The sequence below is a fragment of the Gillisella vitis genome (assembly GCF_021559775.1).
Classification (GTDB): domain Bacteria; phylum Pseudomonadota; class Alphaproteobacteria; order Rhizobiales; family Rhizobiaceae; genus Allorhizobium; species Allorhizobium ampelinum.
The window spans coordinates 1,089,204-1,144,958 of record NZ_CP056047.1 but is presented as its reverse complement, the minus strand read 5'-3'; the positions used below and the strand labels follow the sequence as shown (position 1 = coordinate 1,144,958).

Sequence of the window (55,755 nt, the reverse complement as noted above, 5' to 3'; positions counted from 1 at the left end):
AGGCCAGCGCTTCACCACCTGTCATTTGCGGCATGAACAAAGCAAACTCTTCCCCGCCAAGCCGGCCAAACACCATGTTTCCATCGAGTTGCTCGATCATCGTTTTCCCAAAGGCACACAAGGCTGCGTCCCCTCCTGCATGTCCATGCGCATCGTTGATGTATTTGAAATGATCGAGATCGATCAACGCCAGAACACCAGCATTCTTGTGCATTTGTGACTGGGCACGCTCATAGAAAGCGCGGCGATTGAGAACGCCGGTCAGCATGTCGATCTCGGAGGCGTGCTTATACTGCATGAGGCTTCGATGGCTGCTGAGCGCAAAAATGCCAATCCCCAACCCGAGGCTGTTGACATATAAAATAAAGGTAACAACCGGAACCCATGGCGTTTGGGCAACGCCACCAATTTCGGTCACCGGCCAGATCATCACCAGCGGAATGCGCATCAACATGACGAAGCCGTAGGACAGCAGCATGAAGATAATGACGAGGCGAACTGGAAAATGGTCACGCTTCCAGCCGGACCAAATCGAAGCGACCAAAGCGCTGAGCTGCGTAACAGTCAAAATTGTGTAGAGGATGATTCTGTAATCCGGATTGGCGGAAAAAATCTTCACTCCAAAATAGCATAGGAGCCAAATCGCAGTTATTGCGACCACAAACCACCGGGAACGGGAAAATCCATCGAAGATCCGAAACCCAACCCAAACCAGCCCAGACCCCAAAAGCACCAGTGCTCCACCAACCCCGATACCAAGAGATTCAGGAACGATACCGCGCAAAGCCTGCAAGCATGTACCGATTGAAACACACCAAAAACCGATACTCCACATACCCAACTGGTTGGATTTACGGTCGAAAAACCAACTGATGCTCATCAGGACAGAATTCAAGGTCCATCCGACCAGGAGGCAGATCATCAGCGTTGGAATATTGAAGAGTAAAACCAAGAGATGTTAACCCAAAATACGGTTGCCTTGTCACGCCCCACCCCTGCGGAGAAGAAATATTTCTGCACCCAGTGACCTTAAATAATATTTACAATTATCGCCCGTCGCTCACTAAAATTCCACTGGCCACTGATATTCGATCCAATTTCTCTCATATAGATAGAATTCGACTTAAAAATCGGCAATACAACTAGAAAATAAACTAAATTATGGATCAATAATTCTATCTATTGGTTTATTTTAAAAATAATCACCCAATGATTGCTCTTGCTTGCTCAACAGAAGACATAAATCAATATTAAGAAAAACTACCAATACGTGCAATGTCAGTCACGTAAAATCTCGACCTAAACGGACGACTGAATGATTTATAAAATCATGAAGGCATCGCGCATGTGAAAATGCGCGATGCCTTCATAACAAAACCGCTATCGGCCTGGAAAGGGGACAGCTGGCTCCCTGTCCGATGCTTTCATTTACCTTAGCGGCATTTGAAGTGGATGGAGTCCGAGCCGGCAGCGGCTTGATCGTAATGAGCAACCAGGGGATAGGGGCAGTAAAGATAGCGCCCCGGCGTGAGTGCTGACGCCTCCTTGTTGTCCTTGGTGATCCCTGCTGATACCGGACCGGGTGCCGCGCCCTTCTCCACCCAGGCGACAAGCGGTGTGAAGAAATCAAAATCGTCGTATGAGGGGCCACCCGCCCCGTGTGGCATGCCGGGGATGCGGTAGAATTTGACGAAATCATCCGCCTTGCGACCGTTATTACTGTCGAGTTTGCGATACCATTTGACCGTATCGAGCACTGAAAATACCGGATCGGCATTGCCATGAAAAACAATCATCTTATGGCCCGCCGCTTTAAATGCCTTCAAATGCGGATTGGCGCTATCGGGCGGAATCATGAAGTCTGCGGCAGATTCCGTGAACGGGCCAGATTTTGCAAAAATCTTCGGCGCATCCCGGTCGAAATCAAAGTCGAGCAAAAACTTTTGCAGATCCTCCGGCGTTCCATTAACCGGCACGGGCGGCGTGGTGAAGATCTGAGCCAGCGAACCAGCCCCCATCACAGCAATGATCGGTTTGCCGCCCCAAGCGGCAACAGGACTCTGCAATTTCCAAAGACGCCAATTGGCAGACCCCATGCCCGGGTCCCAATCCCAATTGCTGTACAGCGCATGGCCCTTGCTGTTTTTCGGGCCCGCATGGCTGGCACGAAGCGCAGCGATCTGGTCCTGGCTAAGACAATCCGGCTGCTTTTCAGCCTTGCAGGCCAGGGAGGCGAGATTGAAACGGCTCTGGCAGGCATCCGCATTGCCGACAACCCCATCGACCCGACCGTCCAAGGCATCGCAGGCGGAAAGAATGCCCTTGGCAAGAAGCGCCATGTCGGCGGGAGAAAAGGCTTTGGCGATATCCTGATCGACCTTGGCCCAGGACTGCACGTCCCATGCATGCTGAAGAGCGGCTTTAGGGAGGTTAAAACCGGGATAACCGACCAGCAGACCATCGAACTGATCCGGCAGCCTTGTGGCGGCCATCAGCGCATGCCGGCCACCATTTGAACCGCCTATACCGTAGCGAAAGGCAATCTTTTGTCCATAATACTGTTCCACCAGCCGCATGGCCAAAGGATTGAGCTTGGCGACGGCACTATAGCCATAATCCTGGCGGGCGACCGGGTCGAAGCCAAAGGCAGCTGAACCGGCAAGCCCCTTGTCGGGAAATGTCGCCTCGTCATGGCCAGCATCGCTGGAAACCACCGCATATCCACGGCTGAGCGCATTGTCCGCCTTGTTGCCGCCAAGCAACGGGCCGGTTGCGGCCAAAACCTTGCCGTCATTGCCTCCGTTGAACTGATGGACGAAACGGCCATTCCAATCGTCCGGGAGCCGCATTTCGAAGTGGATGGCATAGGCTCTGCCGTCAATGCCCTGGTGAGCCGCCAGCTCCCCCTGGATCAGGCAATGGCTGCGCGGCATCTCGGCATCGCCAGAAACGGATTTTGCCTCAGTTATGGTCAATTCGGGCGGATGCCCGCCGCTATTGCTGATATCGCCGCATGTGCCGGCGGCATAGGCGCCCGATGCATACATAAATGATGGAAAAATCAGAGCCGTAAACACGGCACTCCGCACAGCAAATATTGACATGAATTCCTCCCAGAATATGCCGGGCAAGGTAATCCCGTCCGTGGGCCCCCGTCAATATTGGTAGGCAAGACAAACCATTTTCTTTTATCCTTGCCGCGCTCACACTCTTGACGCAAGGCGCTACGGATCGCAGATAAGCGGCATGAAGGCATCACAAGCAGAAATTTTGATCGTTCCCGGCTATACCAATTCCGGGCCGGACCATTGGCAAAGCCGTTGGGAGGGCAAATTGTCCACCGCGCGCCGCGTTGAGCAGGCCGAATGGGCAAAGCCTGTCCGGGAAGATTGGGTGAAGCGGCTGGTGGAAGAGGTCAACCGTGCCGAAAAACCTGTCGTGCTGGTGGGCCACTCGCTGGGTGTGCCAACGATCGTGCATGCCGTGCCGCATTTCCAACGCAAGGTGGCCGGTGCCTTTCTCGTGGCGCCGCCGGACGTGGCCAATTCGGCAATCCGGCCCCGCCACCTGATGACGTTCGGTCCCTATCCCCGTACGCCCCTGCCTTTTCCAACACTGATCGTCGCCAGCCGCAACGATCCGTTTGGCACCTATGACCATGCCGAGGATATTGCAAAGGCTTGGGGAGGCCTTGTCGTCGATGCAGGCGAGGCAGGCCATCTCAATGCCGAGTCCGGTCATGGTCCCTGGCCGGAAGGCACCATGGTGTTTGCTCAGTTTCTCAGCAAGCTTTCCGCCGAGGACTGACTTATCCATGGCTTTCTACGGCCATGGATTTCGTGGTTCGGCACCGCTGTGCTAAAGATAATATCCTGGGCTGCTGTGACGGATCGCGATTCTCCCTGGCCGATAATATCTGCATTGGGGATTGTTCGGGAGGAAGCAGGCAGCCTGTAGGAACGCACCCGAACAAGGGCGCGACCAGAAAAACAAGGAAGGGGCAAGAGCCGGATTGTGAAAAGCCGCGTTTTCCTTTATGGACCGCCTCAACCAGTGACACAGAGCGTCCCTTGTGCGACGCCAACAATAGAGACAAACCGTCATGAACCGTCGCCGCCGTATTTACGAAGGCAAGGCCAAGATCCTGTACGAGGGTCCTGAGCCGGGCACGCTGATCCAGTTTTTCAAGGATGATGCAACAGCCTTCAACAAGAAAAAGCATGATGTTATCGACGGCAAAGGCGTGTTGAACAATCGCATCTGCGAATATGTCTACACGCATCTGAACAAGATCGGCATTCCCACCCACTTCATCCGTCGCCTCAACATGCGTGAGCAGCTGATCAAGGAAGTGGAAATCATCCCGCTGGAAATCGTTGTGCGCAATGTCGCCGCCGGTTCCCTGTCCAAGCGTCTCGGCATCGAGGAAGGCGTGGTTCTGCCGCGCTCCATCATCGAATTCTATTATAAATCCGATGCGCTGGAAGATCCGATCGTCTCGGAAGAGCATATCACCGCGTTTGGCTGGGCCAATCCGGCTGAGCTGGACGATATCATGGCGCTGGCCATCCGCGTCAATGACTTCCTTTCCGGGCTTTTCCTCGGTATCGGCATTCAGCTGGTCGATTTCAAGATCGAATGCGGCCGCCTCTACGAAGGCGACATGATGCGCATCGTGTTGGCCGACGAGATTTCGCCCGACAGCTGCCGCCTTTGGGACGTCGAAACCCACGAGAAACTGGACAAGGACCGCTTCCGCCACGATATGGGCGGGCTGCTGGAAGCCTATCAGGAAGTGGCGCGCCGTCTCGGCATCATCAATGAAAACGAACCCGTTCGCGGCACCGGCCCGGTTCTGGTCAAGTAGTTCTGGAGACACACTCGTGATTAAGGCTCGCGTCACCGTTACGTTGAAAAACGGCGTTCTGGACCCGCAAGGCAAGGCTATCGAAGGAGCGCTCGGCGCGCTTGGCTTCGGTGGCGTCAACCATGTCCGTCAGGGCAAGGTTTTCGACCTGTCGCTCGATACCGCCGACAAGGCTGCAGCAGAAGCGGAATTGAAAGCCATGTGCGAAAAGCTGCTGGCCAATACCGTGATCGAAAATTACGCGATCTCGATCGATTGAACGGACTGTTCCCGGTGACGGGGACGGCAAAGCCGCAATGCGTTTAATAAGACGCATGACGCTTTAGGATTTACCTTGGGAAGAACGCAAGCCGATCTTTCCAAGGCAAATGACATCACAAGAGATCCAGAGGTCGTCTGGTTGAAACATCAACCTAGAAGTGTATGGAATCGACAGTCAAGTGGGAGCCGACGCCATGAAATCCGCCGTTGTTCAACTGCCCGGCCTGAACCGTGACCGCGATATGATCGCGGCTCTGACCAAGATTTCCGGCACCCCACCCGTCACCATCTGGCAGACGGAAACCGAAATTCCGGATGTCGACCTCATCGTCATTCCCGGCGGCTTTTCCTATGGCGACTACCTGCGTTGCGGCGCCATTGCCGCGCGCATGCCCGTCATGCAGGCCATCAAGGCCAAGGCCGATCAGGGCGTCAAGGTTCTCGGTGTCTGCAACGGTTTCCAAATCCTGCTGGAAGCCGGCATGCTGCCAGGCGCGCTGATGCGCAATGCGTCGTTGAAATTTGTCTGCCGCGAAGTGAAGTTGGAAGTCGTCAATGACGATACAGATTTCTCCCGCGCTTATGCTGCAGGCCAGATCATCCGCTGCCCGGTCGCCCATCACGACGGCAATTATTTTGCTGACCCCGACACACTGCAATCCATCGAAGGCAATGGCCAGGTGGTGTTTCGCTACGCCGAAGGCACCAATCCAAATGGCTCTCTCAACAATATTGCTGGCGTGATCAACGCCAAGGGCAATGTGCTGGGCATGATGCCGCATCCGGAAAACCTGATCGAAGCCGCCCATGGCGGCAATGACGGTCGGGGCCTGTTTGCGTCCGCTCTCGACGTCGTCGCCGCAGCCTGAGACCGGTTGTTGATTTGAATTTAAAACCGGACTCGGATTCACCCATGCGCAAGCCACTTATTATGATCGCCCTTGCGGGTCTCGCCATGCTGGGTGCTTGCAAGCCGACGCCGCCTGCCGCCGTAAAACCGCAAAGCGCCCTTGACGTGATGGAGCGGGTTATGGTCAGCGCCTCATCCTGCTGGTTCAAGTCCGGAGATCCGGCCTTCAAATCCTATCGCATGGATGCCGAACTGACCTCCTATTCAGGCCAGCCGCGCATTCTTCTGGTGCGCAAGGGCAGTGGCGACATCCGTCCCCTGCTGGTGGTCATGGCGCAAGGCACGCCCGCCAGGCTTCAGGCCTTCGGACCCGTCATGAACGAGCCTCTGTCAGGCCGTATTTCCGCCGACGTCAAGCGCTGGGCAAACGGATCCTCCGCCTGCCATTAACGTTTCGATCAAACACTGAAACGCGCTACATCGCCTTGCCCGCTGCGATAAATGTCCAGCGTGGCGATTTTGACACTGCGTTTGCTTGGAAAAATTGGCAAATTAAACCTCGGCGAATCATCGGGATTCGAACGAGGAATTTGAATAATAATGATTGCGCTGTCTTCGATAAGAGCACCGGCCTTGGTCGGCCTTTTACTGTTTACGATCACCACCCAAACAGCATTTGCGGGCGACACTGTTTTTGATGAATTGCGTTTCGGGGCCGTCACCTCGATCCAGGGCCATGAACATGGCGGGGCCGGTGAAGTCACCATGTTGTTCGACCCATTCTCCCGCGATTCCGCCTCCGGTTTCCTTGACAGCCTCGCACGGCCAAGGGTTCATGTCGGCGGAGAAATCGGTGGCGACAGCCTCAACAATCAGATCTATGCCGGCTTCAGTTGGACGACCGACATCTTCTCCTCCAAAGCCTTTATCGAAGCAGGATTTGGCGGCGTGATCCATGATGGCGCCATTGATGAGCAACACCGCAACGGCCCTGATCTTGGCTGCCGCGTGCTGTTTCGGGAATATGCAGCGCTCGGCTACCGCATCAACAAGACCTGGAGCATCATGGGGCAGATCGAGCACGCTTCAAACGCCGATCTCTGCGATCCGAATGATGGGATGACCCGGGCGGGCGTGATGGTCGGTTATAAATTCTGACGATCATGCTAAATGATCGGCTGGACTACAGCATGGGGAACTTGATCGGCGCATGATGATGCGGCGGCAAAAGTTCAGCTGTCCAGTGAAGATAAATAGACTTACGCATTTCCAAGCGGGCTTCGTCACGCGATATGCCGATATCGCGTAACAGACACGCATCCAGATCCGTAAGGTCCTTTCGGGTCCGGCGCGTAACCTGCCACCGCTTCAGCCGTCCCCTCACCGTCCCGATATTTTTCAAGAGCCGCCATACAGGACCACGCAAAACACTGTCGTGATGATTGCTTGACTGGGCATTGCCAGCAACATCCGTGTCCCGCAAGATAATTGTATCTATTGTCACCATCACCATTATCCTGAAATCTCGTAATCTTCGATTGCGTCACTTGTTATCCGTGCATTTATAGATACAATCGTACTATTGAAGGTGACAATAAGGATAATTGTCATGGTAACACATTGGCTCCCCGACCTTTCGACAGCAGAGGGTCCGCTTTATATCAGGATTGCGGATCGGGCAGAGGCGGATATCAAGACCGGGAGGTTATCGTCCGGCGCAAAGCTGCCGCCGCAGCGGGATCTTGCCTTTGATTTGAAGGTAACAATCGGGACAATTACCCGAGCCTATGCGCTGTTGCGGGAACGTGGGCTGGTGACTGGTGAAGTCGGGCGCGGCACTTACGTCCAGTCAAGCCTGGCCGAGAGCGAAACCGATATTCATCGCGATCCGGTTACCCTCACCTATGGCGGCACGCGAACGCTGTCGCCGCCGCCGGGCAAGCTGCGTTTTGACACCACTGCTGCCATCGATGTCGGCCAGGCGGATATTATCGGCCGTTTGATGACAGACATTGCCCGCGATCAACCGGACGAGATCGCCAGCTACACCCGGACCCTGCTACCCGACTGGCTGGAAGCGGGCCGCCGCTGGCTATCGAATGGCGACTGGAGCCCAGAGGCTGCCAATATCGTTCCACAGATGGGTGTACATGCCGGAGTGAATGCGGTGATCGCCGCGATCAGCGGCACCGGTGACCGGATCGTTTGCGAACACCTGACCTATTCACAGATTGCCCGTAGCGCCTCGCTGATGGGTCGCCAGATTGCGTTGGTGGATTCAGACCATGACGGCATCATGCCGGAGGACTTTGAACGGGTCTGCGCACGCGAGCACCCAAAGGCAGCCTTCATCATGTCATCGGGCCAAAATCCGACGCTATCCTGCCTGCCCCTGTCACGGCGGCTGGAGATCGTCGACATCGCCCGCCGTTATAATGTCTGGCTGATCGAGGATTACATTTATGGAGCGCTGGTCGACGATGGCATTCCCTTGCTGGCCCAACTGGCGCCAGACAGGACATTTCTGCTCAACAGCCTGTCTAAATCCGTGGCGGCCGGGGTGCGCGGCGGCTGGGTCGCCTGCCCTGACCATATGAGCCAGCGCGTCCGCGTCACCCAGAAAATGGTCTGCGGTGGCCTGCCCTTCCTGCTGGCGGAATTATCGGCGCGCCTGGTGTTGTCGGGGGCTGCCGACGATATTCGCGGGCGGGTGCTGGAAGAGCTTTCGGCTCGGGAACAGATTGTCCGGCAGTTGTTCGAAGGTTACGAATTCCGCTCGCATCCACGCCTGCCGTATTTCTGGCTGAAACTGCCGGAGCCATGGCTGTCTGGCACATTCAAGCAGGCCGCGCTGGACCAGGGCGTGTTGATCGACGATGAGGACGAGTTCAAACCGGCCCGTTCATCGCGGGTCTTCCACCATATCCGCGCCGGTTTCAGCGAAGGACGGGATCGAAGCATCGCCGAAGGTGGCCTGATCACACTCAGACGGATTCTCGACCAGATCCCGGTCGGCAGCAACGCCGTCATGTGACGGCGTTGCCTCCAAGGATCAGATTGTCGTCAGCGTCCAGTTGACGATATCGCCGCTAACCTTGGCGAAAGCCTGCGACAGAGCGTTGACGAGCGCCTGATTATCGCCGCCACGAGCGGGAACGCTGGCGGAAAACACCTTCTGGGAAATCACACTGCCATTGCGGTCATTGAGCAGCTTGACGGAAATCTCGACATTGGCACGGCGAATACCGCCGGCCTCGACTTCGAAGGTCCTGATATCGGACAGCAATTGATAATCGATTGCCAGGCCCTGCCCCGGCTTGCCGACGCCGCCGAGCTTACCGGTATTTTCGAAAGCCTCGACCAGTTTTGACTGCACCATGCGCGGCAGCTTGTCGCTCCATTGCGACTTGGCCAAATATTGCATTTCCGTGCCGGACACCCGCACCACGATCATGTCGCTGTCGAGCACTTTCAGCGCGGTTGGATCGGCAACCAGAACCTGCCGTTTCTGGGCCGATTGTGTCGTGGTGGCGGCACGGATACTGGCCAGATCGTATGTGTCGTTCGGAGATGTACCGCAGCCCGCCAGCATGACACCGAGAATGGACAGGGCACAAGCGGCGCGCAAAGCCGCCATCGGACGCAGAACCGCTAAAGAATACCCCATCATCTGTCCCTTTTTCACGGAAAAACCTGTCACCGTCTTGTCCGCCCATCATATTGCTTGACGTTGTCGCCACCGAAGATCAGCCGTTGTGGATCGCGGTCAAAATTGCTGATCGTGTCATCCAGGTTCTTCACGGTGCTGCGCGTATCGTTGACCAGCGTCTGAATGTCCTTCAGGCCCGAAGACGAGAATTTCGACAGGTTGTCGGCAATCGGGCCGATCTTCTGGTTGAGATTGTCAGCCACGGCGCGAATGGACTGGAGCGTGCGCTTGGCCTCAGCCGAAAGCGAATTGGTATCGTCGGAGCCCAGCAGCGCGTCGACCTTGGCCAGAATGCCATCGACCCTGGTCGAGGCATTGTTCAACCGGTTGGAAAGCTGGGTAAAGTCGCTGATGGCCTGGTCGATATCCGGTTTACGATCCTTGAAGGTCTCGGTCACCGATTGGACATTGGCAGCAGCACTGCGGGCATCGGTTACGGCCACGGAAACATCATCCACGACGCGCGAGACCTTCTGCGTATCGATCGCGGCAATCAGCGCGTTGACCTGTCCTAGCGTTCCCTCAGCCTTCACGCCAAAATCGTTGAAGGTCTTGGCGGTCGCCGAAAAATTGTCGACGGCGACACCGACTTTGTCGGAGGCATCGGCAATCTTGCCGGTAAAGGTTTCGGCATTGGTCAGGATCTGGTTGACCTTGTTGCGGTCCACTGCCTTCAGCAGATCTTCGGCCGCCGCAAGCGTTGAATCAAGCCGTCCGGACAGACCGGTGATCGTATCGGAAAGCGCGCTCACGCTCTTCAGGAAAGTGTCGATACCATCGGCATTGTCGGCCAGAGCCTTGGAAAAAGTTTCAGCGTTGCGCATCGTATTGGTCAACGGCCCGCGCGCATCGGCGACGAAACCCTGAACATTGGCGATGGCGTCATCGGCGCGCTTCATGATCTTGTCGGCTGTCGCCAGAAGATTGGTCAGGCTTGACTGATCGGCCACCAGGACTGCCGTCTTGCCGGTCTCCTGGGCTTTCTTCAGCAAATCGTCGCCACCAACGCCACCCGACATTTCGACATAGGCCGCACCGGTCAGGCCCTGAACCTCAAGCGCCGCCTTGGTATTGGAGCGAATGGGCGCATCCTGCTGCACCTGCGTCTCAGCGATGGAAAAGGCCGGATCATCACGGTCGATGCTCAAGGAAACGACCGAGCCGATCTGGATGCCGTTGAAACGCACCGGCGAGCCGACGCTCAGACCATTGGCGGAGCCAGGGATGCGGATGGTCAGTGGTGACATTGGACCACCACGGCCATATTCGGCCATCCAGTAGACAAAACCAAATGCCGCAAGGATCACAAGAAGCGTGAACAAGCCGACGATGGTGTAATTTGCTTTGGTTTCCATAGGATCTCAATCAATCGTGCCGGCAATCGCGCGGGTGCCGCGCATTTCCTGATGTTTGGGAATGGAGCGCGCCCGTTTGCCCCGGAAATAGGATTTGACCCAGTCATCGTCGCAGGCGAGCATATCCGTTAACGGTCCTTCAACCAAGACTCGTTTCTGTCCGAGCACAGCGATGCGATCGCAGACCGAAAACAGGCTGTCGAGGTCATGGGTCACCATATAGACGGTCAGCCCCAGCGTATCGCGCAGACGGGCAATCAAATCATCGAACTCGGCAGCGCCAATTGGGTCGAGGCCGGAGGTCGGTTCATCGAGAAACACCAGGTCCGGGTCAAGCGCCAGCGCACGCGCCAAAGCCGCCCGCTTGATCATGCCGCCGGACAATTCCGAGGGGTATTTGTCCCCGGCATCCGCAGAAAGGCCAACCATCTGGATTTTCAGATAGGCCAGTTCATCCATCAGCACTTGCGGAAGCTTCAGATATTCCCGCATCGGCAATTGGATGTTTTCCTTGACCGTCAGGGCGGAAAACAAGGCGCCATGCTGGAACAGCACGCCAAGGCGCGTATCGAGATTGGAACGCTCGGCAGCGCTGACCGCATCGTAGTCTGCGCCCAGAATATGGATCTGACCGGCCTGGCGGGGCAAAAGCCTCAACACCGTGCGCATCAGCACCGATTTGCCCGCACCCGAAGCCCCGACAAAACCAAGAATTTCGCCGCGATAGACATCGAGATCGAGATTGTCCAGCACCAGTTTTTCACCGAAACCGACAGTCAGACCACGCACGGACAGCACCGCTTCGCGCCCTTCCTTGAGCGGCGGCACTTCCTGTGTCGGGTGATTGTCTCTGTCTTGATTGTTCAGGTCTTGCTGTTCCACGGCGGCCCCTTAAAAATTGATCGCTGCGTAGAATACGGCAAACAGCCCATCCATGAGGATGACGACGAATATCGATTTGACCACCGAAGCCGTGACGTGCTGGCCGAGAGACTCGGCGCTGCCACCAACCTTCATGCCCTCCACCGCCGCGACGATGCCGATCACCACAGCCATGAAGGGCGCCTTGATCAGGCCGGCAGCGAAGGTGGCGTAATCCACGGCGTCATGCAGACGGGTCACGAAGACCTGAAAGGTAATGCCGGAATAGGCAAAAGACACGACCGCAGCACCGTAAAGTGCCGCAAAATTGGCGATAACCGTCAGAAGCGGCAGTGCAATGACCAGAGCGACGATACGCGGCAACACCAGAACGCCGATTGGGTTGAGGCCGATAACCTTCAACGCATCCACTTCCTCGCGCATCTTCATCGAGCCGATTTCAGCGGTGATGGCGCTGCCCGAACGGCCGGCGATCATGATGGCGGTCAAGAGAACGCCGATCTCGCGCAATTGTAGAATGCCGACCAGATCGACCACAAAGACTTCCGCGCCGAAATAGCGAAGCTGGAAAGCGCCCTGCTGGGCAATGATCGCCCCGATCAGGAAGGACATCAGCAGGATGATCGGCACCGCTCGCAGACCCATATGGTCCAGCTGATTAACGATGGAAGCGATGGACGCCCGCCCGCCGCGTCTTTCCTTGGACTGCGTGCCACGCACCGCCGAGCCGAGCACATAGCTCATGGCCAAGACGTCTTCGAACAGGCTGACGCTCATCTTGCCAACCGGCTCTAACACCCGCTGGAAGAAGGGACGGTGATCCACGACCTTTTCTGGCAAGGGCGGCTGTTCGGGCAGCGCGGAAATCAGCTCCCGCATCGCGTCGCTGCCACCGACAATCTGCACATCGCCGTGCTTGGCGGCGGCCAGTTCGATGCGGCGGATAATCCATGCGCCCGATGTATCGAGACTTGAAATGCCGGTAATGTCGATCTCGACATGGCCGTTCAGCGTTTCGCGCATTTCCAGCAGTTTTGGAATCACGGTATCAACCGTGGTATTGCGCCACGAACCACTCAGGCGAAGCCGCTGCCCGGCCTCCCCTTCCAGCTGTTCGGCATCGACCGTGGCATTGTCCATCTGACCGGAACTCAAAACGTATACACTTTCAAAGCCATCACTCAGAGAGTGGGCAAGCCGCCATCGGCTTGATGCTGACGACTATATATCGTTCCCGCGCGACAATTCCACTGATCTTTGCGGGAAAAGTGTCGATCAACCTATGGGCAACACTTCGGTCCACAGGCTTTTGTCACCTATAACCATTTTAGGCGTTGCAGCGTGCCGCCTGCGTTTCTGTTCCAGCGGGGTTTTCCACCGGAAAAATGCGAATCGGCTCCGGCGGACCCAGCAGGCGCGGTTGATCAGCGGCATTATAGCGCGTACCCCATTCGATCAATTCAAAATGACCGTCATGATGTTCGGCGACCGCAGTGCAGCTTTCCACCCAATCGCCGGTATTGATGTAATGGATACCGCCGACATCCTCCATGACAGCATGATGGATATGGCCACAGATCACACCATGCACGTCGTTGCGGCGCGCTTCGTCGGCAACGACTTTCTGGAATTCTCCGATAAAATTGACCGCATGCTTGACCTGTAGCTTGGCCCAGGCAGAAAATGACCAATAGGGCATGCCCATCCGGCGGCGGACAGCCGCCAGAACCACGTTGATGGCAATCGCCATGTCATAAGCCCAGTCACCCATATAGGCGAGCAGGCGCGCATTGCGCACCACCACATCGAACTGGTCGCCATGCAGAACCAGATAGCGCTTGTTATCCGCCGTCTCGTGAATCATCTGGTCCAGCACTTCGATTCCCCCAAAATGGGTTCCGGGAAAACCCCGGAGGAATTCGTCGTGATTTCCGGGGATATAGACAATTCTTGTCCCCTTGCGCGCCTTGCGCAGCAATTTCTGCACCACATCATTACAGCCCTGAGGCCAATACCAGCTGCGTTTCAACCGCCAGCCGTCGACGATATCGCCAACCAGAACGATGGTGTCGGCATCGTAAACACGCAGGAAATCCAGCAAAAAATCAGTTTTTGCGGCCTTAGAGCCGAGATGCACATCCGAAATGAAGAGGGTTCTCACATGTCGCGTTTCGGTTTCGTCGCTCACGGGAATGGTCCTTTACGATCAGCTTTGGCATGCTCTCAAAATCAGACTCGTGTTTCAGGATGATGACACGGGCAACACACCGATGGGCTGCAATTGCCATGCCCCCCAGAAATATGTTCTGGTCCGTGGAACGATTTGTTGTAAGAGATGGGAAGAGATGAACGATGAAGCGGCAAGAAGCATGACCGACGACAAAACCAAGACGAATTCGCCCGCCTCTGGCGATCTGGACGAACAGGCTCTGTTCTACCATTTGCATCCCCGCCCCGGCAAATTAGAGATCCAGGCAACCAAGCCGCTGGGCAACCAGCGCGATCTGGCGCTCGCCTATTCTCCGGGTGTTGCGGCTCCCTGCCTTGCGATTCGCGATAATCCACAAGCCGCTGACGATTACACGGCCCGCGCCAATCTGGTCGCGGTGATTTCCAACGGCACCGCCGTCCTCGGCCTTGGCAATATCGGCCCTCTGGCCTCAAAGCCGGTCATGGAAGGCAAAGCCGTCCTGTTCAAAAAATTCGCCGGTATCGATGTGTTTGACATCGAGGTCGACGCCATGACTGTCGATGCCATGGTTTCCACCGTCGCATCGCTGGAGCCGACCTTCGGTGGCATCAACCTTGAAGATATCAAGGCGCCGGAATGCTTCGAGATTGAGCAGCAATTGCGTGACCGGATGAATATTCCGGTGTTTCACGATGACCAGCATGGCACCGCGATCATCGTCGCCGCAGCCATTCTGAACGGCCTTGAACTGGCCGGTAAATCCATCGGCGACGTCAAGATCGTCGCGTCAGGCGCAGGCGCTGCGGCTTTGGCCTGCCTCAACCTTCTGGTTGCACTTGGCGCGAAACGTGAAAACATCTGGGTTCATGACATTGAGGGCCTGGTCTACAAGGGCCGTAACGAGTTGATGGACCCCTGGAAAGAGGTCTATGCCCAGGAAAGCGACAAGCGGGTGCTTGCCGAAAGCATCGGCGGTGCAGATGTATTCCTCGGCCTGTCCGCCGCGGGAGTCCTGAAGCCGGAACTGCTGGAACAGATGGCGCCAAGCCCGCTGATCATGGCTCTGGCCAATCCAAAGCCCGAAATTATGCCGGAACTGGCGCGCACCGCCCGTCCCGACGCGATGATCTGCACCGGCCGCTCGGACTATCCCAACCAGGTCAATAACGTTCTCTGCTTCCCTTATATCTTCCGGGGCGCTCTGGATTGCGGCGCGACCACGATCAACGAAGAGATGAAGATGGCCGCTGTCAAAGCCATCGCAGCACTCGCCCGCGAAGAAGTCTCAGAGGTGGCAGCCAGGGCCTATACCGGCGATTCACCGACTTTCGGACCTGAATATCTGATCCCCTCGCCTTTCGATCCACGCCTCATCCTGCGCATTGCGCCCGCCGTGGCAAAAGCCGCCGAAGAGAGTGGCGTCGCCCGCAGGCCGATTGCCGATTACGACAGCTATCTCGATACTCTGAGCCGTTTCGTGTTCCGCTCCGGCTTCATCATGAAGCCGATCTTTGCCAATGCAAAAGCGGCTGTGAAAAAGCGGGTGATCTTTGCCGAAGGCGAGGATGAACGGGTGTTGCGCGCTGCCCAGGTGCTGCTGGAAGACGGAATTGGTGAACCGATCCTGATCGGTCGTCCGCAGATTATCGAAACGCGCCTGAAACGCTTTGGCCTGCGCATCCGGCCCGGCATCGATTTTGCCATCGTCAATCCGGAAGACGATCCACGCTACCGAGACTATGTGGACGATTATGTAGCGCTGGTTGGACGGTCCGGTATCAATCCCGAAGCCGCAAGAACCATCGTGCGTACCAATACGACCGTGATCGGCGCGCTATCGTTGAAGCGCGGCGAAGCCGATGCGCTGATCTGTGGCGTTGAAGGCCGGTTTGACAGGCATGTTCACGATGTCGGTCAAATTCTCGGCAAAAAGCCGAATGTCCGGGACTTTTCCGGCCTCAGCCTGCTGATTTCCCAGCGTGGTGCAGTTTTCATGACCGATACATTCGTGACCGAAAATCCAACGGCGGAAGAAGTGGCGGAAATGACCATTCTGGCCGCCCAGGCCATTCGCCAGTTCGGCATCACGCCGAAAGCCGCACTTCTGTCTCATTCCAATTTCGGCTCGCGCAATTGCGAAAGCGCCCGCAAGATGCGCGCAGCGCTTGAGATCCTGCGCAAGGAAGCGCCTGAGTTGGAAGTCGATGGTGAAATGCAGGGCGGTTCGGCCCTGTCGGAGACTTTGCGTCGACGCGCCATTCCCAACAGCACGCTGTCGGGCGATGCAAACCTGCTGGTGTTCCCCAACCTGGATTCCGCCAATATTTCACTGGGTCTCGTTCGCACGTTTACCGATGCTTTGCACGTCGGCCCAATCCTTCTGGGAGCCGCCCAGCCAGCGCATGTTCTGTCCACGTCCGTCACCTCACGTGGCGTTGTCAATATGGCTGCTCTTGCCGTGGTGGAAGCCAACCAGCAGGTCTGACCTCCACTTTGGGTCTTTCGTATTCTGTAATCACCCAGGTTCATTCCGAACCTGGGTGATTTTTTTTGCCTGCTTACGTTTCCTTTCAGGAAGACCGGGGCCCATTTTTCCTGGCAAACGTCATGCCGAGCCGGGCGAAGATGGTATTCTCGGACACCATCTGTTTATCATCCTCTTATGCTCTTTTTCCTTGGGAAACGGAGTTGGCGGTGTTCGAACCGGACACAGTTGTCTTCGCAAGACATAAAATCGCAGACCTGAAACCTTATTCAACACGTGGACATTTGCCCTCAAAGGTAGAAAATAAACCCTTAAAAATTGCGGGGCTTTCATGTTTGACGATGACATTTATTTTAATTTGCTCGATTGGCTGGAGACCGCCACCAGCGCGAAATGGACCGATTTCCTGAACCGCCTGCAAATCAGCTACAACCTGTCCGGCTGTCTTTACATGGACGCTTCCATCACCTCGGCTGGCGCTCTGGTATATCGATACGGGCATACATTCGATAAGCAGGCAAAAGACCCTATCCTCATGCTCGATGCGCCTGTTTTGCGTAACGTCTTGTCACAACTCAGCCGGGCCATGGAACCGGTGGATATGCATGACCTCGCGCAATTGAGCGAAGAGGGCCTTCTGTTGCGCAGCAAGCTGCGCGATCTGCCCTTGCCGAGGCAAGCCGTCAGTTATCCGCTGCTTTCGGTCGATGGACGCGGCGCAATTCTCGCTATTGCAAGCAATGCATGTGAGGAGGAGTGGCGACGCTTTCGCCGCTGCCATGACCGCGACATCCATCTTCTGGCGGGAAAATTCCACGCAGGCCTAGTGAAACGCTGCGATGGTACCCACCTCGGAGGGGTGCCCACCCTCACCCGACGGGAACAGGAAACCCTGCGGTGGACGGCTGCGGGCAAAAGCTATTGGGAAACCGCCGTGATCCTTGGAATCTCGGAACGGACCGTGCGGTATTTTATGGCCAATGCCCGCACCAAACTCGACGCCGTCTCCAACACTCAAGCGGTGGCAAAGGCCCTGCAACGCGGCCTGATCCCACCGGAAGCACCATTATAACAGGCCACCGCCCTCCATATCTTATGTTAGCCAGACCTCTCGGCAGCTGAGTGATCCGAACTATCATGGATAGGTGGCGGCCCATATTGCCTATGCAAAAATTTCATGCCGCATGTCTGTTTTAGATATTTTCAATGCCTTCAAGACGGGGAGTGGTCCACATCTTCGATGCCTTGGTATGAGATGGTGAATCGGAGCAGTTTAACGGTCAATTCTTGTCAGTTAAACTGTCGCTACCGTCAGTTTTATTGAGATTTTTTTACACTCATATTGTGTCACCTTCCAATTAAGGAGACACGCATGCTCAAAATTCTGAACAGCCGACATAAGCAGACGCAACAGGCGGCATTGGCAGACATGTTTCGCCTGCGAAAAAAAGTATTTCATGATCTTTTGAAATGGGATGTCGTTGTACAGGGCGATTTCGAGATGGATCACTATGATGATGCCAATCCGATTTACGTTTTATCTTATGACGACTGTACAGGCCGGTTGCGGGGCTCGCTCCGCCTGCTGCCGACGCTTGGCCCGAATATGCTGGATGATACCTTTCCCATTCTATTGGACGGAAAGCCAGCCATTCGTGACATTGCCATGTGGGAATCGAGCCGGTTCTGCATCGACCCGGAAATTTCCCTGGACCGATCTTCCAACCAGGTCAGCATTGCCGCAGCCGAGCTGATGTGTGGTGTTGGTGAACTGGGCCTTGCATCGGGGCTTACGCATATCGTCACCGTGACAGATGTGTTTTTGGAGCGGATGTTTCGCCGCATGGGCTGCCCCGGTGAACGAATTGGCGCGCCGCATAAGATCGGCTCGGTTCATGCCGTGGCAATTGCCTGGGAGATCGATACCGGCATGCTCGATGCCATGAAAAACATTGCTGCCATCACAGGACGCCTGCTCGACACACCCATGTCGCTGGAACAGGCACGCGCCGCCTGACGTGGCGTCTCATATACGAAGAGCCGCCGACAATGGCTGTTCGCATGGTCGGCCTCTTGGCCCTGCCAGACGGGATTGCTAAAACAGGATTACGGGTTGGCGTTTCCAACGCCCTGCCCTATGTTCCTTTTCACTTGGCTTAATGTCACTTGGCTTGATTAGTGTCCCGTCAACCGGCCCAATAGCATGGCCCCAATAGCATGGGTTATGGATCCGCATGCGCGCTATCGCTCTCATCGTTGTCGCGTCCTGTTGTTTCATTACCCTCGGGCCGACCGGTTCGGCATGGGCCGCCCCAAGCTGCGAGGCTATTCGGGCCGAGCTTGCCCAGACACCTGTGGTGATTGGCAATTCCCAGGGCGTGCGTGCCTATTCGGGAGCTGTGACCCGGCAGGATTTCGAGATCCGTAAATTGCAACGCACCCTGCAACAGGCCGGATGCTCCTCCAGTATCACCATTCTCGACGGACATGGACAGGATCTCTGCGCGCCAATGCAGGAGAGCCTTGCCGTCATGCAGGAAAACAAGCGTCAGCTTCTGATCGAACGCAACGCGGCGGGCATGAAGGGCGGCGTCAATCCCCGGCACGCGGAACTGACGGCTGCTTTGCAATCGAATGGCTGTGATATCACCGAACCGGCCCCGGCACTCCAGGACACGGATGACAGCGAGGAGACGGCCAGGCCCTTTGAGGCCCCGGTCTATCCGGATTATCCATTGCGCAACGAGGCGCCGATTTCATCATCCAGCAACGGGCTTATGCTGCCTTCGGGACAGGGCGGATACAGAACGCTCTGCGTCCGAACCTGCGATGGTGGCTTTTTCCCGATCTCGCCCAGCACACCCGCCCGCGATTTTGGTCGCGATGCCGAAACATGCAACCGGCTTTGTCCAGGGACTGAAGCCGAACTCTATTATTCCCGCCTCACCGACGAGGCCAAGGATATGGTTTCAACCGTCACCGGCCAGCCTTATCGCGATATGCCCCATGCCTTCGCCTACCTCAGCCGGGTACCCGGGCAGCCGGGACAATGCAGTTGCAACAGGAGCAGCTCTGATGGCTTGCAGACCAATGCTCCAAAGCCTGGTTTAGGGACTGATTCTGGCGGGTCCTCAGTCATTTCCATCACATCCAATGGATCCGCCGCCAACACCAGACAGATGGACGCCCCGCCTGGTGCGCAGGTCAAAACGTCGACCGACCAAAAGGCGACGACTGGCATGGAAGCCACGAATAAGCCAGCCCCTGAACCTGAGGCGGTGAGCCGACCCTATGATCCAGGACGCCAATCGGTACGCCGCGTCGGCCCAACGTTCCTGCCGTCCAATACCAGCCAGATTGACCTCGTTCATCCAGCGCTTCCAGGCGCACAACCGGTTCAGGAATAGGCTTCTTCAGCATCGTACCGATTCCGGTTTTTTACCCGATCTATGGGGCGGATAAACCGGGCTATTGGAATTCGAAGATCTGGCGGAACATGCCGGGGGCGATGATCGATAGCGGGTTCACCACCAGATGCGGGGCATCGACCGGGCCTTTCAGCTTGAAGGTAATGCCCAAAAGGCCACGGTCCCGGCCATTGCCAAGGATGGCACCGATAATCGGCACTTCCGCAAACAGCCGATTGAGACCATAGGCGGGCATGAATGTCCCGGTCATTTCCATCTGGCCCCTGGTATCCTTGATGGTGCCCTGGAACGATGCGCCGACCTGTTCGCCCCGGACAATGCCGTTATCGGTCCTGAGCACGCCGTCCTGATAGATCAGCCGGGCAAAGGCCCGCTGGAATTTTTCCGAGCTGACATCCAGGTCACGTTTGACCGCCGTATTCAGGCTACGGCCATCATCGGTTGCTGGGGTCGTGACGATTTTCTGTAATCGATCCTCATTCTCGACCCGGAAATTACGCAGATCAACATTGCCCATCCAGTTCTTGTTCAGATCGCCACGGATTTTCACATCCAGCATGCCGCCGCGCATATGGCTATAGAGATCGACGAACCGCACCAACGTGCCTGCATCGCTGGAAATCAGCGATATCTCATTGCCATTTCCAGCCTTGGCCGACTGGACGACGACCGCCTGGCCGGTGTCGGTCACGGCACTCATTTTCAGCGCCGTTATTGCCCCCGATCGAGAGCCATAGACCAGCCTGACGCCGGAAAGGGCTTCGTCATTGAAGCCAATCAGCTTATCGACATCGACACTTATATCGACATCGGTCGAATTGCTTGACGATCGACCGTCGCCAGTCGCACCATTGGAAGAGCTGCCGGATTTCAGCTTCTTCAGCAAAACACGGCCATCAACACTGCTACCACTGACCTTTGCGTTGATGACACCCTTGTTGACCTGAACCGAAAGGCCGAAATCATCGGCGGAGGCCAGTTTGACATGGTCGAGGTCCGCCCCAACCAATCCATTGGTTTTGGATACCACAAGCTTGCCAGTCGCCCCGAACCCGTCGCCGTCGAGATTGAACTTGTCGAGCATGAACAGGCCGGACTTGTCCTGCAATTCCATCGACACCTTGGCGGGAATGCCGGAACCCTTGGTCCAGCCAATAACCGGGACGTTCAAAGTCGCACGCGACAGGTCGCTTTTCACCAGTTGGCGATTGTCATCAAGGCGCGACACTTCCAAATCGATGGTGCCACCAACAATGTCGCCAAGGCCCGGCACGAGCTTGGCGCGCTGGCTGTCATTCAGCTGTCCTTTCACCGTCCAGCTGGGCGCTCTATTGGAACCGCGGTCAACCGGCTGAGAGAAGTCGATCTCCACCGGCACGCCATCGATCTGGGCGTCCCCTTGCAAGACGGCATTTTGCGGATCGACCACCAGCGTACCATCGAAGCCGGTGATCTTCTTGTCCATATAGGGCCGCTTGAGATCGACCCCCTTCATATCCAGCGAGGCCTTCCACACTTCCGGTGGAGGTTTCTGATCGGCGATGATGCCGCCATAGAGCTGAACATCAGCCTTGATTTCGCCTGCAAAATCCTCCGGCACGAATTCCGTGCGTTGCAAGGCTTGCATGGGCTTGAATGTCGCAAGTTCCGCCATGGCATCAGCCGGGCCGCTAACGGAAACGGCGATATTGGCCATCAACGGCTTCTTGTAGGTATTGGCGATTGCAAATGTGCCTTTATCCAACTTGACCTTGCGTCCCGAGGGGAAATAGGACGTGCCGCCATCGATACGCACTTCCAGATCCGGCCCTGTCAGGTCGAAATGCCCGGCAAGATCACGAATCGGCGGCAGATCGCCTGTGACGTTCATTCGCGCGCCGCTGATATCGAAAGCGATTTTCAGCTCGTCAGGCCCCAGATCCAGGGGCTGGGGTATAGGTTTCATCCGCCCGGCAGGAATGAGCACATCAATCGAGGCATTGCTGATCGTGCCGCCGAACAGATTGGCCTGTACCCAGGTGCGTGGCTTCATGGCCATCCAATAGGGCCAGAGCTGCTTGACCATGGCGGTGCGCATCTCGAACAGTTTGCCGTTGAAACGGATTTCCGGCGAGGCGTTGCCAAACTGAACATTGAGCGTGGCTTGCATGCTGCCATGCGGCGTCGACACCGCCAACTCGCTAAATGTCAAATGACGCTGGCTGGGAATGAATTGTCCAAAGGCCTTGAGAGAAAACGGAAACGGCTGCTCTCCCGACGATTCCACCGAAGCCGTGCCCTGATCGACCAGCAGGTCGATGCCGATACCCTGGGCATCGCCCGGCACTGACTGCAACCGGTCAAGATCGATGAACCCGCCGGAAAACGGCACATGGGTCGGGCCGAAATCCACCTCAGAGGGCCGGATTTCCGCCGTCAGCTTGTCAAAATCATAGGCGAGATTGATGTCGGCCCGCGTCAGGTCCTGCTTGTCACCATCGACGTAGAGGATGCCGTTTTCCGTCCGCAATCGCGCCGAGAGAGCCGGCTTCTGGCTTTGTGACTGCCGCAAGGCATAGAAATCGATATTGATGCTGGTATCGGCCCCGTCCCGCCAGACCCCTGTGGGCGTGCGCTTGATCAGGAAGGGCGTGGCGATCAGATCCGTCACCGTTGCTGTCAACGACGTGGTGCGGGCTCCGTCAGTCATCGCCTCGGCGGAGATCGTGCTGACCTTGCCGTTGATAGACGTCTCACCCTCGATGGCAAGCGAATCGTCCTTCCTGCGTGTCAATGTCAGATCGTTGACCTGCACATCAACCGGCTGACCAATTCCATTTTTGGCAGGCAAGGTAATGCCCCCAAGGCGCAGCCGATCCAGACCTCCCCGGACAATGAAGCCATGTACATCGTCGAGATTGCCGAACATCGTCTCCATGAACGCCGGAAACTTGTCGATCCGCAGCGTAGCAAGATCCAGATCGCCGCCCTGCAACAGCCGTGAACTATCGAAATCGATGCCAGTCACGTCGATTTCGGTCACGGAAACCCGCCCCATCAGCAGCGAGATCGGATCGATGACCAGTTTGACGTCGCCGGCTTTGGAGACCACCTGCTGGGTCTTCGGATCGGTCAGGGTGACATTCTGCGCGGCGACCGCCAGATGCAAATTCTTGGAAAGACGGATGGAGGTCTGGTCGATATCGGCTTTCAGGTCGTCGCCAATCGCAGATTGAAAAGCGGCGCGCGCACCGGTCGACAGGGCCTGGTCCAGCGTACCGGTTTCAATCGCAATGGCCGCCGCCCCCAGCATGGCCATCAGCGACAGGACGATATAGGCCCCAAACCGCATCAATCTGGTCAGAGGGCCACGTCGGCGCGGGCAGTGCACAATCAAGGGATCATCGACCTGCGAGGACGGCAAGGTCTCGAGGGCAACAATGTCGCCTTTGCGAAAACGGATTTTCTCGCCCCGGATTTCTCCCATGCCTTGGCCTGTATCTCCGATATTTCCTGAAGTTCGACGGGCTGTTAGCGCACCGGCAACCTTATGATTCCAATGAATGACCGAATTCGACATCTGCCTTGACTGCGCGCAGCAAACAGAATTCTGATGGCAAATTCATTACACTGGACGCGCGTCATCTGCGCTATATATCCGTCCCGGCCTTATATTTCCACAAACCGGGCAAAAGAAAGGTATCAGCATGGCGGAATTGTCGATTGGGGACATGGCTCCGGATTTCACGCTACCGCGCGATGGCGGTGGCACGGTGAGCCTCTCTTCCTTCAAGGGCAAGCAGGTGGTTGTCTATTTTTATCCCAAGGACGATACCAGCGGCTGCACCGTAGAAGCCACGTCCTTCACATCCCTGACACCGGAATTCGAGAGTTCCGGTGCTGTTATCATCGGCATTTCTCCTGATACGGTGAAAAGCCACGATAAATTCGTCGCCAAACACGGACTTGCCGTCATGCTCGGCTCGGACGAGGAGAAGACCACGCTGGAAGCCTACGGCGTGTGGAAGGAAAAAAGCATGTATGGCAAGACCTATATGGGGGTCGAGCGCAGCACCTTCCTGATCGATGCCGATGGCCGGATCGCAGGCGTCTGGCGCAAGGTGAAAGTCCCTGGTCATGCTGAGGCGGTGCTGCAAGCCGTAAAAGACAAAGCAGCGTAGCTGGAATATTTCGCCCGAAATCGATAGAGATTTCAGAAATTATGCAATAAATGCCAAGCATGTCTCATAGCATGATAAAATCCCTGAGAGCGGGTGCGACGATGGCAATCGCCGCAACCGACCTTGATGAAAAAACTGGTCTTGCGCAGGAAACCGCCCGCCGCTGGCATGGCCGGACTCTATCGCTGCGCTCGCCGCTCGATCCGCCGCTGCCGGATCGTCCGGGGCGTCCCGCCAATCCAGTTCTGGTGCCGCCGAAAGCCACGGAAAAACGGTCGCTGCACACGCTGAAGGGCCGGATCGCCATGCTGCATTCACTGGCCCATATCGAGTTGAATGCCGTGGATCTCGCGCTGGATATTGTTGCCCGCTTTGCCAGCGAACCAGTGCCACATTCGTTTTTCGACGGCTGGATGCAGGTTGCCTTTGAAGAAGCGAAGCATTTCGGCTTGGTGCGCGACCGGCTCCGGGCGCTCGGGGCCGATTATGGCGATATGCCAGCCCATGATGGACTTTGGCAGGCCGCCCATAGCACCCGCACCGATCTGACAGCCCGGCTAGCCGTGGTGCCGCTCATTCTTGAGGCGCGCGGACTGGATGTGACCCCTTCCCTTCAGGAAAAAATGCGCGAGACCGGCGATATCGAGAGCGCGGACGTCTTGAAGGTGATTTACGACGATGAGAAAGGCCATGTCGCCGTCGGCGCCAAATGGTTTCGCTTTCTCTGCGCCCGCGAAAAACGCGACCCGGCCAAAACCTTCCAGCAATTGGTGCGCGCCAATTTCCGGGGGGCGCTGAAAGCACCGTTCAACGACATTGCCCGGGCCGAAGCCGGGCTGACGCCCTCCTTTTATCGGGTGCTTTCCTCCATCAGCCACGCTTGAAACATCTCGGCCATAAGCAACATTTTGTTAACCTTAACAGGATGTAATCACCTCGACAGAATCGGGTCTGCAATCTGGATCAGAAGTTACAGTTTGGCCATGCGCAATGCGCAGCGGCTGTAACGATGCGCGAGGTCGACATGATGAAGACACGCAGCCGCAAAGGCTTCAGCAAACGTCAGCGCCAACAGCATGTCCTTATCCTCGCATCCGGGGAAACCATTCGCCATATGACCCTGCGTCCGTGGATGGCAGGTGCAGGTCTTTGCCTGGTGGTGGCCGGCGTGGTTGGCTATCTCGGCGCGACCTCTTATCTCATCATGCGCGATAATCTTATCGGAGCCTCCATGGCCCGCCAGGCGCATTTGCAGCACGATTACGAAGACCGGATTTCCGCCTTGCGTGCCCAGGTCGACCGGGTCACGTCCCGGCAATTGCTGGACCAGCAGGTGGTGGAGGAAAAGCTTCAAACCCTGCTCGAAAAGCAGATGGCGCTTTCTGCCCGTTCCGGCAAGCTTGGATCGCTTCTGGACCGTGCAGAGGAATCCGGCCTGACGCCGAATGAGCCTTCAGCGCCTGTGATGCCGGATAAATCCGCGTCCGTCGCACCTGTGGGTAAGGGCAATGCACTGGCCGCCCTGAATCGGATGCTCCATACCGGCCCCGCAGACACACAGGAAAGCGATGGTCCGGCATTGGGCTTTATGCCTGCCCATGAAAGCGGCGCCGACCGGGCGGACCGGGTTTTTCGCAACGTGACGCTGTCGCTGAAATCCATCGAACAACAACAGAAATCAAGCATCCATGCACTGACCGCCGAGGCGAGCGACAAGGCCAACACCATCGAGCAGGTCTTGACCGACAATGGCATCCGGATCGACACGCCTGATGCTGGCAAGGACGGAATGGGTGGCCCCCTGGTCGATGCCGACCCCAAGCTCGGGTTCGATACCAGTCTCGACGGGTTGGACAGCGCCCTCAATCGCCTGGATGCCGCCCGCGAGACGGCAAAGGACATGCCTTTTTCCAACCCTGCCGCCACCCGCGAAATCACCAGCCCGTTCGGCAACCGCCCTGACCCGCTGCTTGGACGGCTGGCCATGCATACCGGCATAGATTTCCGCGCAACAAATGGCTCTCCCGTCAAAAGTGCCGGTGCTGGAACCGTCATTACGGCCGGACCGACGGGCGGCTATGGAAATATGGTGGAAATCGACCATGGCCAGGGACTGTCCACCCGTTACGGCCATATGTCGAAAATCCTCGTTCGTCCGGGCGAAAAGATCGAGGTCGGCCAGTTGATTGGCCTTTCCGGATCGACCGGGCGCTCCACCGGGCCACACCTGCATTATGAAATTCGCAAGAACGGCAACCCGATCAATCCGATGAGCTTTCTGGCTTCCGGAATGACACTGAAGCCATTTATTGAGTAAGCCCTCACATCAGGAGGACTCTCGTAACGGGCTATGAGATTGGCAGGACTTACCAAGGCAACCCGTTATTCATAAATGTCTGTTACTGCATATCTGCAGATACAAGGATTAGTCAGGGGACCGAGTTGCAAACAAAGCAGCTCAACAGACAAAGCGGAACGGTACTATGTGGCTTGAACTGCATGACGGCGACGGGTTTCCCTTCTTCGTCAATATGGACAATGTCGTTGATTTTCGCTGGTATGAACGAGAAAAATATACCAGCTTGCTCACCACGGCGCCTGTGGCGGAAAAACTCCATATGCTTTACGTGCGCGAAAGCGCGACCCAGATCATGCAGATGATCCGCCAGGAGCAAAACCGGCAGGCCGGCAGAGCGGGTGGCGCCTAAAGCATCGGCGGCGAAAGGCGAACCGGTTTTCTGAACGATGCTCTAAACACAGCAAAGATTGATCCAACACCTTTCGCCCAGCGTAATGGTATAGGTTACTCCTGCCTTAGCGAGCTGCCATGCCAAATGCCCACCCTAGTCCAACCATCCTGTGGTTCCGCAAGGATCTGCGTCTCGATGACAACAGGGCGCTTCTGGCGGCATTGCAGACCTCTGCCCCGATCATCCCCCTCTATATCCTTGAGCCCGAGGAGATGGACACCGGGCCCCTCGGTCCGGCACAGGCCTGGTGGCTGCATCACTCCCTCGTCAGCCTCGACCAGTCACTTCAATCCTACGGCAGCCGATTGGTTCTTCGCAACGGCCCACCGGGCCAGGTCCTGCGCCATCTGATTGAGGAAACCGGCGCCAAAGCCGTCCACTGGAATCGCCGTTACGATCCGTCCGGCATGGCCATCGATGCGGAGCTGAAAGCCGCTCTGCGCAGCGACGGGCTTGAAGCCACTAGCCATGCCGGCTTCCTGCTGCATGAACCGTCGAAGGTGAAAACCGGGAGCGGCGGGCCTTTCCGTGTCTACACACCCTTCTGGCGAGCTCTTGAAAAACAGGGCGATCCACCGCCGCCCGTCGAGAGACCCAGGACCTTGCACAACCCTGCCCATTGGCCGGATAGCGACCGGTTGGAAGACTGGCAACTGCTGCCGACCAAGCCGGATTGGGCAAAGGAGTTTTCGGAAATCTGGACTCCGGGAGAGCCCGGCGCTCAGGACAAACTGAGCCAGTTTATCGATCATGGCCTCAAAGGCTACCGCACGCAGCGGGATTTCCCCGCCCAACCCCATACATCCGGCCTGTCGCCACATCTGGCGCTCGGGGAGATTTCTCCGGCGCGTATCTGGCATGCAACCATCGGCCTTGGCGATGATGTGTCCACCGACGACTATGTGCATTTTCGAAAAGAGCTGGTCTGGCGGGAATTTTCCTACCATCTGCTGTTTCACTTTGCCGATCTGGCCAGCCAGAACTGGAACGACCGCTTCAATGACTTCCCCTGGAAGAAGAACGCGGCATTTCTATCTGCCTGGCAGCGGGGCCAGACTGGCTATCCGATCGTCGATGCAGGCATGCGCCAGCTTTGGCGACATGGTGTCATGCACAATCGTGTGCGGATGATTGTCGCTTCCTTTCTGATCAAGGACCTGATGATCGACTGGCGCGAAGGCGAAGCCTGGTTTCGTTACACCTTGGTCGATGCCGATCCGGCCTCAAACGCCGCCAGCTGGCAATGGGTGGCTGGCTCCGGCGCCGATGCCTCACCGTTTTTCCGGATTTTCAACCCGGTCACCCAGAGTGAGAAATTCGATCCGGACGGCGACTATATCCGCCAATTCGTGCCAGAGCTGGCAAAACTGCCAAACAACCTGATCCATCGCCCATTCGAAGCCCCCGCCCCCCTGTTGGAAAAGGCGGGGATTATGCTTGGCAAAACCTATCCAGCGCCACTGGTAGATCACAAAAGAGCCAGAGCCGTGGCCCTTGAGGCTTATAAATCAACCGGCTCGCCGGACTGAATAACAGGTGCACGGACGCTTTACCCACATACTGAGGCAAGGTTTTCCGGGTTGATGCCACAGCAAGAAATTGCATTTCTTGTCATGCAGGGCTTGTAGACCGAAAACACACTTTCTATTGTTCGGGAAACAGAAAGTGCGCTCATGGCATTCCACCCCTCCGTTCTAGACGCCATCGGCAACACGCCGCTGATCCGGCTGAAAGCCGCTTCGCAGGCAACCGGCTGCACCATTTTGGGCAAGGCCGAGTTTCTCAATCCCGGCCAGTCCGTCAAGGACCGTGCCGCGCTCTACATTATCCGCGATGCCGAACGGCGCGGATTGCTGCGGCCTGGCGGCGTGATTGTCGAGGGTACAGCCGGTAATACCGGTATCGGACTGACCCTGGTCGCCAAGGCGCTTGGCTACCGCACCGTGATCGTCATTCCGGAAACCCAGAGCCAGGAAAAGAAGGACGCATTGCGGCTACTGGGTGCCGAACTGGTCGAGGTTCCCGCCGTTCCCTATAAGAACCCGAATAATTATGTGAAGCTTTCCGGACGGCTTGCGGCCCAGCTGGCGAAAACCGAACCGAACGGCGCGATCTGGGCCAATCAGTTTGACAATACCGCCAATCGGGACGCTCATATCGAGACAACAGCCCGGGAGATATTTGAGGATACCGGCGGTGCTGTTGATGGTTTCATCTGCGCGGTCGGCTCCGGTGGCACGCTGGCAGGCACGGGGATCGGACTGCGAAACCTGAAGCCTGGCGTCAAAATCGGCCTTGCCGATCCCGAAGGAGCCGCGCTCTATGAATTCTACCGGAATGGCGAATTGAAATCCTCTGGTTCCTCAATCAGCGAAGGCATCGGCCAGGGCCGGATTACCGCCAATCTGGAAGGATTTACGCCTGATTTCTCTTACCTCATCCCCGACAGCGAAGCCCTGCCGATCATTTTCGATCTGGTCGAACAGGAAGGCCTCTGCCTTGGCGGCTCTTCCGGCATCAATATTGCCGGTGCCATCCGGCTGGCGCGCGATCTTGGGCCGGGTCATACCATCGTGACCATCCTGTGCGATTATGGCAATCGCTACCAGTCGAAGCTCTATAATCCGGCCTTCCTCAAAGAAAAGGGCCTGCCGCAGCCGACATGGCTGGGCGGCAAAACTGACATTTCCATTCCCTTCGAACCTGTCTGAGCCCCATGCCAACATTGCCTCTGTTTCGTGACGACTTTTACCTTTCGACGGCAGAGGCGGTGGTGACAACCGTGCATGACGACGGCTCAATTGAGCTTGACCAGACCTGTTTTTACGCCACATCCGGCGGCCAGCCGGGCGATACCGGATTTCTGGAACGGGCCGATGGCTCGACCATTCAACTTGGCCTGACGCGCCACGGCCCGGACAAGACTATCATTCTGCACCAGCCGCTGGAGGGCCAGCCAAGTCCTGACATTGGCGAAAAACTGGTCCTGCATGTGGATTGGCCACGCCGCTACAAACTGATGCGGATGCATACCGCCTGCCATCTGCTGTCGGTGGTCTGCCCGTTTCCCATTACCGGTGCTGCGGTCGGCGAGGATGAAAGCCGGGTGGATTTCGACATGAGCGACGCCATCGACCGCGAAACGGTGACGGCGGATCTGATGCGGTTGGTGGAGGAAAACCATCCGGTTTACCTGGAATGGATCACCGACGCGCAACTGGCAGCCAATCCGGATATCGTCAAATCCAAGAATGTGCGCCCACCGATGGGTTTGGGTCGCGTTAGCCTTGTTTGCATCGGAGAGAATTCATCCGTTGACAGCCAGCCCTGCGGCGGCACACATGTTTCCGAGACCCAGGAGGTCGGTGCGATTCACATCGCCAAGATCGAGAAAAAGGGCAAGGAGAACCGGCGCTTCCGTATTCGCTTCGGTACGCTGGAACCCTCTGCCTGACAAGCATGGAGAGAAGCATGTCTGCGGAGAAAAGCCGTTTCGTCGTATCGGCCGAGTGGGTACAGAAGCAATTGGGCGCACCTCAATTCAAGGTCGTCGATGCATCGGTGTATTTGCCAGTTCACAACCGTAATGCGGCAGATGAATATGCCAGTGGTCACATTCCTGGCGCTGTGTTTTTCGATCAAGACCAAATCGCAGATCATTCCTCCTCCTTGCCCCACACATTGCCCTCGCCAGAGAGATTTTCCGAGGCCGTTGGCAAGCTCGGCATTGCCGACACGGATACTATTGTTGTCTATGACGGCCCCGGAGTTTATTCCGCACCGCGCGTCTGGTGGATGCTGCGTGTGATGGGTGCGCGCGATGTGTTTGTTCTCGATGGCGGTCTGGATGGCTGGAAGCAACAGGGCCTGCCTTTGGAAGTCGACTTGCCCGAGCCTGCGCCCGCCATTTTCAACGCAACGTTCAGCGAAGCCCAGGTAACATCCTTCGCCGAGATGCGCACCATTGTCGATGAGGGCTTGAAGCAGGTGGCAGACGCGCGCCCCGCAGGCCGCTTCACCGGTCAGGATGCCGAACCACGGGCCGGAATACGCTCCGGCCATATGCCGGGGGCACGGTCTGTGCCTGCATCGATTTTGAGCGAGAATGGGCGATTAAAAGATCTCTCCGCGCTACGGGCGATTTTTACCGAGGCGGGCATTGACCTGACACGCCCGATCGTTACCAGCTGCGGCTCCGGGGTTACGGCTGCAGCAGTGACGCTGGCGCTACAATCGCTCGGCCATCACGACAATACGCTCTATGACGGCTCCTGGTCAGAATGGGGCTCTCGCAAGGATACTCCGGTGGTAACCGGACCAGCAGATGCGATTGAAGGCGAGTTACCCACGCTTCTAACCGCCCATGTCACCAAGCTGGAAATGACCGCGCCCCCGAAATCCAGCTTGCCAGTGCCGATCAATATCCAGACGGCAATCATCCGCGCCACTGAAATGCCCCTACCCTATTACCGCTTCCTCTATCGGCAGGTCGGCTCCCGCTGGCACTGGTACAAGCGCCTGCAGATGAGCGATGCCGAGCTGAAGGCGACCATCCATAGCCCGGATGTGTCAATCTGTGTGCTTTACGTCAATGGCGCCCCAGCGGGCTTCTTCGAGCTGACCCAGCAACCGGACAATACCGTCGAGCTGTCCTATTTCGGCCTGTTCGAACATGCACTGGGACTTGGAATCGGCAAATGGTTCCTGCTTCAGGCCCTCTATGCCGCCTGGTCGACCGCACCAACCAAAATCTCGGTAATGACAAATACACTCGACCATCCCCGCGCCCTGCAACTCTACCAGCAATTCGGCTTTTCACCGGTTGAAACGTGGAACGAGTTGGTGGAGCCACCCTCCGAATCCAGTTTGCTGGACATTTTGAAGCGGGATTACAACATTCAGTGATCGGCTGTGACGCCGGTCAATTCGTCTTCAAGCCTGTCAGGTTTAGATTGAACCCGACAGGCTTTATGCCGATTCCGAAGACCGACATACAAGGCTCGAAAAACACGCCGCGCCCTTGCTCCAGCCCTAACTTAAATGTGGAATACTTTCTGCCTCCAATATCTCTCGCGAAACCCAGGCAGGGATTCCGCGTAAATCGCGACGCATCCGGATCAGATATCATTTGCGAATGCATTCAGCTCGTCTAAGCTGCTGAGCTGCACCAGCGGTTTGCCTTGGAGTTTAGCCTCAGCGCAAAGCTCTCGAATTGTCGGCATCCATCCCTGATCGACATCCCAAATCGTATGGAAAAGCTCTCGCGTGGGTGGCATAGCAGAAAAACCGCCTGGGGCATGTTCGAGTTTCCCAGCCATCCATGCCATCTGCCGTTCTGCCGCAAGCCAGAAATGCATCCATAACGCCATGTCGATGAGGATGATTTCCGTTGCCCGCGCAACGCGGGACGGGATTGAGTCCAGGCTGCCTAGCCCGTCGATCACCCAGGCATCTTCAGAAATAATTTTCTCATGCTTGAGTGCATAGACGTCAGGCGGGGTTAGAATCCAACCTTCTTGCCAAAGAAAGCGGTCGATTTCGACATGCGGTAAACCTCGCTTCTCGCCAAGCTTGCGAGCGAGAGTAGATTTTCCACCACCAGCATTACCGAGAATGACGATCCGCGACATCGGCTATTGGCCTGAAATTTCCCAATTAAAACGACAGACTTGAACTGAATTTTCTAACGTTGCGAAACAAATGCCTCACAACAGGTGAGTGCGCAGAATGTTTCGCGAAGATATCTCCAGCAAGACAAACCGCCCGACACACGCACCGCAAGGCGACTCGGCACCAGTATCCACTTGGATGCCACATTTCGGTTAGGGGCTGACGTCCTTAATGGCTTATTTTTTTAATAAAACCATAAAACGCATAATACGAAGAGTCATTAAAAATGACTCTTCGTATTCCTTTTGCAAATAACACAAGTCTCCGATGCATTGGAGATATTTACAATCTCTTCAAGGCGAACATGCGTTAGCATATTCGCCTTGGTATAGGGCACTCACGACACTCGCTGTATGGTCTATTTCCAACCCTCCCCTTCCTTCCACGTTTTCCAGTCCGCGATAACGGCATCGGCGAACCGACTCCCAACCCTATAAGCATTTGTGACTGATGGCATGAAGCCGCCGGACTTCGACGTCAGCGATTCGATCGCAGTGCGGCCAAACGGCTCACGGTCAAAATTGGAAGCCGTGCGCAACACCAGAATACGGTTGAAATCGAGACGCCTGGCCTCCGACGCGCGCTTCAAAGCTGTGAGCGTCGCATTATCCTCCATCTGGGTGGTGCAGTAATGGGCTTTCCCATCGGTGACCAATGCGGCAAACCGTTCTGTGGCTTCAGCATCCTTTGCCCCATGCCAATAGGTATCGCCTGAGACCGTGTCGCAAATCTTCACAGACGGGGCAGCCTTGGCTGCCGGCGCGGCATAGGCGGCGCGATAAGTCTTGGCGGCATCGCTGTCCATCAGTTCGACGGATCCAGTCAGCGCCACGGCCTTTTGGACCAGCGCCTCGTTCAGCGCGTAGACCTCCGTCCCCGCTGCCCAGGTTGGTTTGGCGGCCGGACTTGCCGCACCCAGCGGCACCTGCCCGTCTGGCCAGTCCTTGTCGATCTGGCGGGCATCGATATCATGCCGCAATCCGCCATCCACCACATATCTGGCCCAGAGCGCAGATCCCAGAGTTCCTTCCTTCGGATTGACGCCCGCAATTCCTGCAATCAACACATAGGTGTTGCGAAGGTCAAACCGACGGTCGAACGACACCGCCATGGTCGAACTCGCCGCATTGGCATAGCCCATTGCCGTGGTCATCACGCAGAGGCCCTGACGATCGCAGGCGACCTCAGGATACTCTTTCGACAGGCCTGGCACTTTAACTTTCGTCGTCAGCTTGCGCCCCGCCAGCCAAGGCTTGGTCTCTTCGCCAAACATCGTGATAACAAGAACTTTTGGAGCGATTGTTTTCACTCCCCGGCTGGAAGCCGACGACGCGGCTTGACTGACAATGGCGCTGGACGCCACCGTCAAGGCCGTGACAATCATCGCAGTGGCGAATGCAGGCAATCTTGGCATCATGGGATAGGTCTCTTTGTCGAAGGGCAATGGCAGCATTGCAGGGAGGGAGATCTCCTTCTTAGCCCGGACAGAATTTCAGGTCAAAACCATAGACCAGAGGCATAGGCGATCCTGAACATTAACCAACAACGGCGCGACGCCTAAACACAACTCTCCCGGAAAGACTTGGAGCAGTGAGCCAGAAAACGGAAAAGGGCCGGATGGTTTCCCATCCGGCCCTGAAACAAACGACTTAACGTCGCTTATGGCTTATGCTGCTTCAGCGGTTTCTGCTTCTGCGGCAACGCGAGCCTTGTCAGCTGCACCCTTGGCGTCGACATCGCGCTCAACGAACTCGATAACGGCCAGAGGAGCGTTGTCGCCCTGACGGAAGCCAGCCTTCATGATGCGAAGGTAGCCGCCGTTACGGCTGGCGTAACGGGTCGCAATCGCATCGAACAGCTTGCGAACAGCATCCTGATCCTTGATCTGCGAAATGGCCTGACGACGAGCGTGCAGGTCGCCACGCTTGCCGAGTGTGACAAGCCGTTCGACGATCGGGCGAATTTCCTTCGCCTTAGGCAGGGTGGTAACAATTTGCTCATGGGTGATGAGCGAAGCCGCCATATTGGCAAACATTGCCTTACGGTGGCTCGCGGTACGGTTCAGCTTGCGGCCGGCTTTCTGATGGCGCATGGCTATTCTCCTTCAATGCAGGTTCCCGCGCTTGTTGCGGCCCTGCCGTTTCCTGACACATACGGATCAAGATCCGCAGTTTGACTGGAAAGGCAGAGTTCAACCTGCCTTATCTAAGATTAATATTGGTCTTCGTAGCGCTTGGCGAGATCTTCGATGTTTTCCGGCGGCCAGGCAGGAACTTCCATACCCAGATGCAGGCCCATGGAAGCCAAAACTTCCTTGATCTCGTTCAGCGATTTGCGGCCAAAATTCGGTGTGCGCAGCATTTCGGCTTCGGTCTTCTGGATCAGATCGCCAATATATACGATATTGTCGTTCTTCAGGCAGTTGGCCGAACGAACCGAAAGCTCGAGTTCGTCGACCTTCTTCAAGAGAGCCGGGTTGAAAGCCAGTTCGGTAACGGCTTCTTCTTCAGCTTCACGCTGCGGCTCATCGAAGTTGACGAAGACAGACAGCTGATCCTGGAGAATACGGGCAGCGAAAGCCACCGCATCTTCACCCGAAACAGACCCATCAGTCTCGATCGTCATGGTCAGCTTGTCGTAGTCAAGAACCTGGCCTTCGCGGGTGTTTTCCACCTTGTAGGACACTTTCTTGACCGGCGAATAGAGGCTGTCGACCGGGATAAGCCCAATCGGTGCATCTTCTGCGCGGTTACGATCGGCGGGGACATAGCCCTTACCGTTGTTGACCGTGAATTCCATCCGGATTTCCGCACCTTCATCCAGCGTGCAGATGACATGGTTCGGATTGAGGATCTCGATATCGCCAACCGTCTGGATATCTCCAGCGGTCACGACGCCTGGACCCTGCTTGCGGACGACCATGCGCTTGGCATCGTCGCCGTCCATCTTGATGGCAATTTCCTTGATGTTCAAAACGATGTCGGTGACATCTTCGCGAACACCTGGGATCGACGAGAATTCATGCAGAACGCCGTCGATTTGAACTGCCGTCACGGCAGCACCACGCAGCGACGACAGCAAAACGCGACGAAGCGCGTTGCCGAGCGTCAGACCGAAGCCCCGCTCAAGCGGTTCGGCAACCAGGGTGGCCTTGGTGCGACCGCTGGAGGAGAACTCAACCTTGTTCGGCTTGATCAGTTCCTGCCAATTCTTCTGAATCATATGTTTACCTTCCGTTCGTCGCCACTATTCAATCGTGACGACCGAGCATGAGAAGAACCGGGACCGCATGTGCGCATATCCCGGCCGGACGAAGAATGATCAGACGCGGCGCTTCTTGCGAGGACGGCAGCCATTGTGCGGGATCGGGGTCACATCGCGGATCGAGGTGATCATGAAGCCCGCAGCCTGCAAAGCGCGCAGAGCCGATTCACGGCCAGAACCCGGACCGCAAACTTCGACTTCCAGCGACTTCATGCCGTGTTCCTGAGCCTTCTTGGCGCAATCTTCAGCAGCGATCTGAGCGGCAAACGGGGTCGACTTACGCGAACCCTTGAAGCCCTTGGCACCAGCGGACGACCAGGCAATCGCATTGCCCTGCGCGTCAGTGATGGTGATCATCGTGTTGTTGAATGTCGAGTTGACGTGCGCAACACCCGACGAAATATTTTTGCGCTCTCTACGGCGAACGCGTGTGGCTTCCTTGGCCATTCAATTCCCTTTCATTGATCTCTACACCGCCGTAACACCAGCGGCTCCACCGGAAAGGACAACGTGCCCTTTCCAAAACTGCAACAAGGCCGGCACTGACGTGCCAGCCTCAAGCTCGCCATACAGCGAACCTTACTTCTTCTTACCAGCGATAGCCTTTGCCGGACCCTTGCGAGTACGAGCATTGGTATGGGTACGCTGACCGCGAACAGGCAGACCGCGACGATGGCGCAGACCGCGGTAGCAGCCCAGATCCATCAAACGCTTGATGTTCATTGCGGTGTCGCGACGCAGGTCACCTTCGACCTGGTAATCGCGGTCGATGGTTTCACGGATAGCCAGAACTTCAGCATCTGTCAGCTGATGAACGCGGCGGTCGGCGGAAAGGCCAACCTTTTCCATGATTTCCTGTGCGAACTTCGGACCAATCCCATGAATATAGGTCAGCGCGATAACTACGCGCTTTGCCGTTGGGATGTTGACGCCAGCGATACGTGCCACGCCTATTCTCCTTGCGTTCCAGTTGCCATCCGGCAAGTGGTGTGTCGTTTGACAGCCGTGACAAGGCCGCCGATTGATTTTTGGGTTCTCAACAAGTCAAAACGACCGAACCCGTCTTCCTCCGTAGGAAGAACGCGCCGACCGTTGATCTTTAGCGAGTTGGCGCGCTATCTAGCGGAACCAGTGACGAAAAGCAACCGTTCCGCTAAAGAAATTCATGGATATCCGATCAGAGACCGGACAAGACCGTCTCGATTTCCGCCGTAACCTGGTCGATTTCGGCCATACCGTCGACAGAATGGAGTTTTCCCTTGGCATAGTAATAGCCGATCAAGGGAGAAGTCTCCTTATAATAGGCCTGTAGACGGGTCTTTACTGTATCGCGATTGTCATCGGGACGGCGTTTGAAGTGAGTCGATCCGCATTTATCGCAGACCCCCTCCACCTTCGGCTTGAGATTCTCGTCATGATAGCCCGTCCCGCAATTGGCACAGGTATAACGACCAGCGATTCGATCCGCCAGAATTTCGTCTTCAACCCTGATTTCAACCACAGCGGAGAGATCAAGCCCCTTAACTGCAAGCATCTTTTCAGTAGCATCCGCTTGGATCAATGTCCGCGGAAACCCATCGAGAATGAAGCCATTGCTGCAATCATCCTGATCGATCCGCTCGGAAACAATCGCAATGACGATATCGTCCGAGACCAGTTTTCCGGCATCCATCACCGCCTTGGCGCGCTTACCGACCTCAGTCTGCGCCGACACAGCGGCCCGCAGCATATCACCCGTCGACAATTGCGGAATACCGTATTTGTCGACGATCCTCTGGGCCTGAGTGCCTTTACCCGCACCCGGAGGCCCCAATAGAATTAACCTCATCGTCCCCTCTTTCCTCCACGCAACTTCGATTTCTTGATCAGCCCCTCATATTGCTGAGCAATCAGGTGACCCTGTACCTGTGCTACCGTATCCAGGGTAACGCTGACAACAATCAAAAGCGACGTACCACCAAGGGATAAGGGCACCCCGGTCTGAGAAACCAAAATTTCGGGAAGGATACAGACGAAGACAAGGTAAATGGCGCCAACGACGGTAATTCGCGTCAGCACATAATCGATATATTCAGCCGTGCGCTCGCCGGGACGAATCCCCGGAATGAAGCCGCCATGCTTTTTAAGATTGTCGGCCGTGTCCTTCGGATTGAAAACAATGGCCGTATAGAAGAATGCAAAGAAGCCGATCAGCAGCGCATAGAGCACCATATAGGCAGGCTGGCCATGGCCAAGCGCGCTGATGATGGTGGTCGCCCAGGCTGGCAGCGTTGAGCCACCGGTGAAGCCAGCAGCAGTCGCCGGCAGCAGCAACAGCGAAGATGCGAAGATCGCGGGAATCACGCCCGAGGTGTTCAGCTTCAGTGGCAGATGCGAGGTGTCACCCTGGAACATCCGGTTGCCGACCTGGCGCTTCGGATACTGGATCAGCAAGCGGCGCTGGGCGCGCTCGAAGAACACGATCAGCGCAATCACGCCAATCGCCACCAGAATCACCGTCAGGATCAAAGCTGTGGACAAAGCCCCGGTGCGGCCAAGCTCCAACGTACCAGCAAGAGCAGTCGGCAGACCAGCGGCAATACCCGCGAAGATAATCAGCGAAATACCGTTACCAATACCGCGCGAGGTGATCTGCTCGCCGAGCCACATCAGGAACATCGTACCACCCAAAAGGGTCACGACAGTCGAAAGGCGGAAGAACAAGCCAGGATCGGTCACCAAGCCATTGCCGTGCTCCAGCCCAACCGCAATGCCATAGGCTTGAAGCGTGCCGAGCAGAACAGTGCCGTAACGGGTATATTGATTGATGATCTTGCGCCCCTGCTCGCCTTCCTTCTTGAGGTTCTCAAGCGAGGGAACAACTGACGTCATCAACTGAACGATGATAGACGCTGAAATATAGGGCATGATGCCGAGGGCGAAAATCGCCATGCGCTGCACCGCGCCACCGGAAAACATGTTGAACAGTCCCAGAATACCACCGGACTGGCCTTTAAAGGCAGCCGCATAGGCCTCGGGGTTGAGGCCAGGCAGCGGAATATGGGTACCTAGACGATAGACAAGAAGGGCGGCCAGCGTGAACCAGATGCGCTTTTTCAAATCCTCTGCCTTCGCAAAGGTTGAAAAGTTCAGGTTCGAGGCCAATTGTTCCGCTGCAGAAGCCATAAAATTCTCCGCGTCACCATATACGGCGGCTTGACGATGGACAGCCTGCCGAAGGTAAAGTTCGTTCTCTCTCGCAGAAAACCGGGGGCGGAGCGATTGCAGTGCAACCAGATGCCTCTCCCTCTGTTTCCGAAATTCCCGGAAGACGGAACATAAAGCGCTGTGCATTTTTTCAAACACACGAAAGCTGCTTTATCACTCAAAAAGTGCTGTGTCGCTTTCTCCCCAAACCAAGATGATTTGGGGAGAAAGCGACACAGGAGCCGCCAATGGGTCGCGAGGCACACATATGGTAGAAAAATCGCCCGGTGTGAAGCACCCCGGGCGATAATATTAATCGATTATTCCGACTTTTCCGCAGCAGCTGACAGCTGCTTGATCGTGCCGCCCGCCTTTTCGATCTTTTCGACCGCTGGCTTGGAAGCGCCGGCAACTTCAATCGTTACCTTCGTCGTCAATTCACCGTCACCGAGGACGCGAACACCGTCTTTAAGGCGGCGAATCACGCCAGCAGCCTTGAGAGCTGCTGCATCGATGGTGGCGGAAGCGTCGAGCTTGCCGGCATCGATCGCTGTCTGAATCCGACCGAGCGAAACGGTCGTGAATTCGGAAGCGAAGATGTTGTTGAAGCCACGCTTCGGCAGGCGGCGATAGATCGGCATCTGGCCGCCTTCGAAGCCATTGACGGCAACGCCCGAACGCGCCTTCTGACCCTTGACGCCACGGCCACCGGTCTTGCCCTTGCCGGAACCGATACCGCGACCTACGCGGATACGGTCCTTGCTGGAGCCTTCATTGTCTTTGATTTCATTCAGTTTCATGACAGTTTCCTCCGTCTCACTTCTCGTCGACGACGCGAACGAGATGCTGGACAGCACGGATCATGCCACGAACCGAAGGCGTATCTTCCAACGTGCGGACCCGATGCATCTTGTTGAGACCCAGGCCGATAAGCGTCTGGCGCTGTACAGCCGGGCGGCGAATAGGCGAACCGATCTGCTCGACCGTGATCGTCTTCTGGGCTTCAGTGTTCTTGGCCATTGTCCAGCTCCTTATTCTTCAGAACCGTTGCCGGACGCGGCACGACGAGCCTGCAAGGTCGCATACTTCAGGCCACGCTGTGCAGCGACGTCCTTCGGATGAACCTGGTGCTTCAGCGCATCGAACGTTGCACGAACCATGTTGTAAGGGTTCGACGAACCGGTCGACTTCGCAACAACGTCATGCATGCCGAGCGTTTCGAAAACGGCGCGCATCGGACCACCGGCGATGATACCGGTACCAGCCTTAGCAGACCGCAGCAGCACTTTGCCGGCGCCGTGACGGCCATGAACGTCATGATGCAGCGTACGGCCATCACGCAGCGGTACGAAAATCAAGTCGCGCTTGGCGGACTCGGTTGCCTTGCGAATGGCTTCCGGCACTTCACGTGCCTTGCCATGACCGAAGCCAACACGACCCTTCTGGTCGCCGACGACGACGAGAGCAGCGAAACCAAAACGACGGCCGCCCTTGACGACCTTGGCGACGCGATTGATGGCGACCAGCTTGTCGACAAATTCGCTATCGCGCTCTTCACGGTTCTGACGGTCGTCCCGCGAACCACGCTTTTCTTGTGCCATTGTCCTTTTCCTTTTTTCTTTTCCGGGTGCAATCGGCAGATTACAATCTTGAATAAGACCCTCCCCTAACGGGTCAGGCTCTTTCCGGTCTATGCGGCAAAGCCGCGAAACCGCCCGGATACAAGCGCATCCGGGCGGCTATTCCTTAGAACGACAGACCACCTTCGCGGGCGGCTTCTGCCAGTGCCTTGATGCGGCCATGATAGATGAAGGCGCCGCGATCGAACACGACTTCCTTCACACCAGCGGCAACAGCACGCTCGGCGACCAGCTTGCCAACAGCAGCGGCTGCTGCCGTGTCGGCGCCGGTCTTCAGCGAAGAGCGCAGGCTGCCGTCCAGCGTCGATGCGGCAGCCAACGTACGGCCGGCCACGTCGTCGATAACCTGGACGTAGATGTTCTTCGAAGAGCGATGTACCGACAGACGCGGACGGCCATTGGCCACCGCCTTGATCTGACGCCGTACGCGGTTGGCACGACGTACAAGTGCTTCTTTTCTGCTTGCCATTTCGCGCGTTCCTTACTTCTTCTTGCCTTCTTTGCGGACGATCCGCTCTTCGGCATACTTGACGCCCTTGCCCTTATAGGGCTCGGGGCCGCGATATTCGCGGATCTCGGCAGCGACCTGACCGACCTGCTGCTTGTTGATCCCGGAAACCACGATTTCCGTCGGCTTCGGAACGGCGATAGTGATGCCCTGCGGCGGCTCATACACAACGTCGTGGGAAAAACCGAGCGCCAGTTGCAGGTTCTTGCCCTGCAAAGATGCGCGGTAACCAACGCCGTTGATTTCGAGCTTGCGCTCGTAGCCGTCCTTGACACCCTTCAGGATGTTTTCGATCATCGTACGGGACATGCCCCACTTTGAACGCGCATCCTTGGAGTCGTTGACTGGCTTGACGACAATTGCATTGTCCTCAAGCGCAACCGAGATTTCGTCATTTGCGACGAAGAAGAGTTCGCCCTTCGGGCCCTTGGCAGTTACTTTCTGGCCATCAACCGAGGCCGTGATCCCTGCAGGAACCTGAACGGGCTTTTTACCGATACGAGACATGTGATTATCCTGTCTGTTCGCTAGGGAGATCTCTGCGCTGTCTTAGAAGACAGAGCAGAGAACCTCGCCACCAACATTCTGTTCGCGAGCCTGGTGATCGGCCATTACGCCCTTCGGAGTCGAAAGGATGGTAATGCCGAGGCCGTTCGCGACCTGCGGAATGGACTTAACCGAGACATAGACTCGGCGGCCCGGCTTGGACACGCGGCCGATCTCACGGATCACCGACGCGCCTTCATAATATTTCAGTTCGATCGTGATCTCGGCCTTGCCGTTACCATGGTCGATTTCAGAATAGCCACGAATGTAGCCTTCAGCCTGAAGAACATCCAGAACGCGCGCACGCAGCTTGGAAGCCGGAGTAACCACCGAAGCCTTACGGCGGGCAGCACCATTCCGGATACGGGTGAGCATATCGCCCAACGGATCAGTCATCGTCATTTGCCCGTCTCCTTACCAGCTCGACTTTACAATACCCGGCACCTTGCCGGAATTGCCAAGCTCACGAAGTGCGATACGCGACATCTTGAGCTTGCGATAAAATGCACGCGGACGACCGGTGACTTCGCAACGGTTACGGATGCGGGTCTTGGAGCCATCACGCGGCATTTCTGCCAGCTTCAGGGTTGCCTTGAAACGGTCCTCGATCGACAGGGACTGGTTCATGATGATTGCCTTCAGCTCAGCGCGCTTGGCGGATTGCTGGGCAACTGTCTTGCGGCGGCGCTTGTTCTTTTCAACTGCGCTTGTCTTCGCCATATTGAAGTTCCTCTTCTACGCTCGTCGTTACGGTTATTGACGGAAGGGGAAGTTGAACTCTTTTAGAAGAGCCCGTGCTTCGTCATCCGTTGGAGCCGTCGTGCAAACGATGATGTCCATGCCCCACATCTGATCAACCTTATCGTAGTTGATCTCTGGGAACACAATGTGTTCCTTGATGCCCATGGCGAAGTTGCCACGGCCGTCAAAGCTCTTCGGGTTCAAGCCCCGGAAGTCGCGAACGCGCGGAAGCGCGATGTTGATCAGACGGTCCATGAACTCATACATGCGAGCGCCGCGCAGGGTAACCTTTGCGCCAATCGGCATGTCTTCGCGGACCTTGAAACCAGCGATAGAGTTACGAGCCCGGGTGATGACCGGCTTCTGACCAGCAATCGCGGCCAGATCCGCAGCAGCAACCGTGGGCTTCTTGGAATCGGCAGTTGCCTCGCCCACGCCCATGTTGATGACGATCTTGTCAAGCTTCGGGATCTGCATTTCGTTGGCGTAGGAAAACTGTTCCCGAAGCGCCTGACGAATGCGGCTTACATATTCTGCCTTGAGCCGTGGCTCATACTTGGTCTCAGCCATCGATCACTTCCCCCGAACGCTTGGCAACGCGAACCTTCTTGCCATCGACAACGGAGAAACCAACGCGAGTCGGCTTACCGTCCTTGTCTGCAATAGCAAGGTTGGAAAGGTGCACAGAGGCTTCCTTGTTGATGATACCGGCTTCCTGGGTCTGCGTCTGGCGCTGGTGGCGCTTTACGACGTTGATCCCCTGAACGACCGCACGGTCTTCCTTCGGCATCACTTGAATGACTTCACCAGAACGACCCTTGTCCTTACCGGTGAGTACGACGACCTTGTCGCCCTTACGAATCTTTTGCATCGTCAATCGCTCCCCTTAAAGAACTTCAGGAGCCAGCGAGATGATCTTCATGTGGTTCTTAGCGCGAAGTTCGCGCGGAACCGGTCCGAAGATACGGCTGCCGATTGGCTCTTTCTTGTTGTCGATAAGAACGGCTGCGTTGTTATCGAAGCGGATGACGCTGCCGTCGGCGCGACGGATGTCCTTGGCGGTGCGAACCACCACGGCCTTCATCACATCACCCTTTTTCACGCGGCCGCGCGGAATAGCTTCCTTGATCGAAACGACGATAATGTCGCCGACCGAAGCGTATTTGCGCTTAGAACCGCCCAGCACTTTGATGCACATGACACGACGCGCGCCGGAATTATCGGCAACGTCGAGGTTAGTCTGCATCTGAATCATGTCAGGTCGCCTTCTCGTTATACCGGAACGGTTGGGCGATGCCCCCTATTCCGGCTTATGGATCTTTATGTCTTTTCGAGCGGAGGAGGATCTTGCCAAGGTGGTTTCCTTAAAAAGGACCTTCCCTGCGCTCAAAGCAAAAGAACGCTCTCGATGGAGCGTTCTTGCGCCGTTGCGGTGCTTCTACAGATTTTTGGGAAAGGCGCAAGTGGCCTCCCCCATTTCTCTGCAAATTAAGCCTGGGCGGAAACGACCGTCCAGCACTTATCCTTGGAAATCGGTGCGCATTCCTCAATGGAAACCACGTCACCAATCTTATACTGATTGCTCTCGTCGTGAGCCTTGTATTTCTTCGAGCGACGAACGGTCTTCTGAAGCAGCGGGTGAGCGAATCGACGCTCAACCCGAACTACAACGGTCTTCTCGTTCTTGTCGCTGACCACGACGCCCTGCAGAATGCGTTTCGGCATTGTTCTTCTGGTCCTTTAGGCCTTGGCTTCTGCCGCCTTCTGGCGGGCAATGGTTTTCACGCGGGCGATGTCCTTGCGGACCTCGTTGATGCGCGAGGACTTTTCAAGCTGGCCAGTTGCCTTCTGGAAGCGCAGGTTAAACTGCTCTTTCTTCAGGTTGCCCAACTCATCCTTCAACTGATCAGCGCTCATGGCGCGTGCATCTGCGGCTTTCATGGCTTGATCCTTACTCTGCAATGCGCTGTACGAAGCGCGTTTTCACCGAGAGCTTGGCCGAGCCGAGACGCAGCGCCTCGCGGGCGATTTCCTCGGACACACCGTCGATCTCGAACATCATACGGCCGGGCTTGACCTTGCATGCCCAGTATTCAACAGAGCCCTTACCCTTACCCATACGGACTTCGGTAGGCTTTGCCGTTACCGGCACATCGGGGAATACCCGGATCCAAACACGACCTGCGCGCTTCATGTAGCGGGTGATCGCGCGGCGAGCCGCTTCGATCTCACGTGCATTAACGCGGTTGGGCTCAAGAGCCTTCAGGCCGAATTCACCGAACGCCAGGTCGAAACCGCCCTTGGCAACGCCCTTGATGCGTCCCTTGAACTGCTTGCGGTACTTGGTACGCTTTGGCTGCAACATTTATCTATTCTCCGAACTTTTCTCCGGGCGCGCCTAATCAGGCGTTCTCGCGACGACGGTTGTTGTTGTTGCCGCCTTGGGCGTCGCTTTCCAGCGCCCGGCGCTCGGAGGCCATTGGATCATGCTCAAGGATTTCGCCCTTGAAGATCCAGACCTTGATGCCGCAAATACCATAAGCGGTTGTAGCTTCCGCTACACCGTAATCGATATCGGCACGCAGCGTATGAAGCGGCACGCGACCTTCGCGGTACCATTCCGTACGAGCGATTTCGGCACCACCGAGACGGCCAGCGCAGGTGATCTTGATGCCTTCGGCACCCAGACGCATGGCGGACTGTACGGCGCGCTTCATGGCACGACGGAACGCGATACGGCGCTCGAGCTGCTGGGCGATCGACTGAGCGACCAGCGTTGCATCGACTTCCGGCTTGCGCACTTCAACAATGTTGAGGTGCGTTTCGGAATTGGTCATTTCGGAAAGCTTCTTACGAAGCTTTTCGATGTCTGCACCCTTCTTGCCGATGATCAGGCCCGGACGAGCCGAGTGGATCGTGACGCGGCACTTCTTGTGCGGACGCTCGATAACCACCTTGGCGATACCGGCCTGCTTCAGCTCATCCATCAAATAGGCGCGGATCTTCAGGTCTTCATGAAGAAGCTTGCCGTATTCAGCGTTGTCGGCGAACCAACGGCTATCCCAGGTCCTGTTAATGCCCAGGCGGAAACCGATTGGATTGATTTTCTGACCCATTATGCGGCCTCCCCTTTGGCTTCGACTTCGCGCACGACAATCGTCAGATGCGAGAATGGCTTTTCAATGCGCGATGCGCGGCCACGGCCACGAGCGTGGAAACGCTTCATGGTGATCGATTTACCAACATAGGCTTCGGCGACGATCAACTGATCGACGTCGAGGTCGTGATTGTTCTCAGCGTTTGCAATAGCTGATTCCAGTGTCTTCTTCACTGTATCTGCAATGCGCTTGCGCGAGAATGTCAGGTCGGCCAGAGCGCGGTCAACCTTCTTGCCACGGATCAAAGCTGCAACCAGGTTGAGCTTCTGAGGGCTGACGCGGAGCGTGCGCGCAACGGCCTGCGCCTCGTTATCCTTCAGCCGGCGTTCGGCTTTTGCCTTGCCCATCGTTACTTCCTCTTCGCTTTCTTGTCCGCACCGTGACCGTAATAGGTCCGGGTCGGAGCGAATTCACCGAATTTATGGCCAACCATGTCTTCGTTGACGCTGACCGGGATATGCTTGCTGCCGTTATAGACGCCGAACGTCAAACCGACAAACTGGGGCAAGATCGTCGACCGACGGGTCCACATCTTGATCACTTCACTACGACCGCTCTCGCGAACTTTTTCCGCCTTCTTAAGAAGGTAGCCGTCAACGAAGGGGCCTTTCCATACTGAACGAGCCATCTCTGACTACCTCTCTTACTTCTTCTTCTGGTGGCGGGAACGCATGATGAACTTGTCCGTGGACTTGTTCGACCGCGTACGCTTGCCCTTGGTCGGCTTACCCCAAGGGGAAACCGGATGACGGCCACCGGAGGTGCGGCCTTCACCACCGCCGTGCGGGTGGTCGACTGGGTTCATGACGACACCTCGAACGTGCGGGCGCTTACCGCGCCAACGCGAACGACCAGCCTTGCCGTCATTGATGTTGCCGTGGTCGGAGTTCGACACGGCGCCGACCGTTGCAAGGCAAGTGCCATGCACCAGGCGCTGTTCGCCCGAGCTGAGGCGCAGGATAGCCATGCCGGCATCGCGGCCGACCAGCTGAACGTAAGCACCAGCGGAACGGGCAACCTGACCACCCTTGCCGGGCTTCAGCTCGACATTGTGAACGATAGAGCCAACCGGGACGTATTGCAGCGGCATAGCGTTGCCGGGCTTGACGTCGACAGCCTTGTCCGATGCGATCACCTTGTCACCGGCTGCCAAACGCTGCGGAGCCAGGATATAGGCCTGCTCGCCATCGGCATAGGTGATCAGCGCAATAAACGCTGTACGGTTGGGGTCGTATTCCAGACGCTCGACAGTGCCTTCTACGTCAAACTTGCGACGCTTGAAGTCCACCAGACGATAGGTGCGCTTGTGACCGCCGCCCTGAAAGCGAACGGTGATGCGACCGAGATTGTTGCGACCGCCCTTCGAAGACAGACCCTCGGTCAGCGACTTGACAGGCTTGCCCTTGTAAAGGCCCGACCGGTCAACGATGACCAGCTGACGCTGGCTCGGGGTTGTCGGATTGAAATTTTTCAATGCCATTTTTCTGTTCCTCAGAGACCGGTGGAGACGTCGATGGACTGACCCTCGGCGAGCGTAACGATCGCCTTCTTCACATCCTTCTGCTTACCGGCGAAGCCGCGGAAACGCTTAGTCTTGCCCTTGCGGAGCAGCGTATTCACAGCTGTGACCTTGACACCGAACAGTGCTTCGACGGCAGCCTTGATTTCAGGCTTGGAAGCAGTCCGGGCGACGTTGAAGACCACCTGGTTAAAATCGGAAACCAGCGTGGACTTTTCAGTGATCGATGGAGATACGATCACGTCGTAGTGGCGAAGATCAGTCATTTGAACCGCTCCTCCAGAGCTTCAACCGCAGCCTTGGAAAGCACGAGCTTACCGCGACGCAGAATGTCATAAACGTTGATGCCCTGAACCGGCAGAACATCGATATTAGGGATGTTCGCGGCAGCGAGCTTGAAATTGACGTCGAGTTCGACGCCACCGATCACCAGCGCATTCTTCAGCCCCAGAGCTTCGAACACGCCAACGGCGGCCTTGGTCTTGGCATCGGCAGCAACAAGCTGATCGACGATGATCAGTTCGTCAGCCTTGAACTTGGCAGACAGAGCGTGACGCAGAGCGAGCGCACGAACCTTCTTAGGAAGATCATGCTCGTGGCTGCGAACGACTGGGCCGTGGGCCTTGCCGCCGCCGCGGAACTGCGGAGCGCGAGCCGAATGGTGACGAGCGCGGCCCGTACCCTTCTGCTTGTACATCTTGGCACCGGTGCGCGATACTTCGGCACGGGTCTTGGTCTTGTGTGTGCCCTGCTGTTTCTTGGCAAGCTGCCAACGAACCATGCGAGCAATGATATCTTGACGGGGTTCGAGGCCGAAAATGGCGTCGGACAGGGAAACCGTACCGGCATCCGTCCCCTCGAGGGTTTTGACGTTGAGTTCCATGGTTTGGCTCCCTTACTTCGCTGCCGACTTGACGGCGTCGCGCACGATGATCCAGGAACCCTTGGAACCGGGCACAGCGCCCTTCACCAGGATAAGGCCACGATCTTCATCGGTCGAAACGACTTCCAGATTCTGGGTGGTGACGCGGGTCTGACCCATGTGACCGGCCATACGCTTGCCCTTCCAGACCTTGCCCGGATCCTGGTTGGAACCGGTCGAGCCGTGTGAACGGTGCGAGACGGACACGCCGTGGGTTGCACGAAGACCACCGAAATTGTGGCGCTTCATGGCACCGGCAAAACCCTTACCGATCGTGGTACCGGTCACGTCAACCAACTGGCCGGCTTCAAAATGACCAGCCTTCAGCTCGGAGCCGACATCCATGAGGTTGTCTTCGGAAACGCGAAATTCGACGAGCTTAGCCTTGGGCTCGACGTTTGCAGCGGCAAAATTGCCGCGCATTGCCTTGGATGTATTCTTGACCTTGGCCTGACCGGCGCCGAGCTGAACGGCAGTGTAGCCGTGCTTATCGACAGTCCGCTGAGCCAGGACCTGGCAATTATCCAAGCGTAGTACTGTTACCGGGACATGCTCGCCGGCGTCATTATAGACCCGGGTCATTCCCACTTTCTGTGCAATCACACCTGAACGCATCGGTTCATTCCTCTTGAGAGTAAAACAAGGGCCCTACGGCCCTTGCCCGCCTCTTTGTTTAAGGATTCCATTCCAGTCCTTCCAGACTTTCAGGTTTCCCGTTTCGAGAAGTCGTTGGCAGGTCTTGCCACGTACCTTCCTTGTTATTTCGGCTCTCGCCGGAATTGGTTTTTAAAGCTTGATTTCGACGTCTACGCCAGCAGCCAGGTCGAGCTTCATCAAAGCATCGACGGTCTGCGGAGTCGGATCAACGATGTCCAGCAGACGCTTATGCGTGCGCATTTCAAACTGTTCGCGGCTCTTCTTGTCGACGTGAGGCGAACGGTTGACGGTGAATTTTTCAATACGGGTCGGAAGCGGAACCGGGCCGCGGACGCTTGCACCGGTGCGCTTGGCGGTAGAAACGATCTCCCGCGTAGAGGCATCGAGAACCCGGTGATCAAACGCCTTCAGGCGGATACGGATATTCTGGCCGTTCATTCGACGTGTCCTTATTCGTTTTTCTTAAACGTCCCCGCTCACGCAAAGACAGTGAATTACCAATTTCTGGCCGGCCCCGTATTGTCAAAAATCACAAGGACGGTTCGACGTCCATGTCACCTTACTGCATCAGGGGCCCTACCAGTGCAACCCAAGATCGGGTCGCGAAACTTAGCAGAGCCAGAGGAAAGAGGGGCGATACGCCGCTCTTCCTTGTTCGTGGCGGGGGCATACAACGTCCCCGTCAATTCGTCAACTGATTCCCGGAAATAAAGAAGCGCGGCATCGAATGCCGCGCTTCTTCGTCTGTATGAAGACGTCTTATTCGATGATCGAAGCGACGATGCCGGCGCCGACGGTACGGCCACCTTCGCGGATCGCGAAGCGCAGCTTTTCTTCCATGGCGATCGGAACGATCAGTTCAACCTGAACCGTGACGTTGTCACCAGGCATAACCATTTCCGTGCCTTCCGGCAGGGAAACAATACCGGTAACGTCCGTCGTGCGGAAGTAGAACTGCGGACGGTAGTTGGTGAAGAACGGTGTATGACGGCCGCCTTCTTCCTTCGTCAGGATGTAGGCTTCTGCCATGAACTTCTTGTGTGGCTTGACAGAGCCGGGCTTGCACAGGATCTGACCGCGCTCAACGCCATCGCGCTGTACGCCACGAACCAGGGCACCAATGTTGTCGCCAGCCTGACCCTGATCGAGCAGCTTGCGGAACATTTCAACGCCGGTAACGGTCGTCTTCGAGGTGGCGCGGATGCCGACGATTTCGACTTCTTCGCCAACCTTGACGATACCACGCTCAACGCGACCCGTCACAACCGTACCACGGCCAGAGATCGAGAACACGTCTTCGATTGGCATCAGGAACGGCTGGTCGATCGGGCGCTCAGGCGTCGGAATGTAGGAGTCAACTGCCGCCATCAGTTCGCGGATCGCGTCTTCGCCAATCTTCTTGTTGCTGTCTTCCAGAGCAGCCAGAGCCGAACCCTTGACAATCGGAATATCGTCGCCCGGGAAGTCGTAGGACGACAGAAGTTCGCGCACTTCCAGTTCGACCAGCTCCAGAAGCTCTTCGTCGTCAACCTGGTCAACCTTGTTCAGGAACACGACGATGGCGGGAACGCCAACCTGGCGAGCCAGAAGAATGTGTTCGCGGGTCTGCGGCATCGGGCCGTCAGCTGCCGAGCAAACCAGGATCGCGCCGTCCATCTGCGCTGCACCGGTGATCATGTTCTTGACGTAGTCGGCGTGGCCGGGGCAGTCAACGTGAGCGTAGTGACGGGCAGGCGTTTCATATTCGACGTGCGCCGTCGAAATGGTGATCCCGCGGGCCTTTTCTTCCGGAGCAGCGTCGATCTGGTCATACGCCTTGTATTCACCGAAATACTTCGTAATTGCTGCCGTCAGCGACGTCTTGCCGTGGTCAACGTGGCCGATCGTGCCGATGTTAACGTGCGGCTTGTTGCGCTCAAACTTACTCTTTGCCATTTTCGGCTCTCCATTATCTCATCCCCATGAAGGGGGAAATTCCTGTTATCAGTTCCGGCGGGTTACCCCGATCATTTCTGACCGGAGTACTTTGCCTGAATTTCGGCAGCGACATTGCTCGGAACGGGCGAATAGTGATCGAACACCATCGAGTACTGAGCGCGACCCTGGCTCATGGAGCGCAGGTTGTCGACGTATTTGAACATGTTGGCCAGCGGCACATGCGCGTTGATGACAACGGCGATACCACGGCTTTCCTGGCCCTGGATCTGACCACGGCGGGAGTTCAGGTCGCCGATCACGTCACCGACGTAATCTTCTGGCGTAACCACTTCCACCTTCATCATCGGCTCAAGCAGCTGAGCACCAGCCTTCTTGGCCGCTTCACGGAAGCAAGCACGCGAGGCGATTTCGAAGGCCAGAACCGACGAGTCGACATCGTGGTAAGCACCGTCGATGAGCGTCGCCTTGACGCCGAGCATCGGGAAGCCAGCCAGCGGGCCGGACGACAGAACGCTTTCGATGCCCTTCTGAACGCCAGGGATGTATTCCTTGGGAACAGAGCCACCGACGATCTTCGAATCGAACTTGAACTCATCACCCTCAGGATTGGGTTCGAAGATGATCTTGACGCGAGCGAACTGGCCCGTACCACCAGACTGCTTCTTGTGAGTGTAGTCTTCTTCGTGCTGACGCGTAATGGTTTCGCGATAGGCAACCTGCGGCGCGCCGACAGTTGCTTCTACCTTGAACTCACGACGCATACGGTCGACGATGATGTCGAGGTGAAGTTCACCCATGCCGGCGATGATCGTCTGGCCAGATTCCTGGTCGGTCTTGACGCGGAAGGACGGATCCTCAGCAGCAAGACGGTTGAGCGCGAGGCCCATCTTTTCCTGGTCGCCCTTGGTCTTCGGCTCGATGGCGATCTGAATGACCGGCTCGGGGAACTCCATGCGCTCCAGGATAACCTGGTTCAGGGGATCGCAGAGCGTATCGCCCGTGGTGCTTTCCTTCAGGCCAGCCAGGGCAACGATGTCGCCTGCAAAGGCTTCTTCGATGTCTTCACGGCTGTTGGAATGCATCTGGAGCATACGGCCAACGCGTTCGCGCTTTTCCTTGACCGTATTCATGACCGACGCGCCCTTCTCGAGCTTGCCGGAGTAGATACGGCAGAATGTCAGCGAACCGACGAAGGGGTCGTTCATGATCTTGAACGCCAGCATCGACAAAGGCTCGGCGTCATCAGGATGACGTTCGATTTCAGCATCCGTCTTGACGTCGATACCCTTGATGGCAGGAATATCGAGCGGAGAAGGAAGATACTCACAGACAGCGTCGAGCAAAGGCTGAACGCCCTTGTTCTTGAAGGCAGTACCGCAGAACATCGGATGGAACTTGACTTCAATCGTGCCCTGACGAACGAGAGCGCGGATCTTGTCATTATCGGGCATGATGCCGTTCAGGTAGTCTTCCATCGCCTGTTCGTCGATCTCGACAACGGTCTCGATCAGCTTTTCGCGATATTCAACAGCCTTATCCTTCAGGTCATCAGGGATTTCCGTAACGTCCCAGGCCGCGCCCAGCGATTCGTCGCGCCAAACGAGAGCGTTCATCTCGATCAGGTCAACAACGCCCTTGAATTCTGTCTCAGCGCCGATTGGCAGCTGCATAACAACAGCGGTGGCACCGAGACGGGTCTTGATCATTTCTACCGAACGGTAGAAGTCAGCGCCGGTCTTGTCCATCTTGTTGCAGAAGATCATCCGCGGAACGTTGTACTTTTCAGCCTGACGCCAAACAGTTTCCGTCTGCGGCTCAACGCCTGCGTTGGCATCGAGGAGCGCGATAGCGCCGTCGAGAACCCGAAGCGAACGTTCTACTTCAATCGTGAAGTCAACGTGGCCGGGGGTGTCGATGATGTTGAAGCGGCGCATCTTGCCATCGCGACCCTTCCAGTAGGTCGTGGTCGCAGCAGAGGTGATGGTGATACCACGCTCCTGCTCCTGCTCCATCCAGTCCATCGTGGCCGCGCCATCATGAACTTCGCCGATCTTGTGCGACTTGCCGGTGTAGTAGAGAATCCGCTCAGTCGTCGTGGTCTTGCCGGCGTCGATATGCGCCATGATCCCGAAATTGCGGTAGTCTTCGATTTTATATTCGCGAGCCATAGTGGACTGCCTTTCGATATTCGATCGTCTAAGATTACCAGCGGTAATGCGAGAAGGCGCGGTTGGCGTCGGCCATCTTGTGCGTGTCTTCACGCTTCTTGACAGCGCTGCCGCGATTGTTGGACGCATCAAGCAATTCGCCTGACAAACGATCGACCATGGTGGTCTCGTTGCGCTTGCGGGCGGCGATGATCAGCCAGCGAATGGCGAGCGCCTGACGGCGCTCCGGACGGACGTCGACGGGGACCTGGTATGTTGCACCACCAACGCGGCGCGAGCGAACTTCAACATGCGGGGCGACATTTTCAAGCGCCTGATGGAAGATTGCGATCGGCTCTGCCTTGGACTTGGCTTCAACGACATCGAAGGCACCGTAGACGATGCTTTCAGCAACGGACTTCTTGCCGTGCAACATGATGGCGTTCATGAACTTGGTGACGACCAGATCACCGAACTTTGGGTCCGGGTTGATCTCACGCTTTTCTGCTTTATGGCGACGGGACATTTTACTTCGTCTCTCAACGGTTAGAACGCTTTATCACGCGGAGAACCTCGCGCAGCGCTGAATTTCAAAGAAGGCTTCCAACTTACTTCGGACGCTTTGCACCATACTTGGAACGGCGCTGCTTACGGTTCTTGACACCCTGGGTATCGAGAACACCACGGATGATGTGGTAACGAACGCCCGGCAAGTCCTTCACACGGCCGCCACGGATCATGACGACAGAGTGTTCCTGCAGGTTGTGGCCTTCACCCGGAATGTAGCCGATGACTTCGAAGCCATTGGTCAAACGGATCTTAGCAACCTTACGCAGAGCCGAGTTCGGCTTCTTCGGGGTCGTGGTATAAACGCGGGTGCAAACGCCGCGCTTCTGTGGATTTTCCTGCAAGGCAGGAACCTTGTTGCGCTTTACCTGCGCCTGACGCGGCTTGCGGATCAGCTGATTTACGGTAGGCATAGAACCATCCCTTATAATTCTTGTCACTTGAGCCTTTTCAGGCCCGTTTGTGCCGTTTCCGGCGGCGCTCGCACAATTTTCGCCATGCGCGAATGTGGCCCGATCCGGACTTCCGGATGGACCACAAAAAGCAGAGGACGCATGCGACTGCGTCATGCGTGCAGCATTCATGTCTTCAAAGTGCGTTTGGATCCTAAGCCTGGGGCAAACTTCAGAACAATATGTCCTGAAAATCATAACCGTGCATTGGCTCCGATGCGGGGCGTACTACTGTTTTCACCCCGTTCCGTCAAGCCATGGCGCAAAATTAATAGCTCTCCAAAGCCCTGTGGCCGCTTTGGTCCCGGCCTATTTGCGGTTATGACGGGTTTCGGTCGATTATGCAATTGTCATCGGCCAATTCCGGGCTTGAGGATGCCGATTTTCAGCCTGCGATAGAAGAATCGTTTTCATGCCTGCCAAACGGCGGGTTTTGCACATGAAGCTGGGTGTTTTGGGATTTGCATCCAGCCTTCAGCTTGACGACGGCGGATGGCTCTATAACGATGAAATTATCGATTAGGTTATTGTGCCGAAACGATTCCCGGCTACAAGACTTTCTAACCGTTGCTATCGCGGTCACCTGGCGGCTCGCCTGTCTCGAGCCAGAAGAAAGGCGACCCGTCATAAGGACCGACTGATGATTTCGACCCCTGACAATGACAATAATTCGGACGGACCGATGGTCTTCATCATCATTGCCAAGGCCTATGAAGAAACGGGCACCGAAGGCATTGACCTGCATATTCTGCTGAGCGCACCCGATGACGATTCCGCCGTGCGCGAGGCTTTGAATGCACTGGCCGAGGAAGGCTTTCTGGAAGCCGACCTGGACCAGATCGGCATGGTAACCGAGCCCCCTTCCGACGAGCCGCATGCCTCGGCCTATCAGGGCGCACTCGAAGGTGAAGTGGCGATCATCCGCTTCAACTGAGTGAGCCATGAATGACAGGACATGTCATTGAAAAGGTCCTTGTCTATGCAGCCGACCGCGACCGGCTCTTGGTCTTCGATGAGCCGGATTTTCCACATATTCTACCGCAGGTGCCAGGTGGCACCGTTGAACACGGTGAAAGCCCCAGCGCTGCGGCTTGTCGTGAATTCGAAGAGGAGACGGGCTTTGCCTGTCCCTCGCCTCCCCGCTTTCTGACTTCTGTCTGTTATCGGGATGTTCGAGATGGAGTTTCCATCCACCACAAGCGCCATTTTTTCCACCTGCCTTTGCTTCGCTCTCTCTATCCGCAGAGCTGGTTTCACAGCGAAACAACACCTCACGGCGGTGGTGCTCAGGTGCGTTTTTCCTTCTTCTGGTTAAACCTGGATGAGGCAAGCCAGCGGCTAGGCTATGAGCATGGCGCCGCCCTGCCCCTGCTTCCTTAGATCTGTATGGTTCTCATTGAGCCAAGCACCGGATTACGTTTCCCACTGATAAGCTCAAACAAACTCCGACCTTCGCTAGACAACATCATAAAACGGAAAAGCCGCCCGGATCGCTCCGGACGGCTTTTTTTTATTTCGATTGCTGCACCGATTATTCGGCGGCAGGAGCGCCCTCGCCTGCCATGTCGCGCAGCATCGGGGTTGCGAGATCCGCACCGGTTCCCTTGCGACGTTCCTCGAGAATGAGGTCGTCACGCGAGGTGGCGATACGGCGGATCTGGGTCATGGTACCACCGGTACCGGCCGGGATCAGACGACCGACGATGACGTTTTCCTTCAGGCCTTGCAGTGTATCGGTCTTGCCGGCAATTGCCGCTTCCGTGAGAACCTTGGTGGTTTCCTGGAAGGACGCAGCCGAGATGAAGGACGGCGTCTGCAGCGAGGCCTTGGTGATACCGAGCAATACCGGATCGCCAAAGGCCGGCTTCTTGCCTTCTTCAACCAGACGTTCGTTGGCTTCGT

Annotated in this window: 64 protein-coding genes (2 of these 64 running past the window's edge); 21 read left to right on the top strand and 43 right to left on the bottom strand. The window is 56.4% G+C overall.

Annotated elements, in window-relative coordinates; translation table 11 throughout:
- Positions 1-880, bottom strand: the 5' portion of a protein-coding gene (locus tag AVCG78_RS05330; protein ID WP_174089661.1) for a GGDEF domain-containing protein. Its footprint begins 290 nt before the window's first position; 880 of the gene's 1,170 nt are visible here — the first part of the coding sequence; its start codon is at positions 878-880; its stop codon lies beyond the left edge, outside the window.
- A gap of 553 nt (positions 881-1,433) precedes the next feature.
- Positions 1,434-3,104, bottom strand: coding sequence for a tannase/feruloyl esterase family alpha/beta hydrolase (locus AVCG78_RS05325; protein ID WP_071204455.1), 1,671 nt, complete (start codon positions 3,102-3,104; stop codon positions 1,434-1,436).
- Positions 3,105-3,246: 142 nt separating this feature from the next.
- On the opposite strand from AVCG78_RS05325, the gene AVCG78_RS05320 reads away from it, so the two are divergent.
- The 6 genes from AVCG78_RS05320 (at position 3,247) to AVCG78_RS05295 (ending at position 7,136) form a co-directional block, all read left to right on the top strand.
- The gene (locus AVCG78_RS05320; RefSeq protein WP_015915789.1) at positions 3,247-3,807 is read left to right on the top strand and encodes an RBBP9/YdeN family alpha/beta hydrolase; all 561 of its coding nucleotides are present in this window, start codon (positions 3,247-3,249) and stop codon (positions 3,805-3,807) included.
- Between the two features lie 295 nt (positions 3,808-4,102).
- Positions 4,103-4,867 carry a phosphoribosylaminoimidazolesuccinocarboxamide synthase gene (purC, locus tag AVCG78_RS05315; protein ID WP_015915788.1) on the top strand — a complete coding sequence of 255 codons (765 nt, stop codon included), beginning with the start codon at positions 4,103-4,105 and terminating at the stop codon, positions 4,865-4,867.
- Between the two features lie 16 nt (positions 4,868-4,883).
- Positions 4,884-5,126 carry a phosphoribosylformylglycinamidine synthase subunit PurS gene (gene purS / locus AVCG78_RS05310; RefSeq protein WP_015915787.1) on the top strand — a complete coding sequence of 81 codons (243 nt, stop codon included), beginning with the start codon at positions 4,884-4,886 and terminating at the stop codon, positions 5,124-5,126.
- Between the two features lie 196 nt (positions 5,127-5,322).
- Complete coding sequence (gene purQ / locus AVCG78_RS05305; RefSeq protein ID WP_071204454.1) at positions 5,323-5,997, top strand: phosphoribosylformylglycinamidine synthase subunit PurQ; 675 nt, start codon at positions 5,323-5,325, stop codon at positions 5,995-5,997.
- 44 nt (positions 5,998-6,041) lie between these two features.
- Positions 6,042-6,428, top strand: a complete 387-nt coding sequence (locus AVCG78_RS05300; protein WP_234665074.1) for a hypothetical protein — start codon at positions 6,042-6,044, stop codon at positions 6,426-6,428.
- Between the two features lie 150 nt (positions 6,429-6,578).
- On the top strand, positions 6,579-7,136 hold the full coding sequence (locus tag AVCG78_RS05295) for an acyloxyacyl hydrolase (RefSeq protein WP_071204452.1): 558 nt from the start codon (positions 6,579-6,581) through the stop codon (positions 7,134-7,136).
- Positions 7,137-7,161: 25 nt separating this feature from the next.
- Here the strand turns inward: AVCG78_RS05295 and AVCG78_RS05290 are convergent, their stop codons facing one another.
- A complete protein-coding gene (locus AVCG78_RS05290; RefSeq protein WP_081355502.1) occupies positions 7,162-7,491 on the bottom strand; it encodes a DUF1127 domain-containing protein in 330 nt (109 codons plus the stop codon).
- A 96-nt stretch (positions 7,492-7,587) separates the two neighbouring features.
- On the opposite strand from AVCG78_RS05290, the gene AVCG78_RS05285 reads away from it, so the two are divergent.
- A complete protein-coding gene (locus tag AVCG78_RS05285; RefSeq protein WP_071585270.1) occupies positions 7,588-9,012 on the top strand; it encodes an aminotransferase-like domain-containing protein in 1,425 nt (474 codons plus the stop codon).
- 18 nt (positions 9,013-9,030) lie between these two features.
- Here the strand turns inward: AVCG78_RS05285 and AVCG78_RS05280 are convergent, their stop codons facing one another.
- From AVCG78_RS05280 to AVCG78_RS05260, 5 genes are all read right to left on the bottom strand, one after another.
- Complete coding sequence (locus tag AVCG78_RS05280; protein WP_409050105.1) at positions 9,031-9,645, bottom strand: ABC-type transport auxiliary lipoprotein family protein; 615 nt, start codon at positions 9,643-9,645, stop codon at positions 9,031-9,033.
- 29 nt (positions 9,646-9,674) lie between these two features.
- Positions 9,675-11,042, bottom strand: coding sequence for an MlaD family protein (locus AVCG78_RS05275; protein ID WP_015915781.1), 1,368 nt, complete (start codon positions 11,040-11,042; stop codon positions 9,675-9,677).
- 6 nt (positions 11,043-11,048) lie between these two features.
- Complete coding sequence (locus AVCG78_RS05270; protein ID WP_015915780.1) at positions 11,049-11,909, bottom strand: ABC transporter ATP-binding protein; 861 nt, start codon at positions 11,907-11,909, stop codon at positions 11,049-11,051.
- Between the two features lie 24 nt (positions 11,910-11,933).
- A complete protein-coding gene (locus AVCG78_RS05265) occupies positions 11,934-13,064 on the bottom strand; it encodes an ABC transporter permease (RefSeq protein WP_071204449.1) in 1,131 nt (376 codons plus the stop codon).
- 187 nt (positions 13,065-13,251) lie between these two features.
- The gene (locus AVCG78_RS05260) at positions 13,252-14,112 is read right to left on the bottom strand and encodes a UDP-2,3-diacylglucosamine diphosphatase (protein ID WP_015915778.1); all 861 of its coding nucleotides are present in this window, start codon (positions 14,110-14,112) and stop codon (positions 13,252-13,254) included.
- Between the two features lie 181 nt (positions 14,113-14,293).
- On the opposite strand from AVCG78_RS05260, the gene AVCG78_RS05255 reads away from it, so the two are divergent.
- From AVCG78_RS05255 to AVCG78_RS05240, 4 genes are all read left to right on the top strand, one after another.
- Positions 14,294-16,600 carry an NADP-dependent malic enzyme gene (locus AVCG78_RS05255; protein ID WP_071204513.1) on the top strand — a complete coding sequence of 769 codons (2,307 nt, stop codon included), beginning with the start codon at positions 14,294-14,296 and terminating at the stop codon, positions 16,598-16,600.
- Between the two features lie 331 nt (positions 16,601-16,931).
- Positions 16,932-17,672, top strand: coding sequence for a helix-turn-helix transcriptional regulator (locus AVCG78_RS05250; protein WP_071204448.1), 741 nt, complete (start codon positions 16,932-16,934; stop codon positions 17,670-17,672).
- 300 nt (positions 17,673-17,972) lie between these two features.
- Complete coding sequence (locus AVCG78_RS05245) at positions 17,973-18,617, top strand: acyl-homoserine-lactone synthase (RefSeq protein WP_071204447.1); 645 nt, start codon at positions 17,973-17,975, stop codon at positions 18,615-18,617.
- Positions 18,618-18,834: 217 nt separating this feature from the next.
- Positions 18,835-20,007, top strand: coding sequence for a DUF2865 domain-containing protein (locus AVCG78_RS05240; RefSeq protein WP_071204446.1), 1,173 nt, complete (start codon positions 18,835-18,837; stop codon positions 20,005-20,007).
- Positions 20,008-20,068: 61 nt separating this feature from the next.
- Here the strand turns inward: AVCG78_RS05240 and AVCG78_RS05235 are convergent, their stop codons facing one another.
- On the bottom strand, positions 20,069-23,494 hold the full coding sequence (locus tag AVCG78_RS05235; RefSeq protein WP_071204445.1) for a YhdP family protein: 3,426 nt from the start codon (positions 23,492-23,494) through the stop codon (positions 20,069-20,071).
- Positions 23,495-23,714: 220 nt separating this feature from the next.
- Here AVCG78_RS05235 and bcp point away from each other — a divergent pair, with 220 nt between their 5' ends.
- The 8 genes from bcp (at position 23,715) to sseA (ending at position 31,843) form a co-directional block, all read left to right on the top strand.
- The gene (bcp, locus tag AVCG78_RS05230; RefSeq protein WP_015915772.1) at positions 23,715-24,188 is read left to right on the top strand and encodes a thioredoxin-dependent thiol peroxidase; all 474 of its coding nucleotides are present in this window, start codon (positions 23,715-23,717) and stop codon (positions 24,186-24,188) included.
- A 101-nt stretch (positions 24,189-24,289) separates the two neighbouring features.
- The gene (locus AVCG78_RS05225) at positions 24,290-25,072 is read left to right on the top strand and encodes a ferritin-like domain-containing protein (RefSeq protein WP_409065472.1); all 783 of its coding nucleotides are present in this window, start codon (positions 24,290-24,292) and stop codon (positions 25,070-25,072) included.
- Positions 25,073-25,215: 143 nt separating this feature from the next.
- Entirely contained in the window at positions 25,216-26,505 is a 1,290-nt protein-coding gene (locus AVCG78_RS05220) for a M23 family metallopeptidase (RefSeq protein ID WP_409065494.1), read from the top strand.
- A gap of 166 nt (positions 26,506-26,671) precedes the next feature.
- Positions 26,672-26,896 (top strand): hypothetical protein, encoded by a 225-nt coding sequence (locus tag AVCG78_RS05215; RefSeq protein WP_041696474.1) that lies wholly within the window; start codon positions 26,672-26,674, stop codon positions 26,894-26,896.
- Positions 26,897-27,015: 119 nt separating this feature from the next.
- The gene (locus AVCG78_RS05210) at positions 27,016-28,467 is read left to right on the top strand and encodes a cryptochrome/photolyase family protein (protein ID WP_071204443.1); all 1,452 of its coding nucleotides are present in this window, start codon (positions 27,016-27,018) and stop codon (positions 28,465-28,467) included.
- Between the two features lie 144 nt (positions 28,468-28,611).
- A complete protein-coding gene (locus AVCG78_RS05205; protein ID WP_015915768.1) occupies positions 28,612-29,649 on the top strand; it encodes a cysteine synthase A in 1,038 nt (345 codons plus the stop codon).
- 5 nt (positions 29,650-29,654) lie between these two features.
- Positions 29,655-30,392: an alanyl-tRNA editing protein gene (locus AVCG78_RS05200; RefSeq protein ID WP_071204442.1), complete on the top strand. Its 738-nt coding sequence runs from the start codon at positions 29,655-29,657 to the stop codon at positions 30,390-30,392.
- Between the two features lie 17 nt (positions 30,393-30,409).
- Entirely contained in the window at positions 30,410-31,843 is a 1,434-nt protein-coding gene (gene sseA / locus AVCG78_RS05195) for a 3-mercaptopyruvate sulfurtransferase (protein ID WP_071204441.1), read from the top strand.
- Between the two features lie 212 nt (positions 31,844-32,055).
- Here the strand turns inward: sseA and AVCG78_RS05190 are convergent, their stop codons facing one another.
- From AVCG78_RS05190 to rpsL, 33 genes are all read right to left on the bottom strand, one after another.
- On the bottom strand, positions 32,056-32,568 hold the full coding sequence (locus tag AVCG78_RS05190; protein ID WP_071204440.1) for a P-loop NTPase family protein: 513 nt from the start codon (positions 32,566-32,568) through the stop codon (positions 32,056-32,058).
- A 398-nt stretch (positions 32,569-32,966) separates the two neighbouring features.
- Positions 32,967-34,025 carry a purine-nucleoside phosphorylase gene (locus tag AVCG78_RS05185; protein ID WP_234665075.1) on the bottom strand — a complete coding sequence of 353 codons (1,059 nt, stop codon included), beginning with the start codon at positions 34,023-34,025 and terminating at the stop codon, positions 32,967-32,969.
- A gap of 249 nt (positions 34,026-34,274) precedes the next feature.
- Positions 34,275-34,700 (bottom strand): 50S ribosomal protein L17, encoded by a 426-nt coding sequence (rplQ, locus tag AVCG78_RS05180; protein WP_060715698.1) that lies wholly within the window; start codon positions 34,698-34,700, stop codon positions 34,275-34,277.
- A gap of 119 nt (positions 34,701-34,819) precedes the next feature.
- Entirely contained in the window at positions 34,820-35,830 is a 1,011-nt protein-coding gene (locus tag AVCG78_RS05175; protein ID WP_060715699.1) for a DNA-directed RNA polymerase subunit alpha, read from the bottom strand.
- A gap of 99 nt (positions 35,831-35,929) precedes the next feature.
- The gene (gene rpsK, locus AVCG78_RS05170; protein WP_015915761.1) at positions 35,930-36,319 is read right to left on the bottom strand and encodes a 30S ribosomal protein S11; all 390 of its coding nucleotides are present in this window, start codon (positions 36,317-36,319) and stop codon (positions 35,930-35,932) included.
- 132 nt (positions 36,320-36,451) lie between these two features.
- A complete protein-coding gene (gene rpsM / locus AVCG78_RS05165; protein WP_015915760.1) occupies positions 36,452-36,820 on the bottom strand; it encodes a 30S ribosomal protein S13 in 369 nt (122 codons plus the stop codon).
- 229 nt (positions 36,821-37,049) lie between these two features.
- A complete protein-coding gene (locus tag AVCG78_RS05160) occupies positions 37,050-37,700 on the bottom strand; it encodes an adenylate kinase (protein ID WP_071204437.1) in 651 nt (216 codons plus the stop codon).
- Positions 37,697-39,037, bottom strand: a complete 1,341-nt coding sequence (secY, locus tag AVCG78_RS05155) for a preprotein translocase subunit SecY (RefSeq protein WP_015915758.1) — start codon at positions 39,035-39,037, stop codon at positions 37,697-37,699. Before secY ends, AVCG78_RS05160 begins: the two co-directional genes overlap by 4 nt.
- Positions 39,038-39,378: 341 nt before the next feature.
- Complete coding sequence (gene rplO, locus AVCG78_RS05150; RefSeq protein WP_015915757.1) at positions 39,379-39,858, bottom strand: 50S ribosomal protein L15; 480 nt, start codon at positions 39,856-39,858, stop codon at positions 39,379-39,381.
- A 16-nt stretch (positions 39,859-39,874) separates the two neighbouring features.
- Positions 39,875-40,078: a 50S ribosomal protein L30 gene (gene rpmD / locus AVCG78_RS05145; protein ID WP_015915756.1), complete on the bottom strand. Its 204-nt coding sequence runs from the start codon at positions 40,076-40,078 to the stop codon at positions 39,875-39,877.
- A gap of 11 nt (positions 40,079-40,089) precedes the next feature.
- Complete coding sequence (rpsE, locus tag AVCG78_RS05140; protein ID WP_015915755.1) at positions 40,090-40,659, bottom strand: 30S ribosomal protein S5; 570 nt, start codon at positions 40,657-40,659, stop codon at positions 40,090-40,092.
- 145 nt (positions 40,660-40,804) lie between these two features.
- Positions 40,805-41,167 (bottom strand): 50S ribosomal protein L18, encoded by a 363-nt coding sequence (gene rplR, locus AVCG78_RS05135; RefSeq protein WP_015915754.1) that lies wholly within the window; start codon positions 41,165-41,167, stop codon positions 40,805-40,807.
- A gap of 12 nt (positions 41,168-41,179) precedes the next feature.
- The gene (gene rplF, locus AVCG78_RS05130; protein ID WP_015915753.1) at positions 41,180-41,713 is read right to left on the bottom strand and encodes a 50S ribosomal protein L6; all 534 of its coding nucleotides are present in this window, start codon (positions 41,711-41,713) and stop codon (positions 41,180-41,182) included.
- A 42-nt stretch (positions 41,714-41,755) separates the two neighbouring features.
- A complete protein-coding gene (gene rpsH, locus AVCG78_RS05125) occupies positions 41,756-42,154 on the bottom strand; it encodes a 30S ribosomal protein S8 (protein ID WP_015915752.1) in 399 nt (132 codons plus the stop codon).
- A 12-nt stretch (positions 42,155-42,166) separates the two neighbouring features.
- Entirely contained in the window at positions 42,167-42,472 is a 306-nt protein-coding gene (gene rpsN, locus AVCG78_RS05120) for a 30S ribosomal protein S14 (protein ID WP_015915751.1), read from the bottom strand.
- Between the two features lie 33 nt (positions 42,473-42,505).
- Positions 42,506-43,063, bottom strand: a complete 558-nt coding sequence (gene rplE, locus AVCG78_RS05115; RefSeq protein WP_015915750.1) for a 50S ribosomal protein L5 — start codon at positions 43,061-43,063, stop codon at positions 42,506-42,508.
- Positions 43,056-43,364, bottom strand: coding sequence for a 50S ribosomal protein L24 (rplX, locus tag AVCG78_RS05110; RefSeq protein WP_015915749.1), 309 nt, complete (start codon positions 43,362-43,364; stop codon positions 43,056-43,058). Before rplX ends, rplE begins: the two co-directional genes overlap by 8 nt.
- Positions 43,365-43,379: 15 nt before the next feature.
- The gene (gene rplN / locus AVCG78_RS05105; protein ID WP_015915748.1) at positions 43,380-43,748 is read right to left on the bottom strand and encodes a 50S ribosomal protein L14; all 369 of its coding nucleotides are present in this window, start codon (positions 43,746-43,748) and stop codon (positions 43,380-43,382) included.
- Positions 43,749-43,981: 233 nt separating this feature from the next.
- Entirely contained in the window at positions 43,982-44,218 is a 237-nt protein-coding gene (rpsQ, locus tag AVCG78_RS05100; protein ID WP_015915747.1) for a 30S ribosomal protein S17, read from the bottom strand.
- Between the two features lie 15 nt (positions 44,219-44,233).
- On the bottom strand, positions 44,234-44,434 hold the full coding sequence (rpmC, locus tag AVCG78_RS05095) for a 50S ribosomal protein L29 (protein WP_015915746.1): 201 nt from the start codon (positions 44,432-44,434) through the stop codon (positions 44,234-44,236).
- 10 nt (positions 44,435-44,444) lie between these two features.
- Positions 44,445-44,858: a 50S ribosomal protein L16 gene (gene rplP, locus AVCG78_RS05090; protein ID WP_015915745.1), complete on the bottom strand. Its 414-nt coding sequence runs from the start codon at positions 44,856-44,858 to the stop codon at positions 44,445-44,447.
- Positions 44,859-44,895: 37 nt separating this feature from the next.
- Positions 44,896-45,609, bottom strand: coding sequence for a 30S ribosomal protein S3 (gene rpsC, locus AVCG78_RS05085; RefSeq protein ID WP_041696471.1), 714 nt, complete (start codon positions 45,607-45,609; stop codon positions 44,896-44,898).
- Positions 45,609-45,998, bottom strand: a complete 390-nt coding sequence (rplV, locus tag AVCG78_RS05080) for a 50S ribosomal protein L22 (protein ID WP_015915743.1) — start codon at positions 45,996-45,998, stop codon at positions 45,609-45,611. Before rplV ends, rpsC begins: the two co-directional genes overlap by 1 nt.
- Positions 45,999-46,000: 2 nt before the next feature.
- Complete coding sequence (rpsS, locus tag AVCG78_RS05075) at positions 46,001-46,279, bottom strand: 30S ribosomal protein S19 (RefSeq protein ID WP_015915742.1); 279 nt, start codon at positions 46,277-46,279, stop codon at positions 46,001-46,003.
- Positions 46,280-46,294: 15 nt separating this feature from the next.
- Positions 46,295-47,131: a 50S ribosomal protein L2 gene (gene rplB / locus AVCG78_RS05070; RefSeq protein WP_015915741.1), complete on the bottom strand. Its 837-nt coding sequence runs from the start codon at positions 47,129-47,131 to the stop codon at positions 46,295-46,297.
- A gap of 11 nt (positions 47,132-47,142) precedes the next feature.
- Positions 47,143-47,436 carry a 50S ribosomal protein L23 gene (locus AVCG78_RS05065; RefSeq protein WP_015915740.1) on the bottom strand — a complete coding sequence of 98 codons (294 nt, stop codon included), beginning with the start codon at positions 47,434-47,436 and terminating at the stop codon, positions 47,143-47,145.
- On the bottom strand, positions 47,433-48,053 hold the full coding sequence (rplD, locus tag AVCG78_RS05060; protein ID WP_015915739.1) for a 50S ribosomal protein L4: 621 nt from the start codon (positions 48,051-48,053) through the stop codon (positions 47,433-47,435). Before rplD ends, AVCG78_RS05065 begins: the two co-directional genes overlap by 4 nt.
- A 12-nt stretch (positions 48,054-48,065) precedes the next feature.
- Positions 48,066-48,707: a 50S ribosomal protein L3 gene (rplC, locus tag AVCG78_RS05055; RefSeq protein WP_015915738.1), complete on the bottom strand. Its 642-nt coding sequence runs from the start codon at positions 48,705-48,707 to the stop codon at positions 48,066-48,068.
- A gap of 171 nt (positions 48,708-48,878) precedes the next feature.
- Positions 48,879-49,187, bottom strand: coding sequence for a 30S ribosomal protein S10 (gene rpsJ, locus AVCG78_RS05050; RefSeq protein ID WP_006728688.1), 309 nt, complete (start codon positions 49,185-49,187; stop codon positions 48,879-48,881).
- A 321-nt stretch (positions 49,188-49,508) separates the two neighbouring features.
- Positions 49,509-50,684 (bottom strand): elongation factor Tu, encoded by a 1,176-nt coding sequence (gene tuf, locus AVCG78_RS05045; protein WP_015915721.1) that lies wholly within the window; start codon positions 50,682-50,684, stop codon positions 49,509-49,511.
- A gap of 71 nt (positions 50,685-50,755) precedes the next feature.
- A complete protein-coding gene (gene fusA / locus AVCG78_RS05040) occupies positions 50,756-52,855 on the bottom strand; it encodes an elongation factor G (protein ID WP_071204435.1) in 2,100 nt (699 codons plus the stop codon).
- Positions 52,856-52,889: 34 nt separating this feature from the next.
- A complete protein-coding gene (gene rpsG / locus AVCG78_RS05035) occupies positions 52,890-53,360 on the bottom strand; it encodes a 30S ribosomal protein S7 (protein ID WP_015915736.1) in 471 nt (156 codons plus the stop codon).
- Positions 53,361-53,442: 82 nt separating this feature from the next.
- On the bottom strand, positions 53,443-53,814 hold the full coding sequence (gene rpsL / locus AVCG78_RS05030) for a 30S ribosomal protein S12 (RefSeq protein ID WP_003507760.1): 372 nt from the start codon (positions 53,812-53,814) through the stop codon (positions 53,443-53,445).
- A 679-nt stretch (positions 53,815-54,493) separates the two neighbouring features.
- Here rpsL and AVCG78_RS05025 point away from each other — a divergent pair.
- Positions 54,494-54,787 carry a hypothetical protein gene (locus AVCG78_RS05025; RefSeq protein WP_015915734.1) on the top strand — a complete coding sequence of 98 codons (294 nt, stop codon included), beginning with the start codon at positions 54,494-54,496 and terminating at the stop codon, positions 54,785-54,787.
- An 11-nt stretch (positions 54,788-54,798) separates the two neighbouring features.
- Entirely contained in the window at positions 54,799-55,233 is a 435-nt protein-coding gene (locus AVCG78_RS05020) for an NUDIX hydrolase (RefSeq protein ID WP_071204434.1), read from the top strand.
- Between the two features lie 151 nt (positions 55,234-55,384).
- On the opposite strand, the gene rpoC is transcribed toward AVCG78_RS05020, so the two are convergent.
- On the bottom strand, positions 55,385-55,755 hold the end of the coding sequence (gene rpoC, locus AVCG78_RS05015) for a DNA-directed RNA polymerase subunit beta' (protein WP_060715708.1). The gene runs 3,841 nt beyond the window's last position; the window shows 371 of its 4,212 coding nt (coding positions 3,842-4,212); the start codon falls outside the window, past its right edge — the gene reads right to left on this strand; its stop codon occupies positions 55,385-55,387.

Bases quoted from the DNA above. Each gene is read 5' to 3' on its own strand.
- AVCG78_RS05325 (WP_071204455.1), bottom strand. From the start codon at position 3,104: ATGTCAATATTTGCTGTGCGGAGTGCCGTGTTTACGGCTCTGATTTTT.
- AVCG78_RS05320 (WP_015915789.1), top strand. From the start codon at position 3,247: ATGAAGGCATCACAAGCAGAAATTTTGATCGTTCCCGGCTATACCAAT.
- purC (WP_015915788.1), top strand. From the start codon at position 4,103: ATGAACCGTCGCCGCCGTATTTACGAAGGCAAGGCCAAGATCCTGTAC.
- purQ (WP_071204454.1), top strand. From the start codon at position 5,323: ATGAAATCCGCCGTTGTTCAACTGCCCGGCCTGAACCGTGACCGCGAT.
- AVCG78_RS05300 (WP_234665074.1), top strand. From the start codon at position 6,042: ATGCGCAAGCCACTTATTATGATCGCCCTTGCGGGTCTCGCCATGCTG.
- AVCG78_RS05295 (WP_071204452.1), top strand. From the start codon at position 6,579: ATGATTGCGCTGTCTTCGATAAGAGCACCGGCCTTGGTCGGCCTTTTA.
- AVCG78_RS05290 (WP_081355502.1), bottom strand. From the start codon at position 7,491: ATGGTGATGGTGACAATAGATACAATTATCTTGCGGGACACGGATGTT.
- AVCG78_RS05285 (WP_071585270.1), top strand. From the start codon at position 7,588: ATGGTAACACATTGGCTCCCCGACCTTTCGACAGCAGAGGGTCCGCTT.
- AVCG78_RS05280 (WP_409050105.1), bottom strand. From the start codon at position 9,645: ATGGGGTATTCTTTAGCGGTTCTGCGTCCGATGGCGGCTTTGCGCGCC.
- AVCG78_RS05275 (WP_015915781.1), bottom strand. From the start codon at position 11,042: ATGGAAACCAAAGCAAATTACACCATCGTCGGCTTGTTCACGCTTCTT.
- AVCG78_RS05265 (WP_071204449.1), bottom strand. From the start codon at position 13,064: ATGGACAATGCCACGGTCGATGCCGAACAGCTGGAAGGGGAGGCCGGG.
- AVCG78_RS05255 (WP_071204513.1), top strand. From the start codon at position 14,294: ATGACCGACGACAAAACCAAGACGAATTCGCCCGCCTCTGGCGATCTG.
- AVCG78_RS05250 (WP_071204448.1), top strand. From the start codon at position 16,932: ATGTTTGACGATGACATTTATTTTAATTTGCTCGATTGGCTGGAGACC.
- AVCG78_RS05245 (WP_071204447.1), top strand. From the start codon at position 17,973: ATGCTCAAAATTCTGAACAGCCGACATAAGCAGACGCAACAGGCGGCA.
- AVCG78_RS05240 (WP_071204446.1), top strand. From the start codon at position 18,835: ATGCGCGCTATCGCTCTCATCGTTGTCGCGTCCTGTTGTTTCATTACC.
- AVCG78_RS05235 (WP_071204445.1), bottom strand. From the start codon at position 23,494: ATGGGAGAAATCCGGGGCGAGAAAATCCGTTTTCGCAAAGGCGACATT.
- bcp (WP_015915772.1), top strand. From the start codon at position 23,715: ATGGCGGAATTGTCGATTGGGGACATGGCTCCGGATTTCACGCTACCG.
- AVCG78_RS05225 (WP_409065472.1), top strand. From the start codon at position 24,290: ATGGCAATCGCCGCAACCGACCTTGATGAAAAAACTGGTCTTGCGCAG.
- AVCG78_RS05220 (WP_409065494.1), top strand. From the start codon at position 25,216: ATGAAGACACGCAGCCGCAAAGGCTTCAGCAAACGTCAGCGCCAACAG.
- AVCG78_RS05215 (WP_041696474.1), top strand. From the start codon at position 26,672: ATGTGGCTTGAACTGCATGACGGCGACGGGTTTCCCTTCTTCGTCAAT.
- AVCG78_RS05210 (WP_071204443.1), top strand. From the start codon at position 27,016: ATGCCAAATGCCCACCCTAGTCCAACCATCCTGTGGTTCCGCAAGGAT.
- AVCG78_RS05205 (WP_015915768.1), top strand. From the start codon at position 28,612: ATGGCATTCCACCCCTCCGTTCTAGACGCCATCGGCAACACGCCGCTG.
- AVCG78_RS05200 (WP_071204442.1), top strand. From the start codon at position 29,655: ATGCCAACATTGCCTCTGTTTCGTGACGACTTTTACCTTTCGACGGCA.
- sseA (WP_071204441.1), top strand. From the start codon at position 30,410: ATGTCTGCGGAGAAAAGCCGTTTCGTCGTATCGGCCGAGTGGGTACAG.
- AVCG78_RS05190 (WP_071204440.1), bottom strand. From the start codon at position 32,568: ATGTCGCGGATCGTCATTCTCGGTAATGCTGGTGGTGGAAAATCTACT.
- AVCG78_RS05185 (WP_234665075.1), bottom strand. From the start codon at position 34,025: ATGATGCCAAGATTGCCTGCATTCGCCACTGCGATGATTGTCACGGCC.
- rplQ (WP_060715698.1), bottom strand. From the start codon at position 34,700: ATGCGCCATCAGAAAGCCGGCCGCAAGCTGAACCGTACCGCGAGCCAC.
- AVCG78_RS05175 (WP_060715699.1), bottom strand. From the start codon at position 35,830: ATGATTCAGAAGAATTGGCAGGAACTGATCAAGCCGAACAAGGTTGAG.
- rpsK (WP_015915761.1), bottom strand. From the start codon at position 36,319: ATGGCCAAGGAAGCCACACGCGTTCGCCGTAGAGAGCGCAAAAATATT.
- AVCG78_RS05160 (WP_071204437.1), bottom strand. From the start codon at position 37,700: ATGAGGTTAATTCTATTGGGGCCTCCGGGTGCGGGTAAAGGCACTCAG.
- secY (WP_015915758.1), bottom strand. From the start codon at position 39,037: ATGGCTTCTGCAGCGGAACAATTGGCCTCGAACCTGAACTTTTCAACC.
- rplO (WP_015915757.1), bottom strand. From the start codon at position 39,858: ATGAAACTGAATGAAATCAAAGACAATGAAGGCTCCAGCAAGGACCGT.
- rpmD (WP_015915756.1), bottom strand. From the start codon at position 40,078: ATGGCCAAGAACACTGAAGCCCAGAAGACGATCACGGTCGAGCAGATC.
- rpsE (WP_015915755.1), bottom strand. From the start codon at position 40,659: ATGGCACAAGAAAAGCGTGGTTCGCGGGACGACCGTCAGAACCGTGAA.
- rplR (WP_015915754.1), bottom strand. From the start codon at position 41,167: ATGGCAAGCAGAAAAGAAGCACTTGTACGTCGTGCCAACCGCGTACGG.
- rplF (WP_015915753.1), bottom strand. From the start codon at position 41,713: ATGTCTCGTATCGGTAAAAAGCCCGTTCAGGTTCCTGCAGGGATCACG.
- rpsH (WP_015915752.1), bottom strand. From the start codon at position 42,154: ATGACGATGACTGATCCGTTGGGCGATATGCTCACCCGTATCCGGAAT.
- rpsN (WP_015915751.1), bottom strand. From the start codon at position 42,472: ATGGCGAAGACAAGCGCAGTTGAAAAGAACAAGCGCCGCCGCAAGACA.
- rplE (WP_015915750.1), bottom strand. From the start codon at position 43,063: ATGGCTGAGACCAAGTATGAGCCACGGCTCAAGGCAGAATATGTAAGC.
- rplX (WP_015915749.1), bottom strand. From the start codon at position 43,364: ATGCAAAAGATTCGTAAGGGCGACAAGGTCGTCGTACTCACCGGTAAG.
- rplN (WP_015915748.1), bottom strand. From the start codon at position 43,748: ATGATTCAGATGCAGACTAACCTCGACGTTGCCGATAATTCCGGCGCG.
- rpsQ (WP_015915747.1), bottom strand. From the start codon at position 44,218: ATGCCGAAACGCATTCTGCAGGGCGTCGTGGTCAGCGACAAGAACGAG.
- rpmC (WP_015915746.1), bottom strand. From the start codon at position 44,434: ATGAAAGCCGCAGATGCACGCGCCATGAGCGCTGATCAGTTGAAGGAT.
- rplP (WP_015915745.1), bottom strand. From the start codon at position 44,858: ATGTTGCAGCCAAAGCGTACCAAGTACCGCAAGCAGTTCAAGGGACGC.
- rpsC (WP_041696471.1), bottom strand. From the start codon at position 45,609: ATGGGTCAGAAAATCAATCCAATCGGTTTCCGCCTGGGCATTAACAGG.
- rplV (WP_015915743.1), bottom strand. From the start codon at position 45,998: ATGGGCAAGGCAAAAGCCGAACGCCGGCTGAAGGATAACGAGGCGCAG.
- rpsS (WP_015915742.1), bottom strand. From the start codon at position 46,279: ATGGCTCGTTCAGTATGGAAAGGCCCCTTCGTTGACGGCTACCTTCTT.
- rplB (WP_015915741.1), bottom strand. From the start codon at position 47,131: ATGGCATTGAAAAATTTCAATCCGACAACCCCGAGCCAGCGTCAGCTG.
- AVCG78_RS05065 (WP_015915740.1), bottom strand. From the start codon at position 47,436: ATGACTGATCTTCGCCACTACGACGTGATCGTATCTCCATCGATCACT.
- rplD (WP_015915739.1), bottom strand. From the start codon at position 48,053: ATGGAACTCAACGTCAAAACCCTCGAGGGGACGGATGCCGGTACGGTT.
- rplC (WP_015915738.1), bottom strand. From the start codon at position 48,707: ATGCGTTCAGGTGTGATTGCACAGAAAGTGGGAATGACCCGGGTCTAT.
- rpsJ (WP_006728688.1), bottom strand. From the start codon at position 49,187: ATGAACGGCCAGAATATCCGTATCCGCCTGAAGGCGTTTGATCACCGG.
- tuf (WP_015915721.1), bottom strand. From the start codon at position 50,684: ATGGCAAAGAGTAAGTTTGAGCGCAACAAGCCGCACGTTAACATCGGC.
- fusA (WP_071204435.1), bottom strand. From the start codon at position 52,855: ATGGCTCGCGAATATAAAATCGAAGACTACCGCAATTTCGGGATCATG.
- rpsG (WP_015915736.1), bottom strand. From the start codon at position 53,360: ATGTCCCGTCGCCATAAAGCAGAAAAGCGTGAGATCAACCCGGACCCA.
- rpsL (WP_003507760.1), bottom strand. From the start codon at position 53,814: ATGCCTACCGTAAATCAGCTGATCCGCAAGCCGCGTCAGGCGCAGGTA.
- AVCG78_RS05025 (WP_015915734.1), top strand. From the start codon at position 54,494: ATGATTTCGACCCCTGACAATGACAATAATTCGGACGGACCGATGGTC.
- AVCG78_RS05020 (WP_071204434.1), top strand. From the start codon at position 54,799: ATGACAGGACATGTCATTGAAAAGGTCCTTGTCTATGCAGCCGACCGC.